Source organism: Ruegeria sp. YTSC325, from assembly GCF_059609525.1.
In genome coordinates this window covers 167,536-217,095 of sequence record NZ_JBXWLY010000008.1, presented here as the reverse complement: position 1 = coordinate 217,095, position 49,560 = coordinate 167,536, and the positions used below count along the sequence as shown (strand labels likewise).

48 protein-coding genes and 1 tRNA gene (1 of these 49 only partly in view) are annotated in these 49,560 nt (G+C 58.4%); 16 read left to right on the top strand and 33 right to left on the bottom strand.

Annotated elements, in window-relative coordinates:
* Nucleotides 1-255: 255 nt before the first annotated feature.
* Complete coding sequence (gene msrQ / locus AC2FF7_RS13685) at nucleotides 256-870, bottom strand: protein-methionine-sulfoxide reductase heme-binding subunit MsrQ (protein WP_496905791.1); 615 nt, start codon at nucleotides 868-870, stop codon at nucleotides 256-258.
* 4 nt (nucleotides 871-874) lie between these two features.
* Nucleotides 875-1,786, bottom strand: a complete 912-nt coding sequence (gene msrP / locus AC2FF7_RS13680) for a protein-methionine-sulfoxide reductase catalytic subunit MsrP (RefSeq protein ID WP_170755277.1) — start codon at nucleotides 1,784-1,786, stop codon at nucleotides 875-877.
* Nucleotides 1,787-2,153: 367 nt separating this feature from the next.
* Between msrP and AC2FF7_RS13675 the strand changes: the two genes are divergently transcribed.
* The 3 genes from AC2FF7_RS13675 (at nucleotide 2,154) to AC2FF7_RS13665 (ending at nucleotide 4,341) form a co-directional block, all read left to right on the top strand.
* Nucleotides 2,154-2,345 (top strand): hypothetical protein, encoded by a 192-nt coding sequence (locus tag AC2FF7_RS13675; protein WP_170755276.1) that lies wholly within the window; start codon nucleotides 2,154-2,156, stop codon nucleotides 2,343-2,345.
* Between the two features lie 287 nt (nucleotides 2,346-2,632).
* Nucleotides 2,633-3,448, top strand: coding sequence for a cyclase family protein (locus AC2FF7_RS13670; RefSeq protein ID WP_353392880.1), 816 nt, complete (start codon nucleotides 2,633-2,635; stop codon nucleotides 3,446-3,448).
* Nucleotides 3,449-3,579: 131 nt separating this feature from the next.
* A complete protein-coding gene (locus AC2FF7_RS13665) occupies nucleotides 3,580-4,341 on the top strand; it encodes a hypothetical protein (protein ID WP_480869205.1) in 762 nt (253 codons plus the stop codon).
* Between the two features lie 127 nt (nucleotides 4,342-4,468).
* Here AC2FF7_RS13665 and clpB read toward each other — a convergent pair whose 3' ends face one another.
* Together clpB and AC2FF7_RS13655 are read right to left on the bottom strand one after the other, a co-directional pair.
* Nucleotides 4,469-7,087 (bottom strand): ATP-dependent chaperone ClpB, encoded by a 2,619-nt coding sequence (clpB, locus tag AC2FF7_RS13660; protein WP_480869203.1) that lies wholly within the window; start codon nucleotides 7,085-7,087, stop codon nucleotides 4,469-4,471.
* Between the two features lie 126 nt (nucleotides 7,088-7,213).
* Nucleotides 7,214-7,546 carry a hypothetical protein gene (locus AC2FF7_RS13655; RefSeq protein ID WP_496905790.1) on the bottom strand — a complete coding sequence of 111 codons (333 nt, stop codon included), beginning with the start codon at nucleotides 7,544-7,546 and terminating at the stop codon, nucleotides 7,214-7,216.
* Nucleotides 7,547-7,677: 131 nt separating this feature from the next.
* On the opposite strand from AC2FF7_RS13655, the gene pyrF reads away from it, so the two are divergent.
* On the top strand, nucleotides 7,678-8,382 hold the full coding sequence (gene pyrF, locus AC2FF7_RS13650; RefSeq protein ID WP_170356038.1) for an orotidine-5'-phosphate decarboxylase: 705 nt from the start codon (nucleotides 7,678-7,680) through the stop codon (nucleotides 8,380-8,382).
* Nucleotides 8,383-8,730: 348 nt separating this feature from the next.
* On the top strand, nucleotides 8,731-9,984 hold the full coding sequence (locus AC2FF7_RS13645) for a DNA polymerase IV (RefSeq protein ID WP_496905789.1): 1,254 nt from the start codon (nucleotides 8,731-8,733) through the stop codon (nucleotides 9,982-9,984).
* 2 nt (nucleotides 9,985-9,986) lie between these two features.
* Here the strand turns inward: AC2FF7_RS13645 and AC2FF7_RS13640 are convergent, their stop codons facing one another.
* Complete coding sequence (locus AC2FF7_RS13640) at nucleotides 9,987-10,844, bottom strand: N-formylglutamate amidohydrolase (protein ID WP_353392869.1); 858 nt, start codon at nucleotides 10,842-10,844, stop codon at nucleotides 9,987-9,989.
* A 149-nt stretch (nucleotides 10,845-10,993) separates the two neighbouring features.
* Between AC2FF7_RS13640 and AC2FF7_RS13635 the strand changes: the two genes are divergently transcribed.
* From AC2FF7_RS13635 to AC2FF7_RS13605, 7 genes are all read left to right on the top strand, one after another.
* Nucleotides 10,994-11,068 (top strand) — tRNA-Val (locus AC2FF7_RS13635).
* Between the two features lie 91 nt (nucleotides 11,069-11,159).
* Nucleotides 11,160-11,285 carry a type B 50S ribosomal protein L36 gene (ykgO, locus tag AC2FF7_RS13630; RefSeq protein WP_008755722.1) on the top strand — a complete coding sequence of 42 codons (126 nt, stop codon included), beginning with the start codon at nucleotides 11,160-11,162 and terminating at the stop codon, nucleotides 11,283-11,285.
* Between the two features lie 203 nt (nucleotides 11,286-11,488).
* Nucleotides 11,489-11,890 (top strand): DM13 domain-containing protein, encoded by a 402-nt coding sequence (locus AC2FF7_RS13625; RefSeq protein WP_496850684.1) that lies wholly within the window; start codon nucleotides 11,489-11,491, stop codon nucleotides 11,888-11,890.
* Nucleotides 11,891-11,968: 78 nt separating this feature from the next.
* Entirely contained in the window at nucleotides 11,969-12,346 is a 378-nt protein-coding gene (locus tag AC2FF7_RS13620) for a hypothetical protein (protein WP_480869193.1), read from the top strand.
* A gap of 168 nt (nucleotides 12,347-12,514) precedes the next feature.
* On the top strand, nucleotides 12,515-13,531 hold the full coding sequence (locus tag AC2FF7_RS13615; protein WP_480869216.1) for an extracellular solute-binding protein: 1,017 nt from the start codon (nucleotides 12,515-12,517) through the stop codon (nucleotides 13,529-13,531).
* A 112-nt stretch (nucleotides 13,532-13,643) separates the two neighbouring features.
* Nucleotides 13,644-14,198 (top strand): helix-turn-helix domain-containing protein, encoded by a 555-nt coding sequence (locus tag AC2FF7_RS13610; RefSeq protein WP_480869191.1) that lies wholly within the window; start codon nucleotides 13,644-13,646, stop codon nucleotides 14,196-14,198.
* The gene (locus tag AC2FF7_RS13605; RefSeq protein ID WP_480869189.1) at nucleotides 14,195-14,713 is read left to right on the top strand and encodes a GNAT family N-acetyltransferase; all 519 of its coding nucleotides are present in this window, start codon (nucleotides 14,195-14,197) and stop codon (nucleotides 14,711-14,713) included. The genes AC2FF7_RS13610 and AC2FF7_RS13605 overlap by 4 nt, the downstream gene beginning before the upstream one ends.
* Here the strand turns inward: AC2FF7_RS13605 and AC2FF7_RS13600 are convergent.
* From AC2FF7_RS13600 to mgrA, 11 genes are all read right to left on the bottom strand, one after another.
* Nucleotides 14,710-15,435 (bottom strand): response regulator, encoded by a 726-nt coding sequence (locus tag AC2FF7_RS13600; protein ID WP_480869187.1) that lies wholly within the window; start codon nucleotides 15,433-15,435, stop codon nucleotides 14,710-14,712. The two genes, AC2FF7_RS13605 and AC2FF7_RS13600, sit on opposite strands and share 4 nt — an antisense overlap.
* Before the next feature lie 89 nt (nucleotides 15,436-15,524).
* Nucleotides 15,525-16,769, bottom strand: a complete 1,245-nt coding sequence (locus AC2FF7_RS13595; protein WP_480869185.1) for a molybdopterin molybdotransferase MoeA — start codon at nucleotides 16,767-16,769, stop codon at nucleotides 15,525-15,527.
* Entirely contained in the window at nucleotides 16,762-17,247 is a 486-nt protein-coding gene (locus tag AC2FF7_RS13590) for a plastocyanin/azurin family copper-binding protein (RefSeq protein WP_480869183.1), read from the bottom strand. Before AC2FF7_RS13590 ends, AC2FF7_RS13595 begins: the two co-directional genes overlap by 8 nt.
* A gap of 16 nt (nucleotides 17,248-17,263) precedes the next feature.
* Complete coding sequence (locus tag AC2FF7_RS13585) at nucleotides 17,264-19,471, bottom strand: HEAT repeat domain-containing protein (protein WP_496905788.1); 2,208 nt, start codon at nucleotides 19,469-19,471, stop codon at nucleotides 17,264-17,266.
* A 168-nt stretch (nucleotides 19,472-19,639) separates the two neighbouring features.
* Nucleotides 19,640-22,321: an arsenate reductase (azurin) large subunit gene (locus AC2FF7_RS13580; protein WP_480869179.1), complete on the bottom strand. Its 2,682-nt coding sequence runs from the start codon at nucleotides 22,319-22,321 to the stop codon at nucleotides 19,640-19,642.
* Nucleotides 22,322-22,338: 17 nt separating this feature from the next.
* A complete protein-coding gene (locus AC2FF7_RS13575) occupies nucleotides 22,339-22,908 on the bottom strand; it encodes an arsenate reductase (azurin) small subunit (RefSeq protein WP_170724694.1) in 570 nt (189 codons plus the stop codon).
* Nucleotides 22,909-22,913: 5 nt separating this feature from the next.
* Nucleotides 22,914-24,101: a cytochrome-c peroxidase gene (locus AC2FF7_RS13570; protein WP_353392855.1), complete on the bottom strand. Its 1,188-nt coding sequence runs from the start codon at nucleotides 24,099-24,101 to the stop codon at nucleotides 22,914-22,916.
* Nucleotides 24,102-24,112: 11 nt separating this feature from the next.
* Nucleotides 24,113-25,219: a cytochrome-c peroxidase gene (locus tag AC2FF7_RS13565; protein WP_234899494.1), complete on the bottom strand. Its 1,107-nt coding sequence runs from the start codon at nucleotides 25,217-25,219 to the stop codon at nucleotides 24,113-24,115.
* Nucleotides 25,220-25,357: 138 nt separating this feature from the next.
* Nucleotides 25,358-27,571 (bottom strand): hybrid sensor histidine kinase/response regulator, encoded by a 2,214-nt coding sequence (locus AC2FF7_RS13560; protein WP_496905787.1) that lies wholly within the window; start codon nucleotides 27,569-27,571, stop codon nucleotides 25,358-25,360.
* Between the two features lie 79 nt (nucleotides 27,572-27,650).
* Entirely contained in the window at nucleotides 27,651-28,631 is a 981-nt protein-coding gene (locus AC2FF7_RS13555) for an NAD(P)-dependent oxidoreductase (protein WP_496905786.1), read from the bottom strand.
* Nucleotides 28,591-29,628: an L-glyceraldehyde 3-phosphate reductase gene (gene mgrA, locus AC2FF7_RS13550; protein ID WP_496850703.1), complete on the bottom strand. Its 1,038-nt coding sequence runs from the start codon at nucleotides 29,626-29,628 to the stop codon at nucleotides 28,591-28,593. Before mgrA ends, AC2FF7_RS13555 begins: the two co-directional genes overlap by 41 nt.
* Nucleotides 29,629-29,796: 168 nt before the next feature.
* Between mgrA and AC2FF7_RS13545 the strand changes: the two genes are divergently transcribed.
* On the top strand, nucleotides 29,797-30,675 hold the full coding sequence (locus AC2FF7_RS13545) for an FCD domain-containing protein (protein ID WP_496905785.1): 879 nt from the start codon (nucleotides 29,797-29,799) through the stop codon (nucleotides 30,673-30,675).
* Between the two features lie 9 nt (nucleotides 30,676-30,684).
* On the opposite strand, the gene AC2FF7_RS13540 is transcribed toward AC2FF7_RS13545, so the two are convergent.
* Nucleotides 30,685-31,098, bottom strand: a complete 414-nt coding sequence (locus AC2FF7_RS13540) for a VOC family protein (protein ID WP_353392843.1) — start codon at nucleotides 31,096-31,098, stop codon at nucleotides 30,685-30,687.
* A gap of 222 nt (nucleotides 31,099-31,320) precedes the next feature.
* Here AC2FF7_RS13540 and AC2FF7_RS13535 point away from each other — a divergent pair, with 222 nt between their 5' ends.
* Entirely contained in the window at nucleotides 31,321-32,853 is a 1,533-nt protein-coding gene (locus tag AC2FF7_RS13535) for a phospholipase D family protein (protein WP_496905784.1), read from the top strand.
* Nucleotides 32,854-32,870: 17 nt separating this feature from the next.
* Here AC2FF7_RS13535 and AC2FF7_RS13530 read toward each other — a convergent pair whose 3' ends face one another.
* The 16 genes from AC2FF7_RS13530 to AC2FF7_RS13455 all read right to left on the bottom strand — a co-directional run bounded on the left by AC2FF7_RS13530 (nucleotide 32,871) and on the right by AC2FF7_RS13455 (nucleotide 48,139).
* Complete coding sequence (locus tag AC2FF7_RS13530) at nucleotides 32,871-33,566, bottom strand: RraA family protein (RefSeq protein WP_480869162.1); 696 nt, start codon at nucleotides 33,564-33,566, stop codon at nucleotides 32,871-32,873.
* Nucleotides 33,563-34,258, bottom strand: coding sequence for an alpha/beta fold hydrolase (locus AC2FF7_RS13525; RefSeq protein ID WP_480869160.1), 696 nt, complete (start codon nucleotides 34,256-34,258; stop codon nucleotides 33,563-33,565). Before AC2FF7_RS13525 ends, AC2FF7_RS13530 begins: the two co-directional genes overlap by 4 nt.
* Nucleotides 34,255-35,379, bottom strand: coding sequence for a cobalamin-independent methionine synthase II family protein (locus tag AC2FF7_RS13520; RefSeq protein WP_480869158.1), 1,125 nt, complete (start codon nucleotides 35,377-35,379; stop codon nucleotides 34,255-34,257). Before AC2FF7_RS13520 ends, AC2FF7_RS13525 begins: the two co-directional genes overlap by 4 nt.
* Before the next feature lie 11 nt (nucleotides 35,380-35,390).
* A complete protein-coding gene (locus AC2FF7_RS13515; RefSeq protein ID WP_480869156.1) occupies nucleotides 35,391-35,993 on the bottom strand; it encodes a class I SAM-dependent methyltransferase in 603 nt (200 codons plus the stop codon).
* Nucleotides 35,990-36,949 (bottom strand): cupin domain-containing protein, encoded by a 960-nt coding sequence (locus tag AC2FF7_RS13510; protein ID WP_480869154.1) that lies wholly within the window; start codon nucleotides 36,947-36,949, stop codon nucleotides 35,990-35,992. Before AC2FF7_RS13510 ends, AC2FF7_RS13515 begins: the two co-directional genes overlap by 4 nt.
* 142 nt (nucleotides 36,950-37,091) lie before the next feature.
* Complete coding sequence (locus AC2FF7_RS13505) at nucleotides 37,092-38,081, bottom strand: nuclear transport factor 2 family protein (RefSeq protein WP_480869152.1); 990 nt, start codon at nucleotides 38,079-38,081, stop codon at nucleotides 37,092-37,094.
* Nucleotides 38,078-39,121: a LacI family DNA-binding transcriptional regulator gene (locus AC2FF7_RS13500; RefSeq protein ID WP_480869150.1), complete on the bottom strand. Its 1,044-nt coding sequence runs from the start codon at nucleotides 39,119-39,121 to the stop codon at nucleotides 38,078-38,080. Before AC2FF7_RS13500 ends, AC2FF7_RS13505 begins: the two co-directional genes overlap by 4 nt.
* Nucleotides 39,114-39,869, bottom strand: a complete 756-nt coding sequence (locus tag AC2FF7_RS13495) for a hypothetical protein (RefSeq protein WP_480869148.1) — start codon at nucleotides 39,867-39,869, stop codon at nucleotides 39,114-39,116. Before AC2FF7_RS13495 ends, AC2FF7_RS13500 begins: the two co-directional genes overlap by 8 nt.
* On the bottom strand, nucleotides 39,869-40,633 hold the full coding sequence (locus AC2FF7_RS13490) for an SDR family NAD(P)-dependent oxidoreductase (RefSeq protein ID WP_480869147.1): 765 nt from the start codon (nucleotides 40,631-40,633) through the stop codon (nucleotides 39,869-39,871). The genes AC2FF7_RS13495 and AC2FF7_RS13490 overlap by 1 nt, the downstream gene beginning before the upstream one ends.
* The gene (locus tag AC2FF7_RS13485; RefSeq protein ID WP_496850722.1) at nucleotides 40,633-41,685 is read right to left on the bottom strand and encodes an ester cyclase; all 1,053 of its coding nucleotides are present in this window, start codon (nucleotides 41,683-41,685) and stop codon (nucleotides 40,633-40,635) included. The genes AC2FF7_RS13490 and AC2FF7_RS13485 overlap by 1 nt, the downstream gene beginning before the upstream one ends.
* Nucleotides 41,682-43,013: a histidinol dehydrogenase gene (hisD, locus tag AC2FF7_RS13480; RefSeq protein ID WP_496905783.1), complete on the bottom strand. Its 1,332-nt coding sequence runs from the start codon at nucleotides 43,011-43,013 to the stop codon at nucleotides 41,682-41,684. The genes AC2FF7_RS13485 and hisD overlap by 4 nt, the downstream gene beginning before the upstream one ends.
* Nucleotides 43,014-43,024: 11 nt before the next feature.
* The gene (locus AC2FF7_RS13475; protein WP_170755243.1) at nucleotides 43,025-43,555 is read right to left on the bottom strand and encodes an ester cyclase; all 531 of its coding nucleotides are present in this window, start codon (nucleotides 43,553-43,555) and stop codon (nucleotides 43,025-43,027) included.
* 4 nt (nucleotides 43,556-43,559) lie between these two features.
* Nucleotides 43,560-44,714 (bottom strand): carbohydrate ABC transporter permease, encoded by a 1,155-nt coding sequence (locus AC2FF7_RS13470; RefSeq protein WP_496905782.1) that lies wholly within the window; start codon nucleotides 44,712-44,714, stop codon nucleotides 43,560-43,562.
* Between the two features lies 1 nt (nucleotide 44,715).
* Nucleotides 44,716-45,738 (bottom strand): carbohydrate ABC transporter permease, encoded by a 1,023-nt coding sequence (locus AC2FF7_RS13465; RefSeq protein WP_480869143.1) that lies wholly within the window; start codon nucleotides 45,736-45,738, stop codon nucleotides 44,716-44,718.
* Between the two features lie 67 nt (nucleotides 45,739-45,805).
* Nucleotides 45,806-47,017, bottom strand: a complete 1,212-nt coding sequence (locus AC2FF7_RS13460; RefSeq protein ID WP_480869142.1) for an ABC transporter substrate-binding protein — start codon at nucleotides 47,015-47,017, stop codon at nucleotides 45,806-45,808.
* A 75-nt stretch (nucleotides 47,018-47,092) separates the two neighbouring features.
* Nucleotides 47,093-48,139 carry an ABC transporter ATP-binding protein gene (locus AC2FF7_RS13455; protein WP_170355998.1) on the bottom strand — a complete coding sequence of 349 codons (1,047 nt, stop codon included), beginning with the start codon at nucleotides 48,137-48,139 and terminating at the stop codon, nucleotides 47,093-47,095.
* 153 nt (nucleotides 48,140-48,292) lie between these two features.
* Here AC2FF7_RS13455 and AC2FF7_RS13450 point away from each other — a divergent pair, with 153 nt between their 5' ends.
* Nucleotides 48,293-49,306 carry an ester cyclase gene (locus AC2FF7_RS13450; protein ID WP_496905793.1) on the top strand — a complete coding sequence of 338 codons (1,014 nt, stop codon included), beginning with the start codon at nucleotides 48,293-48,295 and terminating at the stop codon, nucleotides 49,304-49,306.
* Nucleotides 49,303-49,560 carry the start of an amidohydrolase family protein gene (locus tag AC2FF7_RS13445; protein ID WP_480869140.1) on the top strand. The gene runs 624 nt beyond the window's last position, so only the first 258 of its 882 coding nucleotides appear in the window; it begins with the start codon at nucleotides 49,303-49,305; its stop codon lies beyond the right edge, outside the window. The genes AC2FF7_RS13450 and AC2FF7_RS13445 overlap by 4 nt, the downstream gene beginning before the upstream one ends.

Here is a 49,560-nt window from a genome sequence, read left to right as displayed (position 1 = left end):
GCGTCTCAACCGTCTTTCCAGTCCGTCAGCACCGTCTCCAGCGCCCCAGCACCGCCTCAGCAGCGCCGGTGAAGGGGGTTCTAAGGTCTACCCCACAAAGCCGCAAGCAGAAAATTTGAAAAATTCGAAAAAACTCAGAATTTTAAAATTTAATATTAGTTTCAGCCACTTATCACTAAATCCATCTCCAAAACGAACTCCCCACGCCACCGTTTCACCGTGTAACCCGGGTTTTGCACAGGCTTACCCACAGACTCAGGCGGAATCGACCTGTCGGAATCGGCTGAGCGGGTTCGACAGTGGCAGACGCAAGGCCAGAAGGCCCAGAATCACGCTCAGATAGATCAATGGCTCGATCTGGAACCCCTTCGCCAGCATCACGTAATGTAGCCCACCCAAAATCGCGGCTGGATAGACCAGACGTTGCAAGACGCGCCAGCGTGGACCCAAACGGCGCACCGAAAGATTGTTTGATGTCACAGCCAAGGGCAGCAGCAGGAGGGACCCGGCCATGCCCACTGTGATATAGGGACGTTTGAGGATGTCGGCCCAGATCTGGCTTGGCAGTTGCACATCCAAAACCAACCATACCAACAGATGCAGACTGACATAGACAAAGGTCAGCACCCCCAAAGCCCGCCGGAACTTCATCAAGTTCAGCCCCGCAAACCGCCGCAACGGAGATATCGCAAGCACAGCAATCAACAACTGCAACGCCAGCTCGCCATAGCGATGTTCCAGCGCTTCGATTGGATCAATACCCAATCCTCCGGTCAGACCCTGATAGAACAGCCATGGTGCCGGGATCAGGCCCAGCAGATAGACGGCCCAAACAGGCACCCGGCGGAGTATCTGGTTCACGGTCTGCATGCGCTTAGTAGTATTCCGACAGATCCATGCCTTCGTAAAGACCGGCGACTTCGGCCTCGTAGCCGTTGAACATCAACGTCGGGATACGTTTTGAGAACAGCCCGCCCCCGATGGTACGCTCAGACGCCTGAGACCAACGCGGGTGATCCACATTCGGGTTCACATTACTATAGAATCCATATTCACGCGGGTTGGCCATGTTCCAGCTTGTCGGAGGTTCAACATCCGTAAGGGTAATCCGGACGATCGACTTGATCGACTTGAACCCGTACTTCCATGGAACAACCAAACGCAAAGGGGCGCCGTTCTGGTTCGGGATCGGACGATCATAGATTCCCGTCGCCATGATCGTCAGCGGATGCATTGCCTCGTCCAGTCGCAAACCTTCACGGTAGGGCCAGTCCAGGACCGGGAATTGCACGCCGGGCATCTCATCCGGACGATAGGCAGTCTCAAACGCCACATATTTGGCACCTTCTTGAACACCGGCCATATTCAGCAGATCAGCCAGTTCGAACCCGTTCCAGGGAACAACCATCGACCAAGCCTCGACACACCGGAACCGATAGATTCGCTCTTCGACTGTCATCTCGGACATTATGTCTTTGAAGTCGTATTCACCGGGGCGGTCCACCAGACCATCAATCTGAACGCTCCAGGGTTCGGTGACCAGCGTGTGGGCGTATTTCGCAGGATCATCCTTGCGGGTGCCGAACTCGTAGTAATTGTTGTAGGACGTGATCTCTTCCCAAGTGTTCGGCGTCAAACCCTCAGGAGACTCTTCCGCGGAACCCTTTTGCGCAATCCCCGCCAGCCCGGCACCTGCAAGCCCAGCCATCACCTGCCGCCGGTTCATAAACATCGCCCTTGGGGTGACATCCGCATGTGTCAGTGCATTGGTCCAGCGACGCGCCATCTCTGTCTCCGTGATCGTACATTGTTAATTGTCAGTTAGTGCGCTCTTAGCACAGGACCAAGGCAACATGCGTCACGATTGGGAGACGAGACTGTAACGAACCACCAGGCGGCGCAACTAAGGCTCAATACAATACTAAACGTCTAATCATTCATAAACTTCGGCTAAAAGTAGCCGCTTTTTCATACGAAATGTACATTTAACCAAACAGAACCTAGCGTCACCCTTGATATTGGCGCTAGCCAACCCGCAGCCCAGCCGCTTAAGTTTTCCCAAGGCGTGAAGGGACGGAGTTGAGATCACCCCAAGGCTGATCACGCAGATAGCGCCACAAAAAATACGACGATATGATCGGAAAGGACGAGACATGAAAATGAAGCTGGTAGCTGGCCTGTCGCTGGCCCTGTTCATCGCGGCATGCGCTGAAAAAGAGACCTACCCAATCTCTGGGTGCGACTCGAATGAGACATTCCCCGTGACCTGCGAGGAAATCGGTGAAGATACCAATCTCGATCAGAGCAACGCACAAGACCTGAATGCGTTGCCGACCGGCACCTAAGGTTTCCGATCCTTTGGCCCCTCTGGGTCATTCACGTATTCAAGAGCCTGCCATTCGGCAGGCTCTTGTCGTTTGCGGTCCTTGAAATCAGTCGTTCGTTAGATGCAACGCTAACCAAAACACACAGAACCGATCACGGTGAGTTGAAGCATCGTTCCCCGAAACACTGCACCCTCTCCGAACGCTATCTTTACAACTGCTTCTCGCAAAATGCAGTCTGTTCCGAAAGGGTCTTGTAGGGATCCTTCGAAACCCGACAACCGGGACAGCCGAAAGGGAGAAGACAAATGTGTGACATCTGTGTGATGAACGCGGTCAAGGACCGGATGCTTTCAAGGCGGAGTTTCTTCAAAGCCGCCGCAGCCTCGGGCGTGGCCGTAGCGGCGACCAGTGCAGCAGCGCCAATGGCGATGGCCGCGGGGCACGGCAAGGTTGAGGACATGACCCACACGATCAGCCCTGACTTTCCCACCTATTTTGGTGAGCCCGGCTACGCTTCCGAACAACTGTTCAATTTTGGCGACCACGGCTTCAACCTGCAACGCATGACTGTAAACGAGCACACCGGAACTCATATTGATGCGCCATTGCATTTCTCGGCGGATGGAGCAGCGGTCGACGAAATCCCGGTTACAGATCTCGTGGCACCGCTTTGTGTTGTCGATATCGCTGCGCGGGCGGCCGAAGATGCCGATACTCTACTGACCCCGGACGATCTGAAGGCGTGGATGGCAACCCACGGAGATATTCCGGACGGCGCCTGCGTTGCCCTATACTCTGGTTGGGCCGCCAAGGTCGACAGTGACGCCTACCGCGGATTTGACGGGCAGGCGCAGCACTACCCCGGCTTTCATGTCGAAGCCGCTCAGATGCTGATCGAGGAAACGGGCGCGCGGTCGTTGGCTTCAGACACCCTGTCGCTGGATCACGGAATGTCGGCCGACTTTGCCACCCACTACGCGTGGCTGCCGACGGGCCGTTTCGGGATCGAAAACATCGCTGGGTTGGACCGCGTCCCCGCTTCGGGAGCAACGCTGGTTATCGGAGCGCCAAAGCACAAAGGCGGCACAGGCGGACCCGCGCGCATTTTCGCGATGGTTTGAATGATAACAGTCGAAAAGGATCGAATGCCCGATCCTTTTCGGCACCGCCAATGAGCGGGTCTTGAACATCGAATAAACCTGCCACAAAGTCCGGACTGCAACTCCAATCCCAGACATGTAGAAACCACGATATGATCACGACCGAGCGGATGATGAAGGCCACTGCCCTGCCTGAAGTGTCCGGACTATCCTTCGACGCGTTTTCCCAAAACGATCTGGTCAATCTGATCATGCAAAGGTCAGAGATCATTCATGACCAACCCCGCTCCGGCAGGATTAACCGCGCCTGGGCCGCCGGAAATCCCGAACCCGCCCTATCGCTTGTGCGGGATCACGGAACCGATCTGGCGCGCCGCGCTGCCGCAATTATCTATTTAGAGTATCTGGAACTTCGGGATACGATACAAAGCCTCGCTCCGTCATCGATTGCAGATATCGGCTGTGGTTATGCTATGTTCGATCTGTTTTTGTGGCAGGACCACAAGTGTCACCTGAACCTGATTGATTTAGAAACCACTACAGAACGGCATTTCGGATACGCGGAAACCGGCGCGGCCTATTCCAATCTGTCTGTCGCGCGATCGTTCCTGATGGAAAACGGCGTCCGCGCCGGCGACATCACCTGCCTGAATCCCGGTTCAGACGAACTCTCATCAATAGGCACCGTTGATCTGGCGATGAGCTTTATCTCGTGCGGCTTCCACTATCCCGCGCAGACCTATGCAGGTTTTTTTCGCGACGTGGTCGAAGACGACGGTGCCGTCATTCTCGACGTGAGAACCCGCAAACTCCGCGAAGGTTCTGCGTTTCTGGAAACCTTGGGTCAGGTTTCTTTACTTGTGGATGCGGCGCAAGGTGGTGCGAAACGGCTGATTGTCCGAAAAGGCCCGTAGGTTTATTGCGTGGGCAGCTTTGGCGCTCGGGCGCGAAAGAAAACGATCGTTTATCTGGGCAACAAAACACATGCTTTCGCAAACGAAAAAGACCTACCGAATGGGTAGGTCTTTTAAGGCTTAAAGCTCAGTGCACGACCGCATCATCCGGCCTTGGACGATCCGACGTTCCCAACCGGTCGCCAATAATCAGGCCGTCTGAGCCCGCAGTAACCGGGACGGTCTCACCATCCTTGATCTCACCGGCCAGCAATGCCTCGGCCAGCGGATTCTGCAACGCGCGTTGGATCACACGTTTCAGCGGACGGGCACCAAAGACCGGGTCATAGCCTTCATCGGCCAGCCACTGTTTTGCGCCCTCGTCCAGAACCAGCTCGATCTTTCGAGCGGCCAGACGTTTTTGCAGACGTGCCATCTGGATATCGACGATACCATCCATATCGGCCCGCTTGAGCCTGTCAAAGATGATCGTTTCATCGAGTCGGTTCAGGAATTCCGGCCGGAAATGTGCCCGGACCGCATCCATCACATCCCTCCGTGCCTGCGCGCTGTCGGCCCCTTCGGGCAGTTGGCTGAGCGCCTGAGACCCAAGGTTTGACGTCAGGATGATCAACGTCTGCTTGAAATCAACAGTGCGGCCCTGACCATCGGTCAGCACGCCATCATCGAGGACCTGCAGCAACACGTTGAACACATCCGGGTGCGCCTTTTCGACCTCGTCAAATAGCACGACCTGATAGGGTCTGCGCCGCACGGCTTCGGTCAGCACACCGCCTTCGTCATACCCAACATAGCCCGGAGGGGCACCAATCAGACGCGCAACCGCGTGTTTCTCCATGAACTCGGACATGTCGATGCGCACCATCGCATTGTCGTCGTCGAACAGGAAGTTCGCTACGGCTTTGGTCAGTTCGGTTTTACCTACGCCGGTGGGCCCGAGGAACAAGAACGAGCCCAGCGGGCGGTTTTCATCGTTCAGGCCCGCGCGTGCGCGGCGCACGGCGTTGGACACGGCGGTCACGGCGGCATCCTGGCCGATCACACGGGAGTGCAGATCGTCTTCCATCCGCAGCAGTTTCTCGCGCTCACCTTCCAGCATCTTGGCTGTCGGGATACCCGTCCAGCGTTCGACCACGGATGCGATCTGTTCCGGACGCACGGTTTCCTCGGCCATCATGGCGTTGCTTTCGGCGTTTTCAGCCTCGGTCAGCTTTTTCTCAAGCTCGGGGATGATGCCGTAGGACAGCTCACCGGCCTTTGCCAGATTGCCTTCGCGTTTGGCGATTTCCAGATCAGCGCGCGCCTTGTCGAGCTGTTCTTTCAGATCACGAGCACCCGCGAGCTTGTCACGTTCGGCCTGCCATTGGGCGGTCATCTCGGCGGATTGCTCCTGCAGATCGGCGAGGTCCTTTTGCAGGGTTTCCAGACGATCCTTCGAGGCCGCGTCGTCTTCCAGTTTAAGCGCCTCTTCCTCGATCTGCATCTGCAGGATCTGGCGATCCAACTGGTCGAGTTCTTCGGGCTTCGAATCCACCTCCATCCGCAGACGCGACGCGGCTTCATCGACAAGGTCGATGGCTTTGTCGGGCAGGAAACGATCGGTGATATAGCGATGCGACAGGGTCGCGGCCGAGACCAGCGCCGAGTCGGAAATGCGCACACCATGGTGCAGCTCATACTTTTCCTTGATGCCGCGCAGGATGCTGATCGTATCCTCGACTGTTGGCTCCTGCACCAATACAGGCTGGAAGCGACGCGCGAGGGCCGCGTCTTTTTCGACGTATTTACGATACTCATCCAACGTGGTCGCGCCGATACAATGCAGCTCACCCCGGGCAAGCGCAGGCTTGATCAGGTTGGCCGCATCCATTGCGCCGTCGGATTTACCGGCACCAACCAGCGTGTGCATTTCATCAATGAACAGGATGATCTCACCAGCGGCCTCGGTCACTTCGGTCAGAACGGCCTTAAGGCGTTCTTCGAACTCACCACGGTATTTCGCACCAGCAATCAGCGCGCCCATGTCGAGCGCAAGCAACTTTTTGTCCTTCAGCGATTCCGGCACGTCGCCATTGACGATGCGAAGGGCCATGCCCTCGGCAATCGCGGTTTTACCGACACCGGGCTCACCGATCAGAACAGGGTTGTTCTTGGTCCGTCGAGACAGAACCTGCATCGAGCGGCGGATTTCTTCATCCCGCCCAATGATCGGGTCGATCTTGCCCTCAGCCGCCGCCTCGGTCAGGTCACGCGCGTATTTCTTGAGCGCGTCATAGCCTTCTTCCGCCGACGCGGTGTCGGCAGTGCGCCCTTTACGGATATCGTTGATCGCCTCGTTCAGTTTCTGCGCGGTGACGGCACCGTCTTCCAACGCCACCTTGGCTTTCGATTTCACCATGCACAGCGCCATAAGAATGCGCTCGACCGGGACAAAGCTGTCGCCTGCCTTGGTCGCGATTTTCTCGGCCTCGTCCAAAACTTTGGCAGTCTGGCCGTCCAGATAGACCTGTCCTGTGTCGCCTTTGACCTTTGGAATACGCGCCATCGAGGCATCAAGCGCATTCACGACACGGCTGGGCGCACCACCGGCCCGCGTGATCAGGTTGCTGGCCAGCCCCTGATCGTCATCCATCAATGCTTTTAGCAAATGTTCGGGCGTCAGACGCTGATGCTCTTCCCGCATCGCAATAGTCTGCGCCGCTTGCACGAAACCCCGTGCCCGCTCGGTGAACTTGTTCAAGTCCATTTTATTCTCCTTTTCCAAGCGCCCTGTGTCGATGCGCCCGCTTGGCGGCACGCTTCGGATCTGGGCCTCACATTCAATCTGGGAAATATCTGTCCCGGTTCAAGAGGTCGAAACGCTATTTCCGCCCTACCTGCGCGGAACCGAATAGACAGTGTATCCCCCGGTTTCAGCCACTTCTCGCGCGCCATACATCTGGACCAGAGATTGCGCCGGTTCACCACCTGTTGGACAAGATACCAGATCAGCGGCATCATCCAGAAAATCAATTGTAAACGCAGTCTCACCTGTGATCTGACAATCATCATCGGTCGAACGATAGCCCCGCAAAAGCCGCAGGTTGTCGTTTGTGGGAGTCCTTACGACCGTGTCAGCGGCCTCGGTTTCCAATGGCATATCCTGACATCCTGTCAGCAATAAGATGATTGCGGCGGGTGCAAACTGTTTCACTTTGAATTCCATTCCTTCAATCCGCGCACATTATACCACATCTGGTAAATCCTGCCGTGACCTGAATCACCTACTCGTCCAACATGGACAGAACCTTGCAAACCCGCTAGGACGCAGACGTTTGCCAAAAACGGAGCGCCCCCATGTCCGACGATCGCCTTATCGTAGCCCTAGATGTCCCCAACGCCCTGCAGGGTTTGGCCATGGCCGAAAGGTTGGGCGACAGCGTCTCTTTCTACAAGATTGGTTTGGGCATGCTTACAGGCGGCGGGCTGGCACTGGCCAATGAGCTGAAACAGGATCACGGCAAGCGCATCTTTCTGGATATGAAACTGTTCGACATCGGCAACACCGTCGAAAACGCGGTACGTGGGTTGGCGCAGTTCGATCTGGATTTCCTGACCGTCCATGGCGACCCCCATGTAGTGCGCGCCGCGAAAGAGGGTGCCTCGGGCAAGGATCTGAAAATCCTCGCTGTAACCATCCTGACCTCTCTTAACCGCGATGATCTGGATGCCAGCCTGTTGAAGGATGGCGACGTGCAGGAACTGGTCGTCGAACGCGCGGCAAAGGCGCTTGAGGCCGGGGCAGATGGTGTCATCGCCAGCCCGCAAGAGGCCGCGCTGATCCGGGCCTTACCACAGGCCGAAGGTCGCCTGATTGTGACCCCAGGTGTGCGCCCGGCAGGTGCTGCGCTTGGAGATCAAAAACGCGTCGCCACCCCAGCGACCGCGATCGGTGACGGTGCGGATCACATCGTGGTCGGCCGCCCAATCTATCAATCTGACGACCCGAAAGCCGCCGCCGAGGCGGTTCTTGCCGAGTTAAATTCCTTGACACGGCACTAATCGCGGACGTCAGAAACCGCGGAAAAGCCGGTTTCTGTCAGCCAAACAGTTGACCTTACGTAACTTTTAATGAAAACCGCGCCAAATCGTCCCTGTGCCCGAAAACACACATGAAAACTGCCTGTTTTCCTTGTGTGAACTCGATCCTATCGAAACCTCTGATTTTCAGCGAATCTGGTCCCGTGATACTCCCCGCGGACCGTCTCTTCCTGAGGTCCGTCACCTCCCCCCGCAACGCGCGGGGGGTCTTCTTTTGCATCAAACAACCACGCGGCGGGGTTTTTCTTGACCAATTGGGTGGTATATTCAAACCCCGCGAATTGATCGAATGAGAGACGGGAACACCGCATGCCCGGTCTGTGCCGAGACTGCCTGACCACTGTGACGGACGACCGCCGCTGCCCTGCCTGCGGTAGTCCGCGCATCAAGACGCATCCTGAACTGTTTGACCTGACCATCGCGCACATGGACTGCGATGCGTTCTACGCTTCGGTCGAGAAACGCGACAACCCTGAACTTGCCGACAAACCCGTCATTATTGGCGGCGGGAAACGCGGCGTCGTGTCGACGGCCTGCTATGTGGCGCGTATTCGCGGAGTGCGTTCAGCGATGCCCATGTTCAAAGCCCTGCAACTTTGCCCCGATGCTGTGGTCATCAAACCCCGCATGTCGGTCTATGCGGAAGTCTCGCGTCAGATTCGAGCGATGATGGACGAGTTGACCCCAGTCGTCGAACCTTTGTCATTGGACGAGGCTTTCATGGACCTGTCCGGCACCCAGCGACTGCACAGTGCACCACCCGCAGTGATGCTGGCGCGCCTTGTGAAACGGATGAAGGATGAGCTGGGCGTGACTGGTTCAATCGGGCTTTCACATAACAAGTTCCTCGCCAAGGTCGCATCCGACCTCGACAAACCACGTGGCTTTTCCGTAATCGGCGAGGCCGAGACCGCTTCGTTTCTGCACGACAAGCCCGTCCGGCTGATCTGGGGCATCGGACCAGCTGCACAAGAATCGCTCGAGCGCGCAGGGATTCGTACGTTTTCGGACCTGTTGCGCTGGGATCAGGAGGCCCTGACAGCCAGATTCGGCGCGATGGGGTATCGGTTGTGGCATCTGGCCCGAGGACAGGACAAGCGCCGCGTCTCTACCCATGAACCGATGAAGTCCATCAGTAATGAAACTACCTTTTTCGAAGACACGGCCAGCCCTGACATACTTGATGGTCATCTGTGGCGCATGTCCGAAAAGGTGGCGGATCGTGCCAAGGCCAAAAGTCTGGCTGGCAGGGTCGTGACCCTCAAGCTGAAGAAGGCCAATCACAAGATTATCACCCGCCGTGTCTCGTTACGTGATGCGACGCAGATTGCCGACCGCATTTACCGCACGGCCCGCAGTTTGTTCGATCAGGTCAGAGATCAGGGACCCTATCGCTTGCTTGGATGCGGTTTGTCGGATTTGTGCCCCGAGGATCAGGCCGATATCACGGGCGACTTGCTTGACCCCGGCGCAGCACAGCGGTCGCAGGCCGAACGCGCCACGGATGAAATCCGTCGCAGATTCGGACATGATGCTATCTTGAAGGGGCGATCTTTGCGCTGATCTTATTCGGCCGCAAGGCGCAGAGGCTCTTCACCGATCAACGTAATTTCGCCAATGACCTGACGCAACAGCTCGCGAAAGGCGGTGAAATTCCCGTTCGGCTCAATCCGCGTTTCGTCCATGTAAAGCGAACGGTCTATTTCGATCTGCACCGCGTGCTGATCGCGCGCGGGTCGACCATAGGTCTGCGTCACATACGCCCCAGCAAACGGTGCGTTTCGCGCCACTGTCAGACCAGCGGCCACAAACGCGGCTTCGATACGGTCCACGACTTCGCCAGAGGCTGCGGCGCCAAACCGGTCCCCTAACACAATCTGAGGGCGTGAATTTGCGGTGCCGGCCATGGCCACAGCTTCGTGCGGCATCGAATGGCAATCCACAAGGATCGCCTGCCCGAACGCCTTGTGCGATTCGGCCAACAATGCTTTGAGTCGCGTGTGATATGGCCGCCAGCAGGTATCGATGCGCAGCCGCGCCTCGTCCATTGTCAGCTTACCGCGGTAAATCGCGCGACCATTCGCAACCACCCGAGGGATTACACCAAGCCCCGAGGACACGCGCGGATTGTGCCCCTGCCGACGCGCGCCTTCCACAAGCGCCGGATCCAACTCCTCGGCACTGCGGTTAAGATCCAGATAAGCCCTTGGCTTAGTCGCAGAAATCAGCGGCGCTCCAAAATCCGAAGCGGGTGCGAACAACTGATCCACGAACGCATCCTCAGAGGATCGAATCACGTCGCGGCTAAGAATTGTCCGCTCCATCAGCTCCTGAGGGTAGTTCCGGCCGCTATGCGGAGAAGCAAAGACCACACAAGACGTGCGCTTGGCAGGCATATCCAATACATAGGCGGCGTTCGGCATGGTGGCTCCTTGGTTCGGTCTGAACATAGACCGGAAAATAGTTATACCAAACCCCTTGAACCCCTTTGCGACTCCTTTTATAGACCCCGCTACCGGCGCGGGGTTCCGCGCCCCATTTCGTTATGGGGCAGGGCACGCAAAGGTAAAGTGGGCGGTTAGCTCAGCGGTAGAGCACTTCGTTGACATCGAAGGGGTCACAAGTTCGATCCTTGTACCGCCCACCATGATTTCACTGTTCCGGGGCTCCGGGACACCCGATTAACCCAGGCGCTGGCCACGTCTTTGATGAAGGCGCCGCAGATTGGAGACAGACCCATGAAGGTCAAGAACTCGCTCCGCTCGCTCAAGAACCGGCACCGTGATTGCCGGATTGTGCGTCGCAAAGGCCGCGTCTACGTGATCAACAAGACGCAGCGCAAGTTCAAAGCTCGCCAGGGCTAAGAACTGCACAAATCGAATTCAGGGAAACCGCGCCGGTTGGGTGCGGTTTTTTTGTTTTCAAATCGCATGTTGCGTTGATTTCCCGCTTAGCTGGTCGCTTGCATGTTTCAGATACTCACATTCCCTTGACGCGATGTGAGTTGGCAGCGCCCCCTTTGTCTGCGCAGCATCCTGCAGTCGCAGAATGAGATAGGGAATTCGCTATGACAATCAAACGCCGCCAATTCGTACAGCTGGGGCTTGCTTCCGCAGCCGCTCTGACACTGGGAACACCTTCTGCATTTGCCGCAGGCAAGGAACGCACCGGCAGCCTTTCCGGCCGCAGCGGCTATAAGGTGAAGGGGACGGTTTCCGTTTCCGGCGACACCGTCACGCTCAAAAGCGATTATGTCTTCGACCCCAGCAAGAACCCGCCAGATATCAAAATCGGCTTTGGCAACGGCGAGAAATACGCGAAGGGCTCCAAGATTCACGACAAACTGACCGTGAAAAAGGGCGAAGCCTCATTCAAGATCCCTTCCGGCATCGACGTCTCCAAATACAACGAGCTGTATATCTATTGTGAGAAATTCACTGTGATTCTGGCCGTCGCGCCACTCAGCTAATTCTCGCCTTGCGCTGTTTGAAATCTGCCTGCATGCGTGGGCGGGTTTCTTTTTTGCCCGGCTTTGCGGAGGGCGAACATGTACAGTCAGGATTCCTTTTTTGATCTGTCCGCTTGGGGACAGGCCGGGCTTGTCTTCATCAGCCTTACTCTGTTTCTGATGATGGTGCTTTTGGCACGGCGCTGCCTGAGACGTTTTCCGATATGGGCAAGGTTTTTGGGGGCGCTGATCCTTTTCTGGGTGTTTGTGTGGGCCTCGCCGCAGGTTTACTACATGTATTATCGCATGATCATTCCGGATTTGCCGCTGCAATGGGTCATCTGGCCACCCAAAGACGCCCTCATCCCTTTTGAAATGCTGTTTTTTTCGCACCAGAAAAACCTCAGCGCCCATGGGCAGGGCATACTCGGATGGGCCATTATACTGGCCGCTGTTTTGCAACGTAGGCACCCTTAACGCCTTTCGGATATTCCGCACGTCAAGGTTAGTGCGTTGCGCCTTTCCAGCAGCGACCATTTTGACCAACTAATTTTGTCAGTTTTTCTTGCATCCCCGTCAGAATCGTTTAATTGACCAAATCAGTCGGGTTATTGCCCGCCACGACATTCAAAGTTGGGACACATGATGCTGAAATCCTCCACTTGTATTGCTGCCGCTCTGACGGCCCTTATAGCGACCTCTGCCGCGGCTGAGGGCGAGCTGAACCTCTATTCCTCGCGCCATTATGACACCGACGAACGCCTTTATTCGGATTTTGAAGAGGTCACTGGCATCACCATCAACCGTATCGAAGGCAAGGCCGATGAGCTGATCGCCCGAATGGAAGCCGAAGGTGCGAACTCACCTGCCGACATTCTGCTGACCGTCGATACTTCTCGCCTTGCCCGCGCCAAGAACGCAGGCATCCTGCAAGCGGTCGACAGCGCGGTTCTGGAAGAGCGTATCCCTGCCAACCTGCAAGACGAAGACAACCAGTGGTACGGTTTCTCGCAACGCGCGCGGATTATCTTCTTTGACAAAGCCGACGTCGCGAACCCGCCGGCAAACTATCTGGATCTGGCCAAGCCGGAATACAAAGGTTTGGTTTGCATCCGGTCGTCCAGCAACACCTATAACCAAACCCTGCTTGCTGCGATCATCACCAACCATGGTGCCGAGGCCGCGAAAACCTGGGCCAAAGGCGTTGTCGCCAACATGGCACGTGACCCGCAGGGCGGTGACACCGATCAGCTGCGCGGGATTGTCTCGGGTGAATGCGAGATCGCCGTTTCCAACTCTTACTACTTCGCCCGTGCACTGCGTAAAGACGTGAAGGGCCTGAGCGCGGATATCGACATGATCGGCATTCAGTTTCCCGCACAAGACGCGGAAGGCGCCCATATGAACCTGTCAGGTGCGGGCATCGCAGCCCATGCGCCGAACAAAGAGAACGCAGTGAAGTTCCTTGAATACCTCGCAGGCGAACAGGCACAGGTCTACTTCTCGAACGGCAATGATGAATTTCCCGCGGTCGAAGGTGTCGCACTGGCCGACAACGTTGCTTCGCTGGGTGAGTTCAAAGCGGATACAGTGAACCTGTCCGAAGTTGCCAAGAACATCCCCGAAGCACAAAAAATCTTTAACGAAGTTGGCTGGCAATAATCCTCTAGACCAGACAACGGGAAAGGGCGCGGTTTTCCGCGCTCTTTTTTGTTGTATTGTAATAAAAATAGTCAATAATCTCTTAAAAGGAAATGATTCTCATATTTGATAAATGTTGGATGATCTCTCAAACCGCCTCGCCAACCGATTAAACGAGCTGCGCCTGATGCGCGGTTGGTCCTTGGACCAATTGGCAGAACGCAGCTCTGTCAGCCGCGCCACTTTATCCCGGCTCGAAAAGGGGGGCGTGAGCCCGACCGCAGAAACGCTCGGCCGGTTGTGTGCCGCCTACGGTTTGCCCATGTCGCGCCTGTTGATGATGGTGGAAGACAGCTTTGCGCCACGGGTTCCCTTGGAACGTCAACCTGAATGGCGCGACCCTGAAACCGGGTTCACGCGCAGGTCGGTTTCGCCCCCGGCCACCGGTCTGAGCGGTGAAGTCATGGAGGGGCACCTGCCGTCTTCGACAGTTATCACCTATGACGCACCCCCGAAGCCGGGACAGGAACACCATCTGATCATGCTGGACGGCGCTTTGTCTCTAACAGTGGACGGCGTGGCGCACGACCTGACGGCCGGAGATTGCCTGCGCTATCACCTTTCCGGTTCGACCCGGTTTGAAACCTCATCCAAGCGCGGTGCGCGTTACTTGTTGGTGCTGATATGATCGAACGTTTGACCTCATCGGATCTGGACGGCGCATTGGACGATTTGACGGATATTCTGCACGCCTGTGTGCATGACGGTGCCAGCGTAGGGTTCATCCTGCCCTTCGCACCTGATCAAGCGCGCGCCTATTGGCTAAACCATGTGTGGTCTGGTGTTGCCGAGAACGCGCTGGATCTATTTGTGGTCCGCAACGCCCAGCATGTCTTGGGGACGGTTCAACTTATACCGGCCAAAATGCCGAACCAACCGCACCGGGCCGATGTCGCTAAACTGCTGGTGCATCCAAATGCTCGCCGCCAAGGACTGGGCCGCGCTTTGATGGCCGCCTTGGAAGAGCGCGCGGCTCAACTCGGGCGCAATGTGTTGGTTCTGGACACGCGCAGTTCAGACCCGTCGCTGCGACTGTATCAAAGCATGGGGTTTCAGATCGCCGGAGAGATCCCCGACTATTGCCGCAACCCGTTCGAGAACCGGCTGGAGCCCACAACATTCATGTTCAAAGACCTGACCTAGGCCGGGCTTTTGCGGACATTGGCGGCAAAGCAATAGCCGATCCCGTGAACGGTCTTGATGAAGACGGGGGCGGCCGGGTCAGGCTCGATTTTTTTACGCAAACGGGCCACATGCACATCGATAGTACGGTCGCCTACGACGACGTCACGCCCGCGCGCCTTGTCCAGCAACTGATCGCGTGAAAACACCACATGAGGGTTAGTGACAAAAGCCAGCAGCACCTCGAATTCGGTGGTGGTCAGCGGTGTGGCCTCGGGCGCGCCTGACACGGTCAGGGTCCGCTCGTTCACGTTTAGCACCCAGTCCCCAAAGGTGATCGTTTGGGACTCGGACCCGTTGGTAGGTTTGTCGTCGGGTTTTGACCGACGCAGCACGGTACGGATGCGGGCCAGAACCTCGCGCGCCTCGAACGGTTTAGTGATGTAGTCATCTGCCCCGAATTCCAGCCCCACTACGCGGTCGAAAATCTCATCCCGACCAGACAGAACGATAATGGGAATGTTCGAGTTCATCCGCAATTCGCGGGTGATGTCGAACCCGCTGCGGCCGGGCAATCCGATATCCAGCAGGATCAGATCAACCTCGGCCCGCGCCAGAACAGCATCCATCGCATCGCCATCGGCCACGCACGTGACTGCGCAGCCCTGCTTTTCAAGGTAACGCTGCAGAAAAGACGTGATCTGCGGGTCGTCATCAACCACAAGGATATGTTCTTGAACCATATTCGAGTCCGGGCGGGCATAGTGGGCTGGCGCGGAACTGTTGTAGCCGCAGCCCCCCGACACTTGCAAGAACGAGCTCTGCCCCGACATCAGAACCGCAGGAAAGACAAGCTATGGCCCTGCGGCAAGGCTTCGGTTTCCGCAGGGATCACCGCCAGCCCATCCGACTGCGCCAACAGCGCAACACGTCCGCTGTAAGACGCTGCCATCAGGCGCAGACGCGGTGTTCCGTCAGGCTCTGCCCCCTCGATCACAACGGGTCGGTATTCCTGACGACCGGCCCGGCGGCTCAGCGGCTCGGCTAGAACTGCCTGTTCCGGGGTCTGAGCCGCGTGATGCAAACCGGCGCGCCGCGCCATCATGTGCGATCCGACAATCTGCCATGTGACATAGGCCGAAACCGGATTGCCCGGCAGCCCAACATAAAGCGCATCCCCACGCCGCCCGAACACTATCGGCTTGCCCGGTTTCATAGCCACTTTCATCACATCCGGCTTGCCGCCGATGGTCTCGAACAGACGCGGCATGTGGTCTTCATCTCCGACCGATACGCCGCCCGTGGTAATGATCAGATCAGAGCTGTCGCAAGCCTCTCGCAGCACCTGTTCCAGCTTGGCGGGGTTGTCCTCGACCGGGCCTTTGTCGGTCAGGGCGATCCACGGCTTGTCCAGCAGCGCCCGCAGCATATAGCGGTTCGAGTTGTAGATCTGCCCCGGTCCCAACGCCTCGCCGGGTTGTTGCAGCTCGCTACCGGTGGAAAAGATCGTGACTTTCAGCTTGCGATAAACCGTGACCTCGCCATAGCCGGACGATGCCAGCGCGGCAGCCTCACGCGCAGTGATCTCACAACCACGGCGCAGGATCGGGGCGCCAGCCTTCAGGTCTTCGCCCACACGGCGGATGTGCTGGCCGGGCTTGGGGCGACGCGAGAACCGAATGCCTGAGACGGTGGCATCACAATCTTCCTGCATCAAAATGGCGTCGAAATCCGGCGGGACCGGCGCGCCCGTGAAGATCCGCAGCGCACTGCCCGCAAGAGCGTCATGCGCGCCGCTATCCCCGGCAGCGATCCGTCCCGCGACGGGCAGTTCAAACAGCGGACCTTCGCCCAAGTCGGCAGTGCGCACCGCATAGCCATCCATCGCCGAGTTATCAAAAGCGGGCATATCCACCTTGCTGGTGCAATCCTCGGCCAGCACCCGCCCAATAGCGTCAATCAACGGCAGGGTTTCCGTTTTGGTGATCGGGTCGGCCACCGACAGGCCCTTGGTCAGGGCCTGGGAAACCGTCAGAAACATATGAGCCTGCCGATCGCAGGCGCAGCCATCAGCCATTTTGAGCCTCCAGATATGTCAAGAGTTCCTCGAACTCCGCGCGTTCCGCCTCGCCCAGATTGGGCAGGTGGTCGCGGGCGTCCTCGAGATTTGCGTTGGGGTCGCCCACCACCAGCAGCATAACCATGCCGTGCCGGCCATGAACGCGGCAGCGAATGCCATAGACGCCCTCATGCTCGAAGGTCAGATCCAGCTCGGGCTTGCCGCGAATTTCGAAACTGCGTGCGTCCTCGGGGATCATCGGACGGATGGATGTCACCGTATGCCGCCCGGTCGAGCCCTTGAACCGCACCGTGGAACCAGCGGGCACTTGCAGGAACTTGGGTTCGAATCGAAATGCATGGACCGGGGTGTCTGCATTCAGGTCGATGATCTGGTGAACGACGGCAACGTCAGGGAGGTCATCGGCATAAAGGGCGGGAGCAATGGTCATTGCGCCCGCCAATATCGCTGCAGCCAGTTTCAGCGAAATGCTCATCTGTCCCTCCGGGCAGTTAGGCTGCCCGTGCGGGTTCCCCCAACAGATCAGCCAATGCGTTTATCATCACCGGCCATTGCGCGCGTCGGTCTTCGTCGCGCAGTTCGGCCAGCAGTTCGCGGCCAATGGACACGATCGCGGGGGGGCTGTCCTTGACATAGGTCACAATACGCTGCTCGGGGTTGGCCAGCAGGAAAGGTACGATGGCCGCCCCCGCCTGATCTGGAGCGGTTTCCGACAGCAGCCGCATAGCCGCCTGCCGTACCGGGGCCGAGACATCGTCCAGCAGGCTGCGTGCCACATCCGGGGTGCCGTCCCATCGGGTCAGGATATGCATGGCGTCGATGCGGAACGGCGTATCGCCGGTTTTCACCATCGCACGCAGCTTACCCCGCAGGTTGTCCTGCGGCGGCAGATCAGCTTGTTGCAGCAGCTTCAATGCTTGCAGAGAAAGCGCGGAGTCCGTGTGCGACAACCCCTTGGTGATCAAATCGACCAGCTGGGCTTGATCCAATTCCGCACCATGGCGCGTGACGGCCACACCCAGCGCGGCAAACGCCTGCAGCGCGATCTCGGTTTCCGGGTCTTGCGCAATCTGCGCCAGCATGACCTGCATTCCCTTGACCTCGCCCAACAGGCGGATGGCGGACATGCGGGTTTCACGCTGCAGCGCATCGGCATCGTCATCCAGCGCTACGCGGCGGCGTTTGGGGTGACGGGTCGCCTTGGCCAGCAGCGCCTGTTCGCGCGGAGTCAGGGGTTGCACCTCATCCTCTTGCGCTTCCTGCGTCATCTCGGCGGCAATCGCGTCATGTCCCAGAATCGCACCAAGGCTTGAGGTCGGGCCATTCTCGCCGCCCTCGGACACATCCAACCCGGCCTCTTCCAGCGCGGCGATATCGGTTGGCTGGGTCTCTTCTTCTGCGGCTTCGTCGGCAGCAACAGGCATCGGGGCCAGCGCGAAGGACAGCAGCAACTCGCGCCCTTGTTGCTGGTTCACATGCGGACGGTCGGCATCCGTGACGATCATCGCCAGCGACGCAACGGCCTTCAACCGCACTGACCGGAAGGGCGCGCGGCAGGCGCGTTGCAGCCATTCTGTCGCCTCACGAAGGGGCGAGTTCGCCAGCGCATCGACGATAGCCCATTGCAGGCGCTCGGCCTTGAGGTCATCGGCATCGACCGAGAACAGCGAATTGAGCCGGTCGGCCACCAATTCCGGGGCAAGCGCCGCCAGCAGGCCCAGCGCCTGCGCGGACACTTCGGGCTGTTGACCGGTGGCGAGGAAATCCAGCACCTGCCAGCGCAGATCGTCCTGGTCGGCAATCGGCGTTGTGCGATCCAGCCGCTCAATCAGCGCCAGTTGCACCTTGGCACCGGGGTCGCGCATCATGCGGTCCAGCAGCTCGGGTTCCGAAAACCCAGCTTGGTTCAGCGCGGCAATACGGATGTCCTCGACCGCATCGGTCAGCGCCTGTTCGACCAGCGCGGCATCGTTTGTCATCAGTGCTTCATACGCGATCAGGCGCACGGCCCCATCCTTGTCGGTGGTGGCTTCGCGCAGGATCGCTTCGGCCTCGGCCCCACCGATGGCGGCGAGCGTCCGCAAGGCACGATGGCGCAGGCGGCGGTTCGAGGATTGGGTGAAAACGCCCAGCGTCGGCACTGATGCCTCACCAATCCGGCCCAGCGCTTCGCAGGCTACATCGCCCAGTTCCTGCCCGTCTTCATCCATCAGGGCCATGACGATGGGTTCAATCGCCGCCACATCGCCCATCCGGCCCAGCGCTTTGATCGAGGCGATCTGCGTGTCCAGCCAATCGTCCCATTCGTCCTGGTGTAGCTCGTCCTCGTCCCATGTGATGTCCTCGCCGCGCCCGGTGACGAGTGTGCGCAGATAGGGGGCAGCGTCTTCGGATTTCAACTCGGCCAGAGCGGTGACGCAGGCCAGTTTTACCTCGCCACACGGATCGTGGATCAGGTTTTCCAGCAGTTGAGTTGCTGCGTCCTGAACACCCAGCGCGCCCAGCGCTTGGGCGGCGTCCTGCCGGACGTCTTCATCGTCATCCAACAGCGCCTCGACCAAGGCCGGGCTATTGGCGGCACCAATGGCACTCAGGGCCTGAATGGCGCGCAGGCGGATCACGTCATATTCGGATTTTGCGTAGTCAGAGAACAGGCTGGTGGCCTCATCACGCAGGGCGGTATCGGAATGCATGTTCATATCGGGTCTGCCATGTTTTGCGGTTGGGTGGGGTTGGGTGAAAGTGGAAGGCAGATTTCCCAACCGATACCTGCCTTCCAGTTAGGCCGGGGACGCCCGGCCCATGGTCCCTTCTGCAGTGGGACCAGACCCGGGGGGCGGCATGGCGACCGCCCCCCCGGAAAGCCGTCAGGCGATGTCGCGCGGCGCAAAGGACATCGTGCGGAACGAGGTCTTGTAGGGGCTCGGCCCCAGTTTCCGCAGCTTGGCAACGCCCATCTTGTAGTTGTAGTTGCCACTGATCCAGTCGACGATCCGGCCCTCAAGCGCGTTCGCGGGCTGCTGCATGTGCAGGAAGTCCATGTAGACCACGCTTTTCTTGATGGCGGGCGTGACCATGGCCACGGCGGTGATCGCCGCTTTGGTCAGTTCGATATGCCCGTTCTCCATCAGTTTCGAAAACTGGAAGTCATCGCCTTCCACACCCAGCAGCGTGGTCTTGTTGCCCGGAACGCGTTCCGAATAGACCATCACGTAGTCGCCGCTTTCGATACCACGCTCGGCCGCATCGTCGGGGTGAATCTCAACCCAGTTTTCCGGCCAGCGCTGCACGATATACGGGCGGCGACGGTCGTCAAAGCCAGACTGCCAGCGTTCGTTGATCCGACCGGAGGTCGCCCACAACTCGCCTTCTTCCTTGTTCGGGCTGAGCCATTCCCAATAGTCCGAGAACAGGCCCCAGGGCGATTTCTGGATGTTGCACTTGCCGGTCTGGCTGTTGAAATGCGTCAGCTTCTTGTTGAACACATCCGCACCAGCCGCACCGGTATCGGGCAGTTCGCGGGTTGTGTCATGCAGACGCTTGGTCTCAATCAGCGTGACCCCATCGGCATCCAGCATGACCGGGCATTGAACCCCATCAGTGCCAAACTCACGGACCTTCTGGTGCAGACCTTTGCCTTCCTTCTTGGCCAGACGATAAACCGCGTGGAAGTCCTTGCGCGACCCGCGGGTAAAGCGCACGGCCTCTTCCGCGACCTCGTTCGAGTTCTGCCAGTCGAACCCGTCAAAGCCCATCCGCTGTGCCAGTTGCGCAATGATCCACCAGTCAGGTTTCGCCGCACCGGGGGCATCATAGAACTTCTGGTACAGACGCAAGCGGCGTTCGCCGTTTGCGCGCAGGAAATCTTCCTCACCCCAGGTCGCTGCGGGGAACACGATGTCGGCATAGCGGTTGCCGATCGGGTCCTGCAGATAGATGTCCTGGTTGATCACCACCATACCGCCGCTGTCGGCGCGGGCCTTCAGCGTGTCGATCATCTCTTGCTTGTCGAAAGAGGCGATCTGGTGCGGGTTGCGGACGGTCAGCTCCTCGAACTTGTCGGCCAGTTGTTGGCTGCCGCACATGGACTGGATCCATGTGGTGCCGATCACGTGGGCCATACGGGTATGACCTGCGATCAAATACCGGTCGGTATCCATGGCGCGGCGACGGCGACCGGGCAGTTTCTCGGGCGATTTGTTGCGCGGGTACTTCCCGCCCTTCACGCCGCCCCGCTGGTGACCACCGGCCCGGCCAATGACCTGACCCGGACGACCGCCACAGCCACAGATGATACCCAGAGCCGAGATCGCCTGCGTGTTGCCGGTGTTGTTGGACCAGTAGAACCCTTTCTCGATCATGACCGAGGTTTTGGGTCGTGTGCCATCTGCCTTGGGTTTGGCCAGCCATTCGGCGGCAGTATAGATTTTCTGCACATCGATTTCGGCCATTGCGGCAGCGGTCTCGGGCGCGAACTCGTCCTGCGACAGCAGCCACTCTTTCCAGTCCTCAAAGCCTTTGGTCTGGAACTTGCCCCAGGTCGTGCGCCACTGCCATGGCGTGTTGCGGGTGCCCTGGCCAAAGCCGGACGAGCTTTCCCACTTGTTGTTGACCCATTTCTTGATCCAGTCACTGTCTTCCCAGCCATTTTCCACGATTACGCGGGCGATGGCGTTGACGACCAGCAGGTCAGTGCCGGGCAGAACGTCGATATGCAGGCCACCCATCTTGACCGCATGGGCCACACCGGCCGAGCTGCGCGGGATCAGATAGATCTCTTTCTGACCGTTCTGCATCCCCTTCATCATCCACTGGGTATAGAGGATGGTCTTGGTCTCATACGGGTCGGTACCGCAGACCAGCAGGGTCTCTGCATCGCGCCAGTCTTCGTAGGACGGGCCGAAGTTGTCGAAACCCGCATCCCGGAAGCCGGGGGTTGAGGTCACGTCGGACGGCGTGTCGTGGAAGGTGAAGTTGGCGGTGTTGATATGACGCAGCGCGTATTTCGAGATCGCATAGGTGTTCTCGATATACTGATAGCTGAAGGTTTTCACGCCATAGGCATTGGTGCCGTGCTTGGCGATGACGTGGTTGCCCACCTCAGCCGCCACATCCAGCGCCAGATCCCACGGAACCGGCATCAGCGTGCCGTAGATCCGCATCAGCGGTGTCTTCAGACGGTCACGTGTCGGTGTCTGCGGGTTATAGCATTTCTGCGCAATACACCCGCCCCGCAAGGAGCTGTCGCCGTCGGTGTTGACGTATTGCGTGTCCTTGTCCGGGATGATCACCACGTGGTGCGGCTGACCTTTGTGCAGAACGATATTGTGCTGGTTCGGCGCGACCCATGCACCCAGCGGTGCAACAGGGAAATCCTCGCCAAAGGCGTTTTCGTCTGCGGTGGGGCCACCGGGTTTGGCCGTCACGGGCCAGCGGTAGACTTTGTAACCACAGGCCACGATGCAGTAGTCGCAGGCGGTCGAGATGACCTCGGCGCCTTTGGGCGGCAGCGGGACGTTGGTTTCGGGTACGTAATACGGGGTTGCCATGTGAGTATCCCCTTCCCTTATGCAATCAGGTTGTCGTAGCGGCCGTAGATCAGGCCGAACATGCCGACGGCGTAGATGTCATCACCGTCCAGTTCCAAAAGGACCTGCGGCAGCGACTGATAGGCTTGCCCCGAAACGAGGATGCCGTGCCGTGTCACGTCATAGGTGGACAGGTGCAGCGGGCACGGGCCCAGCACCTTATGTTCGGGTTTGTAGCTGTCATACATCGACCCGCCCTGGTGGGTGCAGGTGAGGTTGAAGGCCACAACGTCCTTTTGCGGACCAATGCCACCGCCGCTTTCCACGCCGGTCTTGACCAGAATCGAGTCCGAATAGTCGCCCTCATCGGGGTAGTAGAACTCGACCGGGACATCCTGTTCCAGCTCGGACAGTTTGCCGATCAGCTTGCGCGGATAGGTGGACACAAGGGCAGGAACCTGTTCAGCCTGGCCGTGGCGAGTGGGCATGGCCACCATCACGGCAAAGGTTGTTGCGCCCGAGGCGAACAGGAACTGGCGGCGGTTCACGGTGCAGGCCTTCTTGGCCTCGCCAGAACAGCTGCATCCGGTTGCGTTATGATCTTTCATGACGCTTACTCCTCTGCTGCAACCGCAGAAAGCGGCTGGTAATCCGGCAGATCGGGCTCTTCGACCAAGATCTCGTCACCGGACAGGGATTTCAGGAAGGCCACCAGATCCGCCTTTTCCTGATCGTTCAGGCCAAGCGGCTGGATCAGATCGGATTTGGTTGCTGCGAATTCATTCTCGCCACCGCCCTGGTTGTAGAATTCAACCACGTCCTCGAGCGTCTCCAACATGCCGTTATGCATGTAGGGTTCGGTGTAGAGGGTGTAGCGCAGGCTTGGCGTGCGGAACTTGCCCAGATCGGCCTTTTCCTTGGTGCGGAAATAGAAACCGGGGTCGTCTTTGGTGTGGCGATAGAAATCCTCGGTCGAGCCTTTGGCATAGAGCTCATACCGGAAGGTCACTTGCGCCAGACCGTCATCTTCCCAGCCGCTATAAGGTGGAACGCCGGTGTTGTAGTACTTCTCATCCGACAGCAGCGCGCCGTTGTGGCATTCGGAACATTGCGCCTTGCCGGTAAACAGCTCCAGCCCGCGTTTCTGCTCGTCGGTCAGCGCCGCATCATCCCCGCGCAGGTAGTTGTCGAAGGGCGTGTCGGTCTGAACGATGGTGCGTTCAAACGCAGCGATTGCGCGCCATGCGTTGCTGATGCGCGGCCATTGATCGCCGAAGACATCGTTAAAGCGTTCGACATATTCGGGCACAAAGGCCAGGCGGGCCTCCATCATGTCGGCCTCGCCGTTGCCGGCGACTGCACCGCCTGCAGCGGATTTGGCCTGGCTTTCAAGGCTCTTACTTGATCCCGCCCAGAACAGTTTGCCGTAGTACGCCGAGTTCACGATGGTCTGGCTGTTGCGCCAGTGAGTCGTGCCGGGATAACCGAACGAGATCGGCGCTTCGACGTCCCAGCCCACATCGGGCAGGTGACAGGCCGAACACGGCGTTGTCTCGTTTCCGCCCAGCCGAGGATCGAAGAACAGCATCTTGCCCAGTTCGATCTTGGCCTCGGTCTGCGGGTTGTCCAGCGGGATGGGCGGCTCGCCCAGCGCCACTAACGGCGCATCGGGATCGGGGTCTGCGCCGCCGATACCGGCCTCAATCGCGATACTGTCCGCAGCGAACGCTTGCGAACCGATGGCGGCAAACAAGGCAGCGGTGGCGATTGTGCCTGAAAGGTAAGACTTAAGGTCTTTCATGGGTCCACTCCTCAGTTTGTCGTTTCGCGCCAGTTTTCGATCGGCGCATAGTCCGTATCGATCTCTTCGGCGACGAATTCGGGCCCGGTCAGCGGCTCGCCTGACAGAGCCTTAAGGAAGGCCACCAGCCGCGCTTGTTCGGTCTCAGAAAGGTTCAGCGGCTTGATGCGCGGATCCTTGTTTTCATCGTCACCGCCACCGGCGTTGTAGAAGGCCACCACATCTTCGAGCGTTTCCATCGTGCCGTTGTGCATATACGGCGCGGTATAGGTCAGCTCGCGCAGCGTGGGGGTCATGAAGGTGCCGAACGTGTCGGCAGTGTGGGTGCGGATATACGCTCCGGGGTCGGCGCGCAGGTTCATGTAGTTCTCGACGCCGAGGAACTTCATCATCGTCACGAAGGTGATGTGACGGGTCGGGTCCGCCCAGATGTCAGGGTTGTCACCGACGCCGATATTGTGCGGCAGGTCATCGGTGAACCGTTCGCCCGAGTGGCACGAATTACAGCCGCTGGCGTTGAACAGCTCATACCCCGCCTTGGCCTCGTCCGACATCTCTCCAGTGTCGAAGGGCGCGCCGCGCGAGATCAGCGTTTTCAGATATTCCGGGATCGCGTTACGGACGCCACCGTTCGAAGGTTCACCAAATCCCGCGGCTTCGAACATCTCGACATAGACCGGGTCCTGCTTGATGCGTTCCTGCATCAGACGCATGTCCATGTTCATGGAATAGGTCTCGGTGATGCTTTCGCGGGTCACGTCATTCAGGTTGGTGCCTATCCGCCCGTCATGGAACCATGCCTCGCGCTTGGCGCTGTTGATCAGCGTCGGCACGTTGCGGAAATGCAGGTTGCCCGTATAGGCGTCCGACAGGGCCTGCCCGTCGGTGAACCCGTTTTCCGGCTGGTGGCAACTGGAACAGGACAGCGCAGCGTCGCCGGACAGTCGCGGATCAAAGAAAAGTCGTTTGCCAAGGGCCGCCTTGGCTGGGTCGAACTCTATGGCTTCTACCGGGCCCGGCTCATCCGCCTGGGCCTGGTGAACCGGGAACGCAGCGCTCATCGTCAGCAGCGAAACTGTCGACAGCGCCGAGAACCATGTTCTGGCTTTGGTCATCATCTAAAAGCCCCTTTATCGCTATTCCGATCACTCGGTTTGGCCGAGGACCGGCTGAGCGAACCTTAGGGGGCAGATGTGTCACCAGAATTTGAAATGGATTAAAGAGTGTGAAGAGTTGTGAAGAAATGTAACGAGACCCTAGGCCATAAGGCTCCGGATAATACGTGCAAGACTTTGAACATCATACGGTTTTTGCACCCGTACCGTTTGATCGCTTTCAGCCGGACTGTCTGCATCATCGAAATAACTACTGACAAGAATCGTAGGAACATCCGGTCGGACGGCCTGCACCGAGGCGATAAGGTCAGTGCCCATAAGCTCTGGCATCATCAAATCTGACACGATCACATCATAGCTGTCGGGCGCCGCCCGAAAGGCGTCCAACGCGCGCATTGGTTGCGAATAGGCCTCGACCCGGTAGCCATATCGCGTCAGCAACCGGCGCGTGACATATAGAATGTTCTCATCGTCATCGACCAGCAGGATGTGTTCGTCCCCGGTGACTGCGCGGGCCTCTTGCTGCTGTTGCCCACTCAGAATCGGCATCATGGGATAGAACAGGCTGAACCGGGTCCCCTTGCCCGGCGTCGAGGACAGTTCGACCCGCCCGCGGCATTCCTCGACGCTGTTGCGGACGATCGCCATACCCAGACCGGTGCCTTTCCCGACCGGTTTGGTAGAAAAAAAGGGTTCGAATATCTTCTCTTGCACCTCGGGCGTCATCCCCGGCCCGTCATCGGTTACATCCAGTCGGATCACCCCAATCGCATCGTCCGGCAGATCGTCAAGGGATTCATCCTCGGCCTGACTGATGCACAACACAACGTCGCCCGGGTGATCGCCGATGGCTTCGAACGCGTTGTGGCACAGGTTCAGCAGGGTCTGAAAAAACAATGTACCGTCGAATTCAGCAAAAGCCTGTTCAATGTCGATGTCAAAGCGGGTCTTCACGCTGGGAGGCGCGGCAACCTTGATCAGGTCCAACGCCTCTTGCGTGGCTTTGACCATATCGCCGCGTTGCGGATTTCGAGGCCGCTGGCGGGCAAAGGTCAGCATCTTGCGCACAAGCGCCTGAGCGCGACGTGCCGCGATACGAATATGGTTGACCGAGGTCTGAATGTCCTCGTTGTCCTCGGCGTCCAACTCGATCAGCTCGGCATTTCCGATCACGCTCATCAGCACGTTGTTGAAGTCGTGCGCGACCGAACCGGCCAGAATGCCCACAGCCTCCATCTTCTGGACCTGAGCGAATTGCTCGCGCGTGCGGCGGGATTCGGTCATGTCCTCGCCGATACCGATATAGTGGGTGATGCTGCCATTCTGATCGACCAGCGGGAAAATCGCGGTCGAAACCCAGTAATGCGTCCCGTCTTTGCGCAGGTTGCGAAACACACCGTACCAGCTTTGGCCGCTTTTCAGTTTGGCCTTCAGGTCGCTATAGACCCCCTGCCCCGAATGCCCCGATTGCAGCATTTTGGGCGAATGGCCATAGACCTCGTGCGGACCGTACCCGCTGAGGTCAAAGAACTTGCGATTGGCGTATTCAATCCTCAGGTCGGTGTCGGTGATGATGATCGAGGCCGGGCTTTGTTCAACCGCCCGCGCCAGTTTGCGCTCGGCCAGTTCCACTTGTTCACGCAAGGCAAGTTCGGCCTTTAGGCGACGGTTGGTGCGCAAGATATTGGCGATCAGCAAAGTGGTCAGGATCGCGATCACGCCCACCAAAACGATCAACCCCACCAGCAGAAACGAGAAATTTCGGACCAGACGTTCTCCGTCCGAGAACGCGCGCACCATACTGGACAGACTGCGGTCGCGCTCTTGCACCCACAGGGTTTCAAGGGTCTGCAACGCCGCCAGGGCGTCGCGGTCATCCACACGCACCAACGCATCGATCTGCTCTGCGCTCAGGCCTGCGCCGATACCCTCCTCGATCAAAGGGATATTGCCAGTGTATTCCATGGCCACCGCTTCGATCTGCGCTAACGCTTCCAATTCAGTGGGGGATGGGTCCGAGGCGCGATAGGCTGCGATGGTATCCAGCAGACTTTGGGACTGCCGTCGCAGGCGTGGACCCAAATCGGGGTCATTGCGCAGCACATAATTCTTGAAGTTGTGGATCAGTCCGCCATAGCCAAAGTCTTCGCGAATGTCCGATATCCAGTAGCCACGCGGTGTGGTCTCGACCGAATAGTCCTGCCATGCCATTCGCATGTCACCTATCCGGTTCCCGGTTTCACGGGACATATACAGAAAAACGGACAGAATGATCGCCAAAGCGATGCCAATCACAAATGCAACAGCCAGAGGCCGCTTCAGTGATCCATCTTCCTGTTGGGAGTTGCTGTCCATGTTTGTCCCCTATCCCGTTGAGAACCGGGATAAGGGCGTTGCCTGACAGGTGGAATGCGCCACAACCGCGCGTACAGCCCTAAGCTTTGGACTTGTCCGTGGTCAGACCATTGGTTTCCGCAACGAAATCAGCCAGCATGGGTACATAGTCATCACCCCGACCTGCAGCCTCCATCGCCGCAAACGCGTTACGCAGAGTCGCCTGTACCGGCGTGACCGCGCCGATACTATTGGCCAGGTTCGCGACATATCGCATGTCTTTATGCGCGTTCGTGATGGCAAAGCGATGGGCGTTTTCGTCCCCTTCGAGCGTCCATTTCATGAATGTATCGTAGAACCCGTTGGACAGGCGGCTTGGACGCAGAACAGAATCCACCTGTTCTACGGTCAGCCCGGCCTTACGGGCTACGGCCAGCGCCTCGGAATACAAAACAGCATAGCCCATGGCGACGAAGTTGTTGACCAGCTTCATCTTGTGACCCATCCCGACCTCACCCATGTGCACGACCAGACCGGCCCAGCATTCCAGTACTGGTTTGATGCGCGCCAAGGTTTCGGGCGATGCGCCGACCATTGTATCCAGCGTTCCGGCCTCGGCCTCTTTCGGAGTTCGGCCCAAAGGCGCGTCTGCAAGATCCATGCCCGCAGCCCGCAGATCTTGCACAAGTTGCAAGGTCGACACGGGATCCGATGTCGAACAATCAACAACCACCAACCCTTTTTTGCCCGAGGCCAGGATACCGTTTTCGCCACGGATCAGCTGTTCGACCTGCGGGCTGCCCGAGACGCACAAATGGATGATGTCGCAGGCCTCGGCCATTTCACGCGCCGAGGTGACTTCGGTCGCACCACGCTGCACAAGATCTTCGACGGGTTGTCGGTTGCGATGCCCCATCACCACAAGGGGGTATCCATTTTCGACGATGTTTTTGGCCATGCCATGACCCATCAGCCCAACGCCAATGAATCCGATAACGGGTTTGTTCATGTTCAGTCCTTTTCTGATCCGGCGATTGGATTTAGCTGTCCGAGGATTGAGCCCAAAGGTTGACCTCGCCATTCTGCGAATAGCGGTCGATTTCGGCCAGTTCATCGACCGTGAATTCAATATTGTTCAGCGCCCCGACGCAGTCGACGATCTGTTCACTGCGGGATGCACCGATCAACGCCGTGGTGATCCCGCCATCGCGCAACACCCAGGCAATCGCCATCTGCGCCAGCGTCTGACCGCGCCTCTTGGCAATCGCATCCAGATTGCGCAGGTTCTCGATCGTGCTTTCGGTCAGCAGATCGGGGTTCAGTGATTTGTCTTCGGTTGCTCGGCTGCCTTCCGGCACGCCGCTCAGATACTTGCCGGTCAACATTCCCTGCGCCAGAGGGGTGAACGCGATCGACCCGATCCCCAACTCTTGCAGGGTGGCCTTCAGCCCGTCCGTCTCAACCCAACGGTTAATCATGTTGTAGCTGGGCTGATGAATGATGCAGGGCGTGCCAAGGTCCTTCAGGATCGCCGCAGCCTCGCGCGTGCGTTGGGAATTATAGGACGAAATCCCCACATAAAGCGCCTTGCCAGAGCGTACGATCTGATCCAGCGCGCCCATGGTTTCCTCGAGCGGTGTGTTCGGATCAAACCGATGCGAATAGAAGATATCCACATAATCAAGACCCATCCGCCGAAGGCTTTGGTCACAGGACGCGATCAGGTATTTACGGCTGCCCCATTCGCCGTAAGGGCCTGGCCACATGTCATATCCGGCTTTGGACGAGATCACCAATTCATCCCTGTAACCGGCAAAATCATTTTTCAGGATTTCACCAAACGCCTCTTCAGCGCTGCCCGCAGGCGGGCCATAATTGTTGGCCAGATCAAAATGCGTGATCCCCAGGTCAAATGCCGTTCGACAAAGCTTTTGTTTCAACTGATGAGGCCGGTCAGCACCAAAATTATGCCACAGCCCCAGCGAGATCGCGGGCAGTTTCAGACCGCTGTTGCCGCAATAGTTATAGGTCATCTCCGCATAGCGTGTCGCGCTGGGCACATAGGTGTTCGACGTCATTTTCGGGTGTCCTGAATCAGTGATGTCATTGCGCCCCGCGCTCGCCACGGCACCAAATGCGTGGCTGATGTTCAGCGCAGGTTGCCCGGATCATATTCCGTCGGCGACTTGCGCTCAAATGTCTTTAACCCTATTAAAAACATCTTATTGAACATCAGGAACATGGTCATGGCACGCCCAGATCGCGTTTTCAAAGCCGCCTATAATGCCATGCTGGACGCTTTGGTCGCCAATCCCAGCATCCAGAACATCTCGGTGATCGCGCGACAATTGGATGTCAGCAGAACAACCGCGCGCGCAATTCTGAAGAGGTTGGAAAAAGCAGGGATATTGACGCAGGCCGGGCCAGACCGGCAATTGCTTCGGGTCCCTCAGCGGCGGGATTATTTCGCCGCCAGCGAAACCATGGACATGCGCGATGCCTTGGAGGCCACATTCATGCAAATGATCCGAAGCGAGGATATCGGTCCGGGCGCGCTGCTGAACGAGAGGCTTCTGGCGCGACAGCTCAACGTTTCGGTCCAGACCATGCGCGAATTTCTGATCGGGCTCAGCCGGTTCGGTTTCGTCCGCAAGGACCACCACCGCCGATGGGTTTTGGAAGGCGTCACCCGAAAATACGCGCTAGAGCTGCATGAGGTCCGCGTGATGTTCGAAAGCATAGCAGTCGAGAAGCTCTGCCAGATCCCCGAGAATGACCCGTTCTGGGGCGGGCTCATCAGGTTGAAACAGGATCATCTCGAGATTTCGGCGCACTCCGATTTCGCTGACTTGGATTTCCCCGCCCTGGACACCAAGTTTCATCGGTTTCTGAACGCGCATGCCGACAATAGGCTGATCGTGGGGTTTCAGGACGCGATCTCGATGATCTTCAACCACCACTACCTTTGGCCGCTGGAAGATCAGATGCACCATCACCTGACCGCGACCTCAGATCACCTGCAGATCATTCAGGCGGTTCTGGAGCGCGACCACCGTAAAGCCCGCGCAGCGATGCAATCCCATCTCGACGCCACCCGGCACCGGTTCGAGGAGGCCACATCCTAAGACCCAAACTCAGACCGCCTGATGGACTTCGATGACGTTGCCTTCGGGGTCGTGAAAGAACACCTGATGCCATTCTTTGGCAAAGGCAGTTCCATAATCCGAATAGGGAATGCCGTTGTCGTCCAGCAGCTTCATGAAGGCCGCAATATCATCGGTTCTAAAAGCGATGTGGCCGCGTTCGACCGGGTTTATCGTTTCGCCATGCTTAAAGGCGACGCCGAGGTCTTTCTCGGCCAGGTGCATCTGCATCTGCCCATCGGTCGCAAAGCGGATCTTGCCGCTATAGCCCCGGTCCTTCGTATCCTCGGATCGTGGGAAATTTTGGATCGGGATGTCATCCAACCCCAGAACGCCCGTGTAAAAATCGTGGAGACGATCCACATCTTGCGAGACAAAGTTGATATGGTGGAATTCCAATTTCATATCCGCGTCTTTCCATCGGCTGAGCATATTTTTTCAGATCGCAGATGATCAGAACCCGATGAGTTCAACAATCACAAATCTGACAGAGATCCCTGAAGAACGGACCTAACGGCATTTGCAATCGAACCGCAGCCGCAGGCAATTTGCAGGGATTCAAAACAACAACCTTGAAAAACAGCCCGTTTAGAGTGTCACTGTCAGTATGAAGATCGGAAAAAACTCATGAAGTCATGGATCATCACGGTTCATGTCTGCTGCATGCTGGCCCTTGCTGCATGCGCGCCCACGTCCCGGACCTATGAAAAGACGGTGACGCGATCCGTCGCCGCCGAACCGACAAGCCAGCTTTACCGCGCGGCCAGCAGGTTGAGCGATCCCGGCGACGGGCGATCGGGCGTACGACTTGTCAGCGATGGGGAACAGGCGCTGGTCATTCGGCTGCTGATGGCGGCAGCGGCAGAGCAAACGATTGATGCGCAATACTATCTGCTTCACGACGATCCGACCGGGCATCTGTTTGCTGCAAGCCTGTTGCGTGCTGCGGACCGGGGTGTCCGCGTGCGCCTGTTGTTGGACGATATGGACACGTCCGGATACGATGCGATGACTGCCGCCCTTGATCTGCATGAGAATATCGAGATCAGGCTGTTCAACCCGTTCTGGCGAGATCAAAGCCTGCTGATCGCCGGTCTGACCGACTTTAAACGCATCAACCGTCGGATGCATAACAAGTCGATGACCGCAGACAATACATTCACCATTGTAGGTGGGCGCAATATCGGTGCCGAGTATTTTCTGGCCCGCGAGGAAATGAACTATGCGGATTTGGATGTGCTGGCCACTGGCCCAGTGGTCCGTCAGGTCTCGGACAGTTTCGATACCTACTGGAACAGTGAATTCGCCGTTCCTGCCGCTGTGGTGATTGATGAACCCCAGGGCGTTTCACTGAACGAGGCACGCGACCGGCTGAATGACCTTGTCGACGAGGCGCGCGATACGCCTTATGGCAACGCCCTGCGCAGGTCAGCGCAAGAGACCTTTGCCGGCAACGCATTGTCGGTTGATTGGGTTCAGGCCCGGCTATACGCCGACCCTCCATCCAAAGCAGCCGGCGCGGATGATCCCGAACAGATACTCGCGTCGCAATTGTTGCCCTATTTTGAGACAGCAAAAAACGAGGTCAACATCATCTCGGCGTATTTTGTGCCTCGAAACAAAGGGGTTGCATGGATGTCCGAGCTGGAAAACCGCGGCGTCGATATCAAGGTCGTCACCAATTCGCTGGCGTCAAACGACGTGGCACCGGTCTATGCCCATTACGCCAAAAAGCGCCGCGCCCTGTTGCGCGCCGGCGTCGAGCTGTACGAGCTGCGCCCGGATGCCTATCAGGTTCAACAACGCGGTATTAACTGGGCACAATCCCGTTCGGGTCTGCATTCCAAGGCGTTCACCATTGATGATCGCTACGTTTTCGTCGGGTCGTTCAATTGGGATCCCAGATCCGTCAATATCAACACCGAGATGGGCATCCTGATCGATTCGCCCGACTTGGCGGTTCGGACAATGGGCGCGCTGGACGAGGCGCTGCCCGCGTACACGTACAACGTGACGCTTGAAGAGGCTGGCAAACTGGTTTGGACAACCCGGCAACAGGACGGCACTGTCCTGCGATATGACGCCGAGCCGACAGGATCGGCATGGGATCACATAATCTCGGGCGTTCTGGCCATTTTACCGATCGGTTCGCAGCTTTAAAACACGGCAGTTCGGGTTCAGACCCTTGCTTTTTCGAAGGCCGTCCATGCGGTTTCGAACGCGTCGAAATCAAAACCCGGCTGGGTGGCGGCGTCCAGAATGATACGCTCCGTCGTCAGCAGCTTTTGGATCGCGCCTTCCAGCTGATCGACGATATCCTTTGGAATGACCAATGCGCCGTGTCGATCTGCATGGATCAAGTCACCCGGATCTACCGTCATACCAAATACCGAGACCGGCGTGTCCAGATCGCGTACATGGACGAAACCATGGCTTGGACCAACTGAGCCTGCAACAACCGGGAATCCGTCTGGCAGATCACCAAGATCGCGCATTACGCCATTGGTCAACGCCCCTGACATGCCAAACCCTTTGTGAATGGTGGTGTTAATCTCGCCCCAATAGGCGCCGATGCAGTCGGGGTAATCCACATCTTCTATCACAGCGACCGAGGGCGCGGGGCCTTCAGCCATGTATTTGTAATAGTCCATGCGTCTGGCACGGATAACGTCGGGCTCCTCGGTCGGGGGTGCAACTGCTGCAATTTTTGCCGTGCGCGCATAGCCCACGATTGCAGGCTCATTCGGGGCCGAACACATCATGGTACCGCGCGTAAATCTGTCAAATCCTCGCTTACCCTGAGCGACTTCTATGGCGTTGCAGACAGTGGGCGTATCCACTTTGCGCAACAGTGACAAAAGGGATGGTGTCATATGTCCTCCAACCAGCGCGCCAAAGCCGCCGTTGTTTCGTTTGGTTTCTCCAATGTGGGCAGGTGACCAGCCCCATCAATGACGTGCAGTACGCTGTTTGGCAGTAGATCGTGCATCAACTGGTGGCGCTCGACCGGGCACAACCCGTCCTCGCGACCGCAAAGAACCAGCGCGGGCCCGGTATAGGCGAACAAAGTTGCACGTTGATCGGGTCGGTCCATCAAGGCTTGCGATTGACGCAGAAAGACTTGAGGGCCCAGACCAGTTGCCATCTCCATGCACAAATCCAGAACAGCCCCCTGACGCGGCCCGTCTGCAAGATAGTTGGGTTTCATTTCGTCTCGCATTACATGCCACAGCCGCCCTTCGCGCACCGCGTCCATCTGCGGAGCACGGCGGGCTTTGACATCGGGCAGCTCGGCCATCGGGTTCGTGTCCAGCAAGGCCAGGCGTTCAATACGCTCGGGGGCCTGACGCAGAACCTCCATGGCAACAATCCCGCCCATCGACAAACCCGCCAGTGCAAATACGGGTGGCGCGTTGCGCAGGATATCCGCTGCCAGTTCCTGCACGCTGTCGTGCTGACACAGGGGAAAGGTCATCATCGGTACCTTGCCGGACAACGCGTCGATCTGCGGGCCGAAAAGCCGCGCATCGCACATCATGCCCGGTAACAGAATCAACGGTGTCATGCGCGGGCCAGCTCTGCCCCCTGGGCCAGCGCCTCAAGCTTGGCATAGGCGATCTGCGGATCAATCGCGCCGAATCCCGCAAACGTCCCAAAACCGCAATCGCTGCCTGCGATAACCCGATCCTCGCCGACAATACCGGTAAAGCGTTCAATCCGTTGCGCCACAAGCTCGGGGTGTTCAATGAAATTGGTGGTGGTGTCGACCACTCCGGGGACCAGAACCTTGTCATCGGGGATCTCGGCTTTACGATCCCGGAACACTGTCCACTCATGCGCATGGCGCGGGTTCGACGTCTCGAATAGGACATAGCGCGATTTTGTTGCCATCAGGGTGCTGAACACCTTGTCCATCGCGATATCGCAACAATGCGGGCCTTCGTAATTCCCCCAGCAGATATGCACTCGCACCCGGTCCTGCGGCACGTTTTGCAGCGCATGGTTCAGGGCCTCGACATGCATATCCGCGATCTTGAGAAATTCGTCATCCGACAGGTCCGTGAACAACATGTGGCGGGACAGGGCAAGGTCGGGGCAATCCAGCTGAATGTCCAAACCTGCCGCGACAATGGTTTCGTATTCCTCTTTCATCGCATCTGCCAATGCGGCCAGATAAGCCTCGCGGGTTGGGTAGAAATCATTTTGCAGAAACAGCGAGATCACACCCGGTGACGCGGCATTCATGAAACCCTGACCAACATCGTGCCGCGCCATGGCCGCCTTGAGGTTGGCGATGTCTTTCTGCAATTCACCTTGCCCCTTCGAGCGGACCTTGCCCGTACACATGGGTCGCGCATATTTCGGGGTGCCGCCATCATCGGCCAGCCGCTGCAGAAAGCTTGGGAACATCTTGAGATCCGCCGGCGCATTGCGCGGGCTGTCTCCGGAAAACCCGGTATAGCGATCTTTGACATAAGTCGCATAGGAAATCTTCGACGTCTCTCCGTCGCTGACAACGTCTATACCAGCGTCGGCTTGTTGGCGGACAGTCTCGTCGACGGCGCCCGCCATGCAGGCATCAAAGGCTGCTGCGTCATAGGGTTCGCCATTTTCACGGGCAAAGATAAAGTCCACGACCTCTTGCTTACGTGGCAAAGACCCGACATGCGTGGTTTTTACAGGCATCTTTGGCCTCCTTAAAGTTTTCGCGCCATCAACACTGTGTGGCTTTGCGTTTCCGGGTCCTCGGCCAGAAATCCGGTCATCTGAAGCCCGTTGTCTTCAAGGCACCCGGCGTATCCGGCGGGCGAAAGAGACGCGTGGTAGACCGTTTCTGCGCCGACTGTACCGCTTGCCTCGCCTGCGCGCGGACCGACCGTCAACATCAGCATCCCACCAGATCGCAAGTGGCGCGCCATGCGGGCGATACAGGCTTTTTGCTCCGCGGCCGTCAGGTGAAAAAAGCTGTTCCATGCGATAATACCATCGAACTGACGGCCCAGATCGAAATCCCGCATATCGGAATGCAGCCAGTCTCCGTCAGGCCACCGGTCGCGGGCGATGGCCAGCATGGCCTTGGAAAAGTCGACGCCCGTGACGTCAAACCCTTCGGCCATGAACCAACGGGCGATTGGGTCACCTGTTCCGCAACCCAGATCCAACACGTGATCACCCGGTCTAAGACTGGCCGTGAAGCGCGCCAACCAGCGCGCTTCGAACAGAGCTTTGGAGCGACGTTTGTCATACTCTGTTGCCTGCCGCTCATAGACAGCATGGGTATCCTGCGGGTCTGCGGTCATCCTGTCCAGGTTGCTCCGGCCGGATCATTGGTTGCGGTAATCCGGTACAGGCCAGCCTGCCCGGTCATGGATGGGACAACACTATAGGATTCACCCGGCAGAACCAGAGCGGTGTCGCCCACGGACAATGTGGTCTCATGGTCGTCTACAGCAATCCGCCAATGCCCACTGGCCGGCATCAGAACCACGGGTTTGTCGCTTATGACTGCGTCTGGCACACACGATCCTCGGCCCAGAAAATCGACTTCGAAACCGGGTTTGTCCTTGATCCATCCGCTCTCGCCTATCACCACTGCCGGTTTGTTGGCCGACAGGGCCATCAAGTCCCAATACCGCGCAACGTATTTGCCGACCACATCTTCGACCGGCACCTCGGGATAGGCTTTCAGCTCTTCCTCGGTCAGTAAAGGCATAGGGCGCACGTTGTGGGGCAGCTCTTGCCCTTTCTTGCTGTCGTACAGCACGCCATTGTCACCCAGCATCAAACCATGAGCCTGCGCATCCTCGATCACTTGCGGGGCCCAAGTGACACCACCTCCGGCATCGTCGCCGCCCAGGATGGACATGATCATCCCGTAGTCCTGACCCACATTTTCGAACCCGCGAAAAATACCGGTGGGAATGTTGAAGATATCGCCCTCTTCGGCGATGAACTCACCCGCCGTGCCATAGCGTCCCCAGAAGAACCGCCAGCGGCCTTTGGCGACAAAGAACACCTCGGCCGTGGTGTGGCTGTGCAGAGAGTTCCGGCATTTCGGAGGCTGGCCTGCAGCACCGATATTAAAGCCGATCTTGTCGGTGATGTGGACATGCTGATCGGGGCTTTCAGAAACGCCGCCGCCGACGATGGTAAAGTTCTCTTTCTGATCGCTGCCCGGTGTGTGGGCGTCGATGAATGCGGTTTTGCAGGGTTGCAACTCGCCGTAGCGGACGATGCGTTGTTGGATGGTGCTCATGGTGATCTCCTAAAGGGGGTGTGTTGCGATGGGGGTTAGCCCGTCGCCCCAGGAGGGTGATTGTTCAGCCGGCGCGCCCGCAGCGCGGCGCGGTGGCAGTGATACCGCCGCGCCTGTTCGCTGGGTTTGAGGCAGGTTGGCATCACAGGTCTCCGGTCGCCAGAAGAAGCTGCTTCCAGATCGCCGTTTCATCGAACAGGGTCCATTCGCGGCGCAGGCGGATATCGCCGCCGATCAGTTCGCCCCATTCGGCGTGGCTGATGCCCATCACAAAAAGGTCCGCCCCGGTGGGCACGCCAAACGCCCCCCAGCCATCATGTTTGCCATGCAAGCTCCAACGGATGGCCGAGCGGGGCGGCATGTTGGCATCCTCGCGCCCGATTTGGTGATGAATGGTAAAGGTCGCATTGGGCAGCGCGGCACGCAGAGACATCCAGAACCGGTCCACCGCGTCGCGCCCGTGGCCGGTGGCCCCACCGGGATATTCACTTTGCACGGCACGATCATAGTCGCGTTCAACCGCCCCCATATCCGCGCCCATCATCCGGGTCAGCAGGTCAGCATGGCGCTGGCCCCATTCGTTGTCATTCCCCCGCCCTTTGTACGGCCCGTCCAGATCATTGGCCGGGGTCAGAGGTTTGACGCATGCCTCGGCCCCGCCCTCGCGGGCGATCAGGTCGCGGGCAAATTCCTTGGGCTCCCACCCCATCTGCCGGACGATCGCGCCATTGTCGCGGATCAGCCATTCATCGTCGATCGCATTGTTGCGCGCGTGGCAGTCAGCCAGAATGCGATAGCGCAGCTTGGACCCGGTCGCCTTGCCGAACGCGCCATCGCCCAGATGCGTGGCGGTGGACATGATGCGGTGGCTCGACAGCATCCCATCCTCGGGCGAGCCGGACCAGATCACATCCTCGCCCAGAAGGGTACGGTCGGGGAATTCGGCCAGCGTCGCCATAGTCGCGCCGATAACACCCTGATTGCCGGTCGAGACACTGCCCGGCATCCGCACCACGATATCCTTGCCGTAATACTCGTGCAGGGTCGCGATGCCGCGATCCTCCCAAATTTCTTTGGTGATGCCGATAATGTAGTCCGGGAAATCCCGGAATTTCGGATCAAAGCCCTTCATGTCTCAGTCCTTTGTGGTTCCCACCCCTTCGGCAACCGCGCCGAGGTCCGCACGATCAGCGGCCCGTCAATGGCCACTTTCCGCGGTTTGGACGTAGCCGGGGTGTCGATATGGTCAAGCAATGCGGTGACGGTTTCAGCCACCATCAGATTGGCGCGCTGGCGGATGGTCGTCAGGTTATAGGCGGGCCACCCGGCGGGCGGCACGTCGTCATAACCGATGACCGAGACATCCTCGGGCACGCGCAGGCCCAGTTCAAAGCGGATCACGTCCATCACCGCCAAAGCCATGTGGTCATTGGCCACGAACACCGCGTCGGGCCTTTTGCCGGGGGCAACATCAAACATCCGGCGGGCGGCGGCCCGGGCGTTCTCTGTATGGAAATCTCCGACATCATGGGCGAACACATCCTGCCCGCCTTCAGCCAATGCCGCGCGGAACCCCGCCTCGCGGTCGCGCTGGGTCGAGGCGCCCTGCCAGCCCGCAACATAAGCAATGCGCTTATGCCCTCCGGCCAGCAGAAACTCGGCCACTTTGCGCCCGCCCGCATAGTTGTCCGAGGCCACCGTGGTGATCCCGTCAAGATCCTGCGTGCGGTTGAACAGCACCACCGGAACGCCGGCCTGCTGACAGCGCATGGCGATATCCGACGACATTGGAACCGAGGCAAGAACGACCCCATCGACCTGATAGTCCAGAATTTCATCCATCACGTCGTCAATATTCCCGGCCGAGCGTGAGGCCATGAAGATCAGCACGTGATAGCCCTGTTCCTGCAGCGCATTTGAGAGCTTCTCAAGCGCCTCGGGGTAGAAGTAATTCTCAAGATACCCCACCACCAAACCGATGATCCGGCTTTTGCCTGACACCATGGCGCGGGCCAGAACATTGGGCCTGTAACCCAGCTCAGCAGCCGCCTTGCGCACCTTGTCTTCGGTCTTTTTGCTGACGGATGCACCGGGCGTGAAAACCCGGCTGACCGCTGACTGGCTGACACCGGCCAGTTGCGCAACCTGCAGGGATGTGACCTTTTCAGCCATCCGGTTTCTCTCTCAACAATGCAGCCAGCAATATCATCCCAGCATCTAGCCCCATCGTCGGCACACCACGCGGTACGGTCGGGTCGTGAATGCTCAGCCATGCATTGCCATCGTGGTATTGATTCAGGGATTGCAATGCTGCCATTGGGCCTTCGGCTTTTGCTATGTCCCGCAGACCGTCTATGGCATGGATCGGTGCCGTTTTTTCAAACTCACGACCGCGCTGTTCACGTTGCGCACGAAATTCGGAAACCATAGCCTGGCTTTCGTCCTGCTTGGACACACCTTCATGGTCCCAACGTTTTGCGTCACGCATGACGGGGGCAACCCGCTCGGTCCAACGAAAACCGCGCGAGATCGTAGGAACCGCAAAGGTCAAATCGCAACAGGCATCCATGACCCCACGCAGACTGTCCGGTACATGAAAGTCACCCCGGGTGTCCGGCAGTTGGCTTCCGGGGCGCTCGCCCAGAAATTGAACAAATAGCTGATGCACCGTATCGGCATCGGGTTCGTTCAGTTTACCGATCCGTTGCTGCGCATCTTCCCGAACAGAGTCTTTGTCGATCTGTTTCAATCCGTATTCGTCCAAGATCGGGCCAAAACGCCCCCAAAAGTGATGCGGTTCTTCATTCGCCATCCCGGCAGAGGGTCGATAGATCATTGTTTTGCCTTCTTCCACGATAGCATTAAGGATCGCATCCCGTAGTCGGCGTTGAATGCTGATATCCTTGTCGTCATAGCGCATCAGTCCGCCGTCCACCCCCCGTCAATCAACATCGAGGTGCCCGTCACCAGCGCCGAAGCGTCCGAGGCCAGATAGGTTACGGCACCCATGATATCTTCGACCTCGCCCACGCGATCCAGCTTGATCTTGTCCATAATCCACGCGGCGCGTTCGGGGTTATCAAACGTGGATTGTGTCAGCGGCGTGCGGATGAAGGTTGGGCAGACCGTGTTGATGCGGATGCGCTGTTTGCCCCATTCGATCGCCATTGCTTTGACCATGCCCTCAAGCCCGTGTTTGGTGGCACAATAGAGCGCCCGGTCCACGCCGCCCACATGGCCCATCTGGCTTGAGATATGAATGATCGACCCCGGCCTGTCCGCCGCCAGCAGCGCCTTGGCCGCATAGGACGACAGGAAATAGGCCGAACGCAGATTAACGCTGGTTACTGCGTCGAAATCTTCGGGCGTGGTCTCGACAGCCGGGCTGTGGCGGGCGGTTCCGGCGGAGTTGACGACCACGTCAAAAGTACGGCCTTCGAACAGCTGTTTCAGCGCCTGCAAGTCGCCCTGATCCACCACGGCCGCCTCAGCCGACCAGCCCTGCGCCTGCAGTGCGGCGACGGTCTCAGCCAGCCGATCCGCCCCGCGCGCGGCACAGACCACATGCGCCCCGGCCTCTGCCAGTGCCACGGCGCAGCCCTGACCAATACCCGAAGAGGCACCGGTAACCAGCGCGGTTTTACCGCTTAGCGAAAACGAGGGGGTGCGGGGCAGGTCAGTCATCAGCTCATTCCATCCGGTATTTCAATTCGGCCCATATTCCGGGCCTTGTTGAATTCCCGCAGACGGGCGAACACGTCAACTCCCAGTTGGCGATAAGCGTCCAGAAGATCGACCAGAACCCAGTTTTCTCGGATCAGGCCATTCTCGAGCCGCCAGAAATCCAGGCTGCGCATGGTGATCCGCTGGCCCGAGGGCGCAATCCCCATCCAACCGTCATGGGTCACCGTCTGGATCATGTTCGGCCAGCCGGTGACGGCGGCATATTCGCCATCGCCGAAAAAGTGATAGGTTATGTCATCTACATACTGCCCGCGATCCGGCATTCCGTTCAGAAACGGAATCTGGTGCCAGTTGCGAAACCCAGCATAGCCGCGCCCGGTTCCGATCCCGGCGGGGCCGTACCAGTTCATGCGGGGATGCCAAAACTTTTCCATCTCCATCACCTCCGGCCCACCTTCTGATGGGTGTTTCTTGAGGTGATCCAGCATGTCGATGATGTGCTGGCATGTCTGCTGACCTTTATCGGCATCATATGGCCCCGGCACCAGACCATCCTGCGTCGCGGGGCCCGGCACCTGCCATTCATGCCCAAGACTGGGGGCCATGGGCCAAGCGTTGGCCTGCATCATCACTTCGGGGATGTCCCACAGCGCCTGCATCTCGACGATCTTGCCGTCACGGAAGCGATAGAATTCATGGAACCGCATTGTCACCTGATGGCCGGTCGGAGGAATCTCCAACCACGGCCCGGTGAAGGTACCGGTATAATAGCCGCCGCAACCGACCCAATCCGCACCGTGTTCATCCGGCCCGGCCATGACGATGTAGTCGCGCCGCTCCAAATCAGGCCATGCGTCCAGCAGACCCTTAAAGGCGGTGTCGTAGAAGGCATCGCTGCCGGTGCTGTCGCCAAACGGATGGCACAACCGAAACAGGGCGTCCGGGGCGCTGGCCTTGGCCAGCGCCTGCCGCACACCCGTTTCGGTAAAGTCATACATAGCCGCCCTGACCGGCGCGATCAGGGCTTTATGCTGCGTATGAATATCACTCATTCGGCGGCGTCCCGATACGGGGCCGCCTCGCCATAGGGCACGTTGATCCCACCATAGCGGCGGACGCGGACGTTGCATTGCTCGGCATGGCCCACGAAGCCTTCCAGCATACACAGGCGCGAGCCATATTCGCCGATCAGCGTCGCCGCCTCATCAGTAAGAACCTTCTGGTAGCTGTGCGTTTTCAGGTACTTACCCACCCAAAGCCCGCCGGTATAGCGCCCGGCCTTTTTGGTGGGCAGTGTGTGGTTGGTGCCAATCACCTTGTCACCGTTCGACACATTGGTGCGCGGCCCAAGGAACAGCGCGCCGTAGCAGGTCATGTTCTCAAGGAACCAGTCATCGCGGTCGGTCATCACCTGCACATGCTCAGAGGCGATGTCATCGGCGACCTGCAGCATCTCGTCATAGGTGTCGCAGACGATCACCTCGCCATATTCTTCCCAGGACACTTTCGCGGTGTCGGCGGTTGGCAGTATACCCAGCAGGCGGTCGACCTCGGCCAGAGTATCTTCGGCCAGCTTGCGCGAATTGGTCAGCAACACACAGGGGCTGTTATAGCCATGCTCGGCCTGACCCAGCAGGTCGGTGGCGCAAAGCTCTGCATCCGCTGCAGTCTCATCTGCGATCACCATGGTCTCGGTAGGACCTGCGAAGAGGTCAATCCCCACGCGGCCAAACAACTGGCGCTTGGCTTCGGCCACAAAGGCGTTGCCGGGACCGACCAACATGTGAACCGGGTCGATGGTTTCGGTCCCCAGCGCCATCGCGCCGATGGCCTGAATGCCGCCCATGACGTAAATCTCGTGCGCGCCGCCCAGATGCATGGCGGCGATCACTGCCGGGTTCGGTTTACCCTGAAACGGAGGTGTGCAGGCGATGATCCTTGGCACACCCGCCACGCTGGCTGTCGCCACCGACATATGAGCCGAAGCCACCATTGGGAACTTGCCGCCGGGCACATAGCAGCCAACCGATTGCACCGGGATGTTCTTGTGGCCGAGAATGACGCCGGGCAAGGTTTCAACCTCGATATCCAGCATCGAGTCCCGCTGCGCCTGCGCAAAGTTGCGCACCTGTTCCTGCGCGAATTTGATATCGTCCAGCTCACGCTCGGTCAGTTGGCCGATCAGCTCGTCGATCTGATCTGGCGACAGGCGAAACGAGGCGGGCGAGTAATTGTCGAACTTCTCGCTCAGCTCGCGCACGGCGGCGTCGCCACGGGTTTCGATGTCTTTCAGCGTGGCCTCGACCACTGCGCGGGTCTTGGCGTCATCCTCGGCCCGGTCAGCGTCGGACTTGCCGCGTTTGAGATACTCGATTGCCATAGTCCTGATCCTTACTTGTCGGGGCGGGGGGCGGTTTTCTCACCCCGGTCATAGGCTTCCCAGCCCTCGCCATTGAACAGATCCACACCCAGCTGCGCGGCCACGTGGGCGAAATCCACATTCACCCAGTTGTCAACGATCTTGCCATCGACCACTTTCCAGAAATCCATGTAACGGATTTCAACCCGCTTGCCGGTGGGGGCGATGCCCAGAAACTCGCCGGAATGCGTGGCCTCTTGCCGGCCAAAGGCGGCGGCCCATTCGCCCATGTAAAGACGAGCCTCATCGATGCAGGTCTTGTCGGAAAACGCGGCCTGGAAGGGGCGCTGCCAGTTGTCCTGAAACTCTTTCAAGCCGGTCTTGGTACCGCAGCCCTGATTGCCCAACCAGCGGAATCCTTGCGAGAAGAACTCGCCGATATCATCAATGCGGTGGTCATTTAGACCATCGACCATCGTCTCGATCACACGGCGCGTTTCATCCGTTTTGGACATGTCCGTATCACGGGTCAGAACGGCTTGTTCCGGGCGGGAACCCTTCATTTCTTTATCCTTTTACTGCGCCAGCGGTCAGGCCACTAACGATTTGGCGTTGGAAGATCATCACAAGGAAGAACAGCGGGGCGATGATCGACACAGCAGCGGCCACGGCAACTACCTGATCGGTCGTCGTTGTCTCGCGGTTGAACATGCCCGCAATGGCGGGGACCATCGTCTGGTTCTGCGCATCAAGCAGCAGCGAGGTCACAAGAAAGTCGTTATAAGCCAGCAGGAAGCTGAACAGCCCGGTGGTGATCACCCCCGGCCACATCACCGGCATGATCACGCGGCGGAAGGCCTGAAAGTGGTTGCAGCCATCGACCCGCGCGGCCTCGTCCAGTTCGGCTGGGATATTCTGGAAGAACGAGCGCAGCATCCAGATGGTGAACGGCTGGTTGATCGCCACCAGCACCGCGATCACGGCGAAAGGCTTGCCATAGAGCGTCGGTGCATTTTCACCCAGAATAGGCGCCAGCCATTCGGCCGAGTTGATGAAGACCGGCAGATAGCCCGCAACCAGAACCGAATGCGGCAACGCGCGAAAGATCAGCGCAATAAGCAAGATCCAGAAGGCCAGCGTTGACCCCGACCGCGCTAGCCCATAGCCCGCCAGCGTGCCCACGGTCAGCGACACGGTCACCACCCCGGCGGTCACGATCAGCGAGTTCTTGAAATTGTTGGAAAAGCCCCGATCGACCCAAACGGTCTTATAATGCTCGGTTGTCACGCCCAGCACATCGCGGCCAAGGGGACCGAAAAGCGGGTTCAGCACGTTCAGAACCGCAGGCAAGACCACAAAGAACACCAGCAGGAAGGCGATCAGGGCGACAAGCACTCCGACCACCCAACCGAACCATTCCTGGCCCGGTGACGTGCATTCCTTGATCTTCGCGGGCAGCACTTTGGTCACGACCATGGCCGCGCCCCAGATCACCGCGATGCCAACGATGATATCCAGAACCGAAAGCCCGTTCCCTGTGGCCAGCGTCGCCGGGCCAAAGATCACGTTCAGCGCGTTGCTGTCATAGGCGTCAACGGGGGATTTGACGCTCATGATCGCGATCCAGACGATCGGGAAGGCGGCGACAAGACACCAGAACGCGAGGAAGATGTTCGAGGTCAGCCGCAGGCTGAGAGGTTGGCGAAGCGCGCGCGAGGACATATCAGTGGCCTCCTTTATGGTCGCGCCAAGTGCGGCGCAGCGGCAGGATCAGCAGAAGGACGATCCCGATCATGGTCAGCATCGCGCTGGCCGAGGCCCGGCTGATCGACCGGTTGCCCGCCTGATCCGGCACGAGGAAGTCGAAGGTCAGCCATTGCAGTGAGATGACGTAAGCCTGGCTGGAGAAACCGACGATCTCTTCGAACACCCGGTAGGCGTCCATCAGGTGGATCATCGACACGAAGATGATCAGCGGCATCAGATGCGGAATGACGATGTACTTCATGCGCTGCCAGCGGGTCGCTCCGTCGATCACGGCGCTTTCCAGACTGTCCTGATTGACGGTCTGAAGCCCGGCATAGAACACCACGGCCGCAAACGGGGCCACGTGCCAGACGCGGTAGAACATCATCAGAATTTCAATCGTCCACGCCTGCGCAAACAGAGCTATGTCGCGGTTCAGCCACCACTCCAGCAGCGCCGTCAGGATGCCGTCCCCACGGAACAGCCAGTTGATCGATAGCGCGCCGATCACCGGCGTGATGATGAAGGGCAGCAGCGAGATAAAGATCACCGGCCCACGGATCGACCGCGCGGCGTTGTTGATCAAAACCGCGATGCCCAGCCCGAACCCGATGACCAGAGGCAGCGTGATCAGCGTGAACGTCAGAGTGAACCGCAGCGCCTTCCAGAAGTTGATGGTGGACAGGACCGACCAGTTGCCCTCGGTGATCGCGCGCCACGCGCGTTCAGGCTCCAGCACATTGCGATAGCTTTGCAGGCCGACATATTCGGTCTGGGTGATCACCTCGCCATGTTCATCCAGCTTGGGCTGCGATTTCTGCTCGGTCACGCAGGTTTGGGTCAGGAAGCCGGGGGTGCAGGTTTCGACCTCGACCGTCTCATAGACGGGTTGGGTGATGTAAAAGCTCTGCTTGAACACGCTGACCAACGGGAACGCGATAAAGAGAAGCATCATAAAGACAGAGGGGCCAACAAAGGCGGCAAATGTCCGAAAATTCATGGCTCTGCCTTTCTCATGGTTCTCAAGTGGGAAAAGAGGGAGGGCACGGGGCCCTCCCCAGAGAGGATCAGTTGCTGATCAGACCAGCCTCTTTCGCGGCGGTGATGTAATCCGCCTCGATATCGGCCAGCGCGGTCTGTGCGTCCTTGGCACCGGTCAGGTAATCGGCCAGACCATTGCCCAATGCGCTGTGAAGAACACCCATTGCGGCGCTGGCCGGGTAGGCCCCAGCACCGTTTTCCGCCGAAGCCGCAGCGCCAGCGGCCAGATCGCCGGGCTTATAGGCGGCGTTCAGCCAGACGGCGGTGTCATTGTTGGCGCTGACCATGTCACCGTCGATTCCTTCCATGACCAGACGGAAAGCAGCGTCGGCCTCTTCATCGCTCATGTTCGAGGCGAGAACGATGCCGTCCCACCAGATCGTGGTAGAGGGACGTTCGGACCCCATCGGAGCCGAGGCCATGGTGACTTTGCCAACCACCTGGCTTTCAGCTTCGTCATTCATGGCAGCCGCGCGGCTGGCCCACAGGTTCGCCATGGCGATCTTGCCCTGCTGGAACTGCTGCTGAACATAAGTGGAGTCGGACACGAGATATTCCGGATCCATGAACTCGGTCATGGCCTTCATCGTCTCAAGCGCTTTGACACCCTTTTCATTGTTGATCGAGGGCATGTTGCCTTCGCCGATGAACGTGCCGCCTTCGCCCATATACATGTTGACGAATTCCTGGGCCAGGTTCCAACCCGTCTTAAACGTACCGCCGATGGGGTATTCCATCACGCCGGCCTCTTTGATCTTGGCAGCGGCGGCCAGAACGTCGTCGTAGGTGGCGGGCTCTTCGATGCCAAGGTCTGCCAGAACGTCATTGCGGTACATCAGGTGCTGCGCGTTCACCATCATGGCAATCGCCATCACCTTGCCATCCACCTTGATCAACTGGTTGGGCAGCAGGCCCTGACCGTATTTCGCAACCAGATCATCCAGCGGACGGATCGTGCCCGCGTTTAGCAGCGGGATCATGGTTTCATTCGCAACACCGCCAATCTGATACAGTGACGGGTCGGCCGCAAAGGCTTCGGGCTGCTTCTCGCGGAATTCCTGATCCAGCGATGCGCTGAAATTGCCGCATTCGGCCATCGCATCGGTGACGGCTTTCCAGGCCTCAAACCCTGCCGAAAGCGATTTCAGCGGCACTTCGTTTTCATAGGAACAGGCCGCAGATGCACCGCTTGCCGCGATGGCCATGGCGCCTGCCATTAGGATCGTCTTGAGTTTCATGCGTTTCTCCCTGTCAGGATGGGTCCGTCGTCGACGTCCGGACCGCTGTTATGCCCGTATGGGCTGTTTTTGGGGTTAGCCCCCGATCCGCGCACCGCTTCCAGCTTCGAAGAGGTGACAGATTTCCGTTGGCACCGAGAACGAGACGTTGTCCCCAATCTCGGCGCGGAAAGATTTATCGGCCTTGACCGACACCAAAGCCCCGCCAACCCGGACCGAAATCATGGTCGCGTCGCCCAGCAATTCGAGCGTGTAGATCGGCGCGGTAATCTGGCCCGAGCCTTCGGCAAGGCTGGCATCCTCGGCCCGGAAGCCCAGCGTCATGGGGCCGTCCGGCGCGTCCACCGGTATCTCCACATGTTCCGCGCGGAACACCCCGCCCGCGACCTCACCCTCCATCAGGTTCATGGCCGGTGAGCCGATAAAGCTGGCCACAAAGGTATTCGCTGGTCGGTCGTAGATTTCGGTGGGGCTGCCGACCTGCTGCACTACGCCCTGTTTCATCACCACAACGCGGTCGGCCAGTGTCATCGCCTCGATCTGGTCGTGGGTTACATAGATCGTCGTCACCGCCAGTTCGTGGCTGAGGTTCTTGATCTGCGCGCGGGTCGAAACCCGCAGCTTGGCATCAAGGTTCGACAGCGGCTCGTCCATCAGAAACACGTTGGGCTCGCGCACAATGGCGCGGGCCAGCGCCACACGCTGCCGCTGACCGCCCGACAGTTCGGCTGGTTTGCGATGCAGGAAATCGTCCAGTTCAACCATCGCGCTGGCACGGCGCACCTTGTCGTCATGGGTCGCTGGGTCGATGCCGCGCACCTTCAGCGGAAAGCGGATGTTTTCATAGACGTTCATGTTGGGATAAAGCGCATAGCTTTGGAACACCATCGCAACATCACGGTCCTTGGGCTCCAGATCGTTGACGACCTTGCCGTCGATCAGAATCTCGCCCTCGGTCACATCCTCAAGCCCGGCGATCATGCGCATCGTGGTGGTCTTGCCGCAGCCCGACGGGCCTAACAGCACCAGAAACTCGCGATCTGCGATCGTCAGGTCAAAATTGTGGACCCCCACGAAGGTACCCCAGCGTTTGCCGACGTTGCGCAATTTGATTTCCGCCATGGAGCCCCCCAACTAGGATTCGCTTTGCATACGTTTGCAAAACTGTAATTCGCATGTATCAAATCGAGCAAGACTTTTTTGCATACGTATGCAAAAATGAAGCTGAAACCCGACTCATCCCTGGCGGATGAAACTGATAAAACGCTGAGAAACATGGTAAATTCCGAACACTTTCAGAAAGCAAAAAAATTAATCATTGCCTTTCACAAGAAGTTGGAAGGCGCAGGCAAGCATCAAATCACGCAGGTTCTGGGCCAATTTTGCGCACCAGATATGCTGTGGCGTGGCTTTCATCCATTCAATCAGCTTAGCGGTTCCGCGCAAGTAGGGGACCGATTCTGGCAGCCGCTCAAACACAGTTTAGCCCATCTTCAAATACGCGAGGACATTCTGTTTGCCGGACAGAACTCATTGCGGGACGAGGCCGATATCTGGGTCGTCTCAATGGGGCATCTTATGGGGTTGTTTGACCAACCGTGGTTGGGCATCCGCCCGACAGGCAAGCTGACTTTCCTACGATATTGTGCCTTTTATCGGATCGCCGAGGGGCAGATTGTCGAAACAGCTATGTATTTCGACATTCCGCATCTGATGGTGCAGGCCGGGCAGAACCCCTTCCCACCGCAGACCGCCATGCATGTGGTGCAGCCAGGTCCAAGAACGCATGACGGGCTGCTGATAACTGAACAGCCCATCGAAGAGGGGCAGAAAACTCTGGCCGTGATCAATGCAATGATTGCAGATCTGGGCCAATGGAACAGCGGGCTATCGCTTGAGGATGAACTGGCCCAAAGCTGGCACGACGACATGCTGTGGTGGGGCCCCGAAGGTATCGGCGCGACCTATACGATCGAACGCTATGCCAAGCAGCACTCCGGCCCGTTCCGCGCCGCTTTCACGAACCGCTCCAAGACCAATCATATTTGCCGACTGGCCGAGGGACATTACGGCGGCTTTTTCGGCTGGCCCAACTTTACGGCCATTCCAACCGGCGGTTTCATGGGGATGCCGGCCACCGGCCAGACCGGCGAATTTCGGGTGATCGATATTTATCGCCGTGATGGTGACAAATTGGCTGAGAACTGGATTTTCATTGACCTGCTGCATTTCTGGAAAGGGCAAGGCGTCGACATTCTGGAACGCAGCACAGGGATAGAAACGCCATGAAGATAGATGCGCATCACCACCTTTGGGACCTGTCCGCTGTGACATATCCGTGGCTGGCCGAAAAAGGGGTTGTTCGATTTTTCGGTGACCCCGCGTCCATCCAACGGGATTATCTGCTGCCAGAGTTCCGCGCGGATACCGAAGCACAGGGCTTTGGCGCGTCGGTACATATCCAGGTAGGAGCAGCAGACCCGTGGGCCGAAGCGCGTTGGGTTCAATCCGTGGCCGACCAGTTTCCGGACTGGCCTCTGGTA

Excerpts from the sequence above, each read along its gene's own strand:
- AC2FF7_RS13655 (WP_496905790.1), bottom strand. The coding sequence starts at position 7,546 with ATGGAATTCAAAGTGAAACAGTTTGCACCCGCCGCAATCATCTTATTG.
- AC2FF7_RS13565 (WP_234899494.1), bottom strand. The coding sequence starts at position 25,219 with ATGATGACCAAAGCCAGAACATGGTTCTCGGCGCTGTCGACAGTTTCG.
- AC2FF7_RS13505 (WP_480869152.1), bottom strand. The coding sequence starts at position 38,081 with ATGAAGGGCTTTGATCCGAAATTCCGGGATTTCCCGGACTACATTATC.
- AC2FF7_RS13560 (WP_496905787.1), bottom strand. The coding sequence starts at position 27,571 with ATGGACAGCAACTCCCAACAGGAAGATGGATCACTGAAGCGGCCTCTG.
- AC2FF7_RS13665 (WP_480869205.1), top strand. The coding sequence starts at position 3,580 with ATGATCACGACCGAGCGGATGATGAAGGCCACTGCCCTGCCTGAAGTG.
- msrP (WP_170755277.1), bottom strand. The coding sequence starts at position 1,786 with ATGGCGCGTCGCTGGACCAATGCACTGACACATGCGGATGTCACCCCA.
- AC2FF7_RS13535 (WP_496905784.1), top strand. The coding sequence starts at position 31,321 with ATGAAGTCATGGATCATCACGGTTCATGTCTGCTGCATGCTGGCCCTT.
- AC2FF7_RS13585 (WP_496905788.1), bottom strand. The coding sequence starts at position 19,471 with ATGAACATGCATTCCGATACCGCCCTGCGTGATGAGGCCACCAGCCTG.
- AC2FF7_RS13490 (WP_480869147.1), bottom strand. The coding sequence starts at position 40,633 with ATGACTGACCTGCCCCGCACCCCCTCGTTTTCGCTAAGCGGTAAAACC.
- AC2FF7_RS13620 (WP_480869193.1), top strand. The coding sequence starts at position 11,969 with ATGTACAGTCAGGATTCCTTTTTTGATCTGTCCGCTTGGGGACAGGCC.
- AC2FF7_RS13590 (WP_480869183.1), bottom strand. The coding sequence starts at position 17,247 with ATGAGCATTTCGCTGAAACTGGCTGCAGCGATATTGGCGGGCGCAATG.
- AC2FF7_RS13600 (WP_480869187.1), bottom strand. The coding sequence starts at position 15,435 with ATGGTTCAAGAACATATCCTTGTGGTTGATGACGACCCGCAGATCACG.
- AC2FF7_RS13495 (WP_480869148.1), bottom strand. The coding sequence starts at position 39,869 with ATGCGCTATGACGACAAGGATATCAGCATTCAACGCCGACTACGGGAT.
- AC2FF7_RS13540 (WP_353392843.1), bottom strand. The coding sequence starts at position 31,098 with ATGAAATTGGAATTCCACCATATCAACTTTGTCTCGCAAGATGTGGAT.
- AC2FF7_RS13675 (WP_170755276.1), top strand. The coding sequence starts at position 2,154 with ATGAAAATGAAGCTGGTAGCTGGCCTGTCGCTGGCCCTGTTCATCGCG.
- AC2FF7_RS13645 (WP_496905789.1), top strand. The coding sequence starts at position 8,731 with ATGCCCGGTCTGTGCCGAGACTGCCTGACCACTGTGACGGACGACCGC.
- ykgO (WP_008755722.1), top strand. The coding sequence starts at position 11,160 with ATGAAGGTCAAGAACTCGCTCCGCTCGCTCAAGAACCGGCACCGTGAT.
- AC2FF7_RS13460 (WP_480869142.1), bottom strand. The coding sequence starts at position 47,017 with ATGAAACTCAAGACGATCCTAATGGCAGGCGCCATGGCCATCGCGGCA.
- AC2FF7_RS13605 (WP_480869189.1), top strand. The coding sequence starts at position 14,195 with ATGATCGAACGTTTGACCTCATCGGATCTGGACGGCGCATTGGACGAT.
- AC2FF7_RS13575 (WP_170724694.1), bottom strand. The coding sequence starts at position 22,908 with ATGAAAGATCATAACGCAACCGGATGCAGCTGTTCTGGCGAGGCCAAG.
- AC2FF7_RS13595 (WP_480869185.1), bottom strand. The coding sequence starts at position 16,769 with ATGGCTGATGGCTGCGCCTGCGATCGGCAGGCTCATATGTTTCTGACG.
- AC2FF7_RS13470 (WP_496905782.1), bottom strand. The coding sequence starts at position 44,714 with ATGTCCTCGCGCGCGCTTCGCCAACCTCTCAGCCTGCGGCTGACCTCG.
- AC2FF7_RS13625 (WP_496850684.1), top strand. The coding sequence starts at position 11,489 with ATGACAATCAAACGCCGCCAATTCGTACAGCTGGGGCTTGCTTCCGCA.
- AC2FF7_RS13610 (WP_480869191.1), top strand. The coding sequence starts at position 13,644 with ATGTTGGATGATCTCTCAAACCGCCTCGCCAACCGATTAAACGAGCTG.
- AC2FF7_RS13450 (WP_496905793.1), top strand. The coding sequence starts at position 48,293 with ATGGTAAATTCCGAACACTTTCAGAAAGCAAAAAAATTAATCATTGCC.
- AC2FF7_RS13670 (WP_353392880.1), top strand. The coding sequence starts at position 2,633 with ATGTGTGACATCTGTGTGATGAACGCGGTCAAGGACCGGATGCTTTCA.
- AC2FF7_RS13640 (WP_353392869.1), bottom strand. The coding sequence starts at position 10,844 with ATGCCGAACGCCGCCTATGTATTGGATATGCCTGCCAAGCGCACGTCT.
- mgrA (WP_496850703.1), bottom strand. The coding sequence starts at position 29,628 with ATGACGTCGAACACCTATGTGCCCAGCGCGACACGCTATGCGGAGATG.
- AC2FF7_RS13500 (WP_480869150.1), bottom strand. The coding sequence starts at position 39,121 with ATGGCTGAAAAGGTCACATCCCTGCAGGTTGCGCAACTGGCCGGTGTC.
- pyrF (WP_170356038.1), top strand. The coding sequence starts at position 7,678 with ATGTCCGACGATCGCCTTATCGTAGCCCTAGATGTCCCCAACGCCCTG.
- msrQ (WP_496905791.1), bottom strand. The coding sequence starts at position 870 with ATGCAGACCGTGAACCAGATACTCCGCCGGGTGCCTGTTTGGGCCGTC.
- AC2FF7_RS13475 (WP_170755243.1), bottom strand. The coding sequence starts at position 43,555 with ATGAAGGGTTCCCGCCCGGAACAAGCCGTTCTGACCCGTGATACGGAC.
- AC2FF7_RS13555 (WP_496905786.1), bottom strand. The coding sequence starts at position 28,631 with ATGGCGAGGTCAACCTTTGGGCTCAATCCTCGGACAGCTAAATCCAAT.
- clpB (WP_480869203.1), bottom strand. The coding sequence starts at position 7,087 with ATGGACTTGAACAAGTTCACCGAGCGGGCACGGGGTTTCGTGCAAGCG.
- AC2FF7_RS13525 (WP_480869160.1), bottom strand. The coding sequence starts at position 34,258 with ATGACACCGTTGATTCTGTTACCGGGCATGATGTGCGATGCGCGGCTT.
- AC2FF7_RS13615 (WP_480869216.1), top strand. The coding sequence starts at position 12,515 with ATGCTGAAATCCTCCACTTGTATTGCTGCCGCTCTGACGGCCCTTATA.
- AC2FF7_RS13530 (WP_480869162.1), bottom strand. The coding sequence starts at position 33,566 with ATGACACCATCCCTTTTGTCACTGTTGCGCAAAGTGGATACGCCCACT.
- AC2FF7_RS13570 (WP_353392855.1), bottom strand. The coding sequence starts at position 24,101 with ATGAAAGACCTTAAGTCTTACCTTTCAGGCACAATCGCCACCGCTGCC.
- AC2FF7_RS13455 (WP_170355998.1), bottom strand. The coding sequence starts at position 48,139 with ATGGCGGAAATCAAATTGCGCAACGTCGGCAAACGCTGGGGTACCTTC.
- AC2FF7_RS13485 (WP_496850722.1), bottom strand. The coding sequence starts at position 41,685 with ATGAGTGATATTCATACGCAGCATAAAGCCCTGATCGCGCCGGTCAGG.
- AC2FF7_RS13545 (WP_496905785.1), top strand. The coding sequence starts at position 29,797 with ATGGCACGCCCAGATCGCGTTTTCAAAGCCGCCTATAATGCCATGCTG.
- AC2FF7_RS13580 (WP_480869179.1), bottom strand. The coding sequence starts at position 22,321 with ATGGCAACCCCGTATTACGTACCCGAAACCAACGTCCCGCTGCCGCCC.
- AC2FF7_RS13515 (WP_480869156.1), bottom strand. The coding sequence starts at position 35,993 with ATGACCGCAGACCCGCAGGATACCCATGCTGTCTATGAGCGGCAGGCA.
- hisD (WP_496905783.1), bottom strand. The coding sequence starts at position 43,013 with ATGGCAATCGAGTATCTCAAACGCGGCAAGTCCGACGCTGACCGGGCC.
- AC2FF7_RS13520 (WP_480869158.1), bottom strand. The coding sequence starts at position 35,379 with ATGCCTGTAAAAACCACGCATGTCGGGTCTTTGCCACGTAAGCAAGAG.
- AC2FF7_RS13465 (WP_480869143.1), bottom strand. The coding sequence starts at position 45,738 with ATGAATTTTCGGACATTTGCCGCCTTTGTTGGCCCCTCTGTCTTTATG.
- AC2FF7_RS13510 (WP_480869154.1), bottom strand. The coding sequence starts at position 36,949 with ATGAGCACCATCCAACAACGCATCGTCCGCTACGGCGAGTTGCAACCC.